Below are 57,671 nucleotides of genomic sequence, written 5' to 3'. Positions count from 1 at the left end.
AAGTGAAGAAGGCTATCGCTGACGAGTTCTATGCAGGCTGCTGCGACGATGAGCAGACAAAGGCTTGCATCAAGGAGATCTATGACGAGTATTCCTACACTTGCGACACTCACACAGCCGTTGCAGTGAAGGTGTACAAGGATTATGCGGCTGCTACAGGCGACAAGACAAAGACTGTTATCGCTTCAACAGCAAGCCCATATAAGTTCTCAGGTTCAGTTCTTGCAGCTATCGGTAAGGATACAAACGCTGACGAGTTCGGTCTTGTTGACGAGCTTGCCGAGGTTTCAAAGATACCTGTCCCTGCTTCACTTGCTGCACTTAAGGATAAGGAAGTAAGATTCACAAAGGTAATCGACAAGGCTGATATGAAGGATTACATCTACTCAGCTCTGGGTATTTGATATGTACCCGTCCGACTATTGTCGGGCGGAGGTCAGCGCACAGCGTATGTCCACTGACCATGGCGAGGGGAATTAGCCTCTTGCCTTGAATGTCTTGCACTCTGTTTCGTCACAGCAGTTAGGGTCGGTGCAGGTACAGCCTACATTGATCTTGCCTGCGGTACATTCGCAGTTGTTGCTGTTGTAAACGCAGTTGTCTACGTTGCAGTGGATACCGTAAATTCTATCCTTCTCCATTTGTACATCGCTCCTTCTGCAGCTTTTTGCTGCAAAAGTAGTATGTGCATGAGTGGTCGGGATAATACATGAAGTTTCTGGAATGGAGGAAAAACCGTGAGCCTATTTGCCATTGCCGACTTGCATTTGTCGCTGGGTACAGATAAACCAATGGATATATTCGGTGGCTGGTCTGACTATGTGACAAAGCTTGAAACAAACTGGCAGAACAAAGTTCGTCCCGAGGACACTGTGGTGATACCGGGTGATATCTCGTGGGGAATGAATTTTGAGCAGTCGAAAAAAGACTTCGAGTTCATAAATAAGCTCAACGGCAGAAAAATAATATCCAAGGGCAATCACGATTATTGGTGGAACACCAAGAACAAAATGGATAAATTTTTCGCAGAAAACGGTTTTGATACCATAAATATTCTGCATAATAATCATTACAGCTATGAGGGCTACGGCATATGCGGAACGAGAGGCTGGATAAGCGATAATGGTGAGCCTGCAGATCAGAAGGTTCTGGCAAGGGAAGCAGGCAGACTTGCGCTCTCTATCGAGTCTGCACAAAAGGCAGGCTTAGAGCCTGTGGTGTTTTTGCATTATCCGCCGCTTTTCGGCAATAGCTGCAATTATGATATGCTTGAAGTGCTTCATAAATACGGCATAAAAAAGTGTTTTTACGGACACCTTCACGGAAGAGCCCATGCTTATGCAATAAACGGCACTCGTGACGGAGTGGAATATCGGCTTATAGCTAGTGATTTCTTGCATTTTGACCCATTGGACATAACGAAAATTGTGCAAAGTGACAATTTATAAAAAAATGCTGGAAATGACAATATATTTGTGCTATAATGTATAAGATACATTTATATAATGGAGGAATAATAAATGAGTTTAAAAGCTACAAACAATGTTGAAACCAATAAGTACGAGCTTGAGATCGAGATCTCTGCTGAGGATTTTGAGGCTGCAATAGAGAAAGCTTATCTTAAAGCAAGAAAGAATATCGCTATGCCTGGCTTCCGTAAGGGCAAGGCTCCTAGAAAGCTTATCGAAAAGGAATATGGCGAGCAGGTATTTTTTGAGGACGCTGTAAATCTTCTGTACGCTCCTGTTGTAAACGGCGCAGTTGAAGAGTCAGGTCTGGAACTTGTTACTCGCCCAGAGGTAGAGGTAACTGAGATCAGCAAGGAAAACGGTGTAAAGCTCAAGGCAACTTGCATCACAAAGCCTGAGGTTGAAGTTAAGGACTATAAGGGTATAGAAGTTGAAAAAGTTGTCAATCCTGTAACTGATGAGGATATCAACAAGCAGCTTGACGCTCTCAGAGAGAAGAATGTAACAGTTGAAACTGTTGACGACAGAGCTGCCGAGAACGGTGACGACGTTGTTATAGACTTCGAGGGCTTCAAGGACGATGTTGCTTTCGAGGGTGGTAAGGCAGAAGATTTCACACTGTCACTTGGAAGCGGTCAGTTCATTCCTGGCTTTGAGGATCAGATCGTTGGTCACAACGCCGGTGAGGATTTCGACATCAACGTAACATTCCCTGAGGAGTATCAGGTAAAGGAACTTGCAGGCGCACCTGCTGTATTCAAGATCAAGCTCAAGAGCATATCAAAGAAGGTTATGCCTGAGCTGGACGATGATATGGTAAAGGATTCAACAGAGTTCGATACAGTTGACGAATACAAGGCTGACGTTAAGAAGAAGCTTGAGGAAGCTAACGAGAAGCACGCTGATTCTGAGGTAGAGGCTAAGATATTCGATAAGGTCATCGAGAATATGACAGCTGAGATCCCACAGGTTATGTTTGACAACAGAGTAAACGAGATGATCGGTGAGCTGGAGCAGAGACTTGCACCACAGGGCATCTCACTTGATCTCTATATGCAGTATACAGGTCAGACTATCGACACTGTAAAGAAGGCATATGCTGAGCAGGCTGAGAAGCAGGTCAAGCTCAGACTTGCACTTGAAAAGATCGCAAAGCTTGAGAATATCGAGGTAACTGAGGACGAGCTTAAGGCTGAGTTCGATAAGCTTGCTGAGGCTTACAAGCTTGACGTTGACCAGATCAAGCAGTTTATCCATGATGACGACCTTAAGAAGGATATTGCAGTTGGCAAGGCTGTTGACCTTATCAAGGACGCAGCAGTTATAAAGTAAGATAATTTATGCTTTCGCCCGCATGACCTTATGCGGGCGAAAAAAGATTAAGGAGGCAATTTTATGGCATTGGTACCTTATGTAGTGGAACAGACAAGCAGAGGCGAGAGAAGCTATGACATTTATTCCCGCCTGCTCAATGACAGAATAATCATGCTCTGCGACCAGATAGATGACGCAGTGGCAAGCGTAGTAGTGGCACAGTTGCTTTATCTTGAGGGACAGGATCCTGAAAAGGATATCGACCTTTATATAAACAGCCCTGGAGGAGTTATCACTGCCGGCATGGCTATCTATGATACTATACAGTATATCAAGTGCGACGTGTCAACTATATGCATGGGTATGGCTGCTTCAATGGGTTCATTCCTGCTTTCAAGCGGCACAAAGGGTAAGAGATTTGCTCTGCCAAACAGTGAGATACTCATTCATCAGCCTCTTATCGCAGGCGGCGGAATTTCTGGTCAGTGTACAGATATCAAGATACATTCTGACCACATGGTAAAGACCAGAGAGAAGCTCAACAGGATACTTGCCCAGAACACAGGCAAGCCTATCGAGCAGATCAACATCGACACTGAGCGTGACAATTATATGACAGCTCAGGAGGCTCTTGAATACGGTCTTATCGACAAGGTAATAACTAACAGATAGGTTCGGTGAAATAAATGGCTAATGATACAATAAGAAAATGCTCGTTCTGCGGCAAGCCTGAGGACAAGGTTAGAACACTTTTTTCAGCAGGCACGAGCCACATTTGTGACGAGTGTGTACTTTATTGCTATAATGTTCTGGCTGAGCAGGAGGGACTTCCTACAACGAAGCAGCGTGGCAAGGGTAAAAATGCAGCTGACAGCGGCATAACCCTTAAGAAGCCTGCGGAGATAAAGGCGGTTCTTGATGAGTATGTTATCGGGCAGGAGGAAGCAAAGATAGCGCTTTCTGTTGCGGTATACAATCATTACAAGAGAATTTTGTCACTTAATGACGATGATGACGTAGAGATACAGAAAAGTAACGTTTTGCTTCTTGGACCAACAGGAACAGGAAAGACTTTGCTTGCACAGACTTTGGCAAGGCTTCTGAACGTGCCTTTTGCTATTGCTGACGCTACTACGCTCACAGAGGCAGGCTATGTAGGCGACGATGTTGAAAACGTGCTTACAAGGCTTATTCAGGCGGCAGATTATAATGTTGAAGCGGCTCAGAACGGTATTATTTATATCGACGAGATAGATAAGATATCAAGAAAATCGGAGAACGTTTCTATCACAAGAGATGTAAGCGGTGAGGGCGTACAGCAGGCACTTCTTAAGATAGTAGAGGGCTGTGTGTCCAATGTGCCTCCACAGGGTGGCAGAAAGCACCCTCATCAGGAGTTCATACAGATAGATACGAAGAATATTTTGTTTATCTGTGGCGGAGCTTTTGAGGGACTTGACAGTGTTATCAAGAAGCGTACAGAATCATCATCACTTGGTTTTGGCGGAAAGGTCAAGAGCAAGGAGGACGATAACAACATCATGAAGAGGGTAGTACCACACGATCTTGTTAAGTTCGGTATCGTACCAGAGCTTGTGGGCAGACTTCCTGTTATCACGGTTCTTGACGAGCTTGACGAGGACGCACTTTGCAGGATCTTGACAGAGCCAAAGAACTCGCTTATCAAGCAGTACACGAAGCTTTTCAAGCTTGACAACATCGATTTTGAGATCACAGAGGACGCAAAGCGAGAGATAGCCAAGAGGACTATTGAAGAAAAGACAGGAGCAAGAGGACTTAGAGCGATAGTTGAGAAGATACTCACAAAGCTCATGTTTGAAGCACCATCTGATGATGAGATAGTTGGCATAAAGATAACGGCTGAATGTGTTCGTGGCGAAGCAGAGCCTGAGATAACTCGTGCGGTAAGTTCGGCCAGAAAGAAATAATAGTACAAATCTTTGTACAGATAAATGAGAGGTGGAGTATTCTGCCTCTTTTTTTGTTGCATTTCTGCGTTATCCGCACATTATTTATTTGTTTAACAAACCATGTAGGGGCTGGCGCCCTCGACAGCCCGCTTTTTGGACGTTACATCTTGTGATTTATTACACAAACTTTGAGAAAACACACAAATTGTGGTAAGGACGAGCATTGTTCACCCGTTTCGGTCGCTTGCATAAATTTGTCACAATCAAAAACATTCGACACTTCGATATCGGGACGTCGGGGGCGCCGTCCCCTACATTTTGTTGTTTACGATACGAGGTCATGAAGCTAACGGACGACACTCCCAACTTTGACCGCTTTTTCCCTTGAATTATGCGGAAATATGTGCTATACTAAAGAAAATACACTATAGGGGGTATCCATATGAATGAACTTATCCAACAGTTTATTACTGATGAAGTCACTGCTCTCACTTACTCCGACCTTTGGAACTTCGTCAACTCCAACTCCATTTGCCGTGGTACTTTCGAGGGCAATAATCACATTATCATGAAAATCTCCTCTAATCAATTCATTATTTATCGCATTTGCCTTGGTATGGAAAACACCAAATATCAGGAAGCTGTTCTTGTTGCAAAAACCTACCTGCTTAAAAAGATAAATAGCATGGCTTATCAGCTTCATTTAGAGGATATTCAGAACATTTTAGACTAATTGCTTTTTAAGGAGATCATAAAATGAGTGTGCCTTTGGCTGAACGAATTAGACCCAAAACCCTTGATGATATTGTGGGACAGACCCACCTGTTAGGCGAAAATAAACCTCTCAGGCGTATTATCGAAAGCGGTAAAATACCGAATATGATTTTTTATGGTCCGTCAGGTGTTGGCAAAACTACGGTCGCAAGAATGATAGCAAATAATGCTAATATGACTATGCATAAGCTTAACGGCACAAGTGCTTCTATTGCTGATATCAAGCAGATAGTTGCTGAAACTGAGACACTCAGCGGCATTAATGGTATCTTGCTTTATCTTGACGAGATACAGTATCTTAACAAAAAACAACAGCAATCGCTTCTTGAATACATTGAAAACGGCAAGATAACTCTTATCGCTTCTACCACTGAAAATCCGTATTTTTATGTGTACAATGCTATAATCAGCCGTTCAACTGTGTTTGAGTTCAAGCCGCTTACTTCGGAGGAGATCTTGCCTGCAATAAAGCGTGCTTTTCAGCTTATGGCTGATGAGTTGGGGCTGAAACTGCGTCTTGAAAATGGTGTGTTGGAGCATATCGCAAGGGGCTGTGGTGGTGATGTGAGAAAGTCAATAAATACAGTGGAGCTTTGCATACTTTCGGCAGATAATGACGGTGAAAAGCTCACCGTGAACCTTGATAATGTGAAGCTTCTTACTCAGCGTAGCAATATGCGCTATGACCGTGCAGGCGATGAGCATTATGATATTCTGTCGGCTTTGCAGAAGTCCATAAGAGGTTCTGACGAGAACGCCGCACTTCATTATGCCGCACGGCTTATTGAAGCTGGGGATATCATTTCTCTGTGCAGACGGCTGCTTGTTATCGCAAGCGAGGATATAGGACTTGCGTATCCTATGGCGGCGGTAGTGACGAAATCCTGCGTTGATTCGGCATTGCAGTTGGGACTGCCTGAAGCAAGGATACCATTGGCGGAAGCTGTGGTTCTTCTTGCCACTGCTCCAAAATCCAATTCTGCTGAATCAGCAATAGACGCAGCTTTAGCAGATGTGAGAAATGGTGATTTTGGAGATTATCCACGGCATTTGCAGAATAAACATTTTGACGGCGAGGGCGCAAAAGTGAAAGGACAGCACTATCTTTATCCCCATGACTATCCAAACCATTGGGTAAAACAGCAGTATCTTCCTGATAAGCTTGTGGGGAGGACTTATTATCAGTATGGTGAGAATAAGACGGAGCAAATGGCGAAAGCGTATTGGGAGAAGATAAAGAAGTGAGAAATGGAAAAAACGTAAAGAGTGCAGTGGCTTTGCGGCAGTAAAACCTATTCTCCACAAAAAAAAATTAATCGCCGCAGGCGATACCTTAATTCCTCACTTCTCACTCCTCATTCCTCACTACAAAAAAATTTTCGTTGACATGAAAAGAAAAATACGTTATAATAAAAGAGAACGGAATGTCCGTAAAATTTTATGATGGGAGTAATTTCGATGAAAATAATGGATACTATCGGCTTTGTTGAAAATGTCGATAAAGAAGTCGGCGAAGCAATGGAAGCTGAGCTGGCAAGACAGAGAAGAAATCTTGAGCTTATCGCAAGCGAAAATATCGTTTCACCTGCCGTTATGGCTGCAATGGGTTCTGTGCTTACTAATAAGTATGCTGAGGGATATTCTGGTAAGAGATATTATGGCGGCTGTCAGTGCGTTGACGTTGTGGAGGATATAGCTGTTGAAAGAGCCTGCAAGCTTTTCGGCGCTAAGTATGCTAACGTTCAGCCACATTCCGGCGCTCAGGCTAACACTGCTGTTTATTTTGCTCTTCTTAAGCCAGGCGACACTGTTATGGGTATGAGCCTTGACGCTGGCGGACACCTTACACACGGCTCACCTGTAAACCTTTCAGGTAAGTATTTTAATTTCGTTCCCTACGGCGTAAATGACGAGGGTTATATCGACTACGAGGCTCTTTACAAGCAGGCTAACAAGTGCAGACCTAGACTTATTGTTGCTGGTGCAAGTGCTTATCCAAGAGCTATCGATTTTGAGAAGCTTTCTGAGATAGCAAAGGCTGTTGGTGCATATCTTATGGTAGATATGGCACATATTGCAGGACTTGTTGCCGCAGGCTGTCATCAGTCACCTGTACCATATGCTGACATTGTTACAACAACAACACATAAAACTCTGAGAGGACCAAGAGGAGGACTTATACTCACAAACAACGAGTATATAGCTAAGAAGATAAATTCTGCTATTTTCCCAGGCACACAGGGTGGTCCTCTTATGCACGTTATCGCTGCAAAGGCAGTTTGCTTTGGCGAGGCTCTCAAGCCTGAGTTCAAGGCATACGGTGAGCAGATCGTAAAGAATGCACAGGCTCTTGCAAAGGGACTTCTTGACAGAGGATTCAACCTTGTATCAGGCGGCACAGACAATCATCTTATGCTTGTTGACCTCAGACCATTCCACATCACAGGCAAAGAGTTTGAGAAGAAACTTGACGAGGTTTACATCACTGTAAACAAAAATGCTATCCCTAACGACCCTGAGAAGCCATTTGTAACCAGCGGTGTAAGAGTTGGTACAGCGGCAGTTACCACAAGGGGACTTGTTGAGGAGGACATGGACGTTATTGCAGAGTGTATGTATCTCACAGCAACAGACTTTGACAATAAGGCTGATGAGATCAGAGAAAAGGTAAACGCTATCTGCAAGAAATATCCACTTTACGAATAATTGTACGGATTTATATACTGTTGATACACATAGGGAGCGGCTTAGGTCGCTCCCTTTTTCTCAATAATATATGAATAAATCTCTCTTTTGGTTGATTTTTAACAGAGATCGTGTTATAATAATCTTTTAGAGTATAATTAAAAGGTGGGATATACTTTGCCAATTAAAATACCAAATGACCTTCCTGCGTTCCAAACGTTGGAAAATGAGAATATATTCGTTATTCCCGATGACAGAGCCGCTCATCAGGACATTCGTGCCTTGAAGATCGCTATCGTTAATCTCATGCCTGACAAAATTGCGACAGAAACGCAGCTTCTGCGTCTTTTGAGCAACACACCTCTTCATGTTGACATCGACCTTATTCAGATGAGCAGTCATATGTCAAAAAACACCTCTTTGGAGCATATGCTCGCTTTCTACAAGAACTTTGACGAGGTGTGTGATAACCGTTATGATGGTCTTATAATCACTGGTGCGCCTGTTGAACAAATGGAGTATGAAGACGTTGATTACTGGGACGAGCTTTGCAGAGTTTTTGAATGGTCAAAGACCAATGTTTTCTCAACTATCCACATATGTTGGGGCGCTCAGGCTGGACTTTATTATCATTATGGCGTTCCAAAATATCCTTTGAAAGAGAAGATGTTTGGCAATTTCAAGCACCATATCGACTATCCCGAAAGCATTATTCTTAAAGGCTTTGGAGATGTTTTCCATTGTCCGCACTCACGCCATACTGAGGTGCGTCGTGAAGACATCGAAAAGGTGGACGACCTTATAGTGGTGGCAGTGTCAAACGAGGCGGGTGTGCATCTTGTTTCAGATAAGACGCAAAGACAGTTTTTTCTGTTCGGCCACTGGGAATATGATCGTGAGACCCTTGCAAAAGAGTATTTCAGAGATAAGGAAAAGGGGTTGCCTATACAGATACCATATAGCTATTTTCCTGACGATGATCCGGAAAACAAGCCTATTTTCAATTGGAGCTGTTCGGCTAATCTGCTTTATTCAAACTGGCTCAACTACTGCATTTATCAGAAAACGCCATATGATCTTAACGAACTTGAGCCACTGGGGACTGCACAATGAAGAACGGAAGACATATAGCTGAGTTTTACGGTGTCGGAGTAATGCTCGCAATAGTGGGTGGCTATCTTGACGCTTATACCTACATCAGTCGTGACCACGTTTTTGCAAATGCACAGACAGGTAACATGGTGTTGTTGGCTATCAATATCAAAGAGGGAAGCTGGCTGAAGGTCTTTCTTTATCTCATGCCTATACTGTCCTTTATGCTTGGCGTGCTGATAGTGGAAGCTGTGAAGCTGAAATTCAATGAACACCCGAGGATACATTGGCATAGGATCATAATCGGTGTGGAGCTTGTGGTGCTGACTATTGTGGGATTTATCCCTGCCGGTACGCTTAACACATTGGCGAATATCCTAGTTTCTTTTACCTGTGCAATGCAGGTCGAGGGTTTTAGGAAAATGGACGGAAAGCCTTTCGCTACCACGATGTGTACTGGCAATCTTAGAAGCGGTACGGATAATCTGTTTCAGTATTTGAAAACTAAGGATAAGCAAAAGCTTAGTAATGCAATGCAGTATTATGGTATAATCCTTTGCTTTATAGGTGGAGCGGCAGTGGGTGCATTTGTCACAGAATTGCTTGAAACTAAAGCGGTGTTTGTTGCTTTGACAGGTCTTGTTATCGCACTCTGCATTTTAAGAAGCGACGACGATAAATTAGCAGAAGGTAAGTGACAATCACCGAGCGAAGCCTTGTCAGGGCTTGAGGCATAGATTGAATATGCGTAAGCCAGACAGTAAAATAAGAAAATCAAAAAATAAAGCAAAGCAGTGCTTGAGAAAAATCTCAGCACTGCTTTTTTCTATTTCATTTTGCAAAATATCTTGCAAGGAACAAGGTGATATGGATATCCAAATAATAATTGCAAAAAATATAACGTCACAAAAGCGAAACTGATGTTATCTGACTGCTTTTGATTGAATGTTGTTAAAACTCACAAACATCTTATTCATAATTTAAAAAACGGCTCAAAATAATGCTGCGTGAATGATTTTGAACGGAATTGCTTGACTTTTGGTGTGCGATATGTTACTTTATTATCAGAAACAATCAATATCGTTCAATTGACGTCAAAAAACATTTTTGAAATTTGAAAAGGTGATAAAATGCTTACAGAGGAAAGGTACTCTATTATATTAGAGAGAGTCAAGCAGAATAAAAGTGTGAAGCTTCTGGAGTTGTGCGAGCTTTTAAAAGCTTCTGAATCAACGATACGCCGTGACTTGACGGTGCTTGATGAAAGGGGTCTTTTGAAAAAAGTTCATGGTGGTGCTATATCAGCCGAGGAACATTCTTTCAATCCGGAGGAACAGGACGTTGAATCAAAGTCAAAGCTTTTCACTGATGAAAAACTTGCAATTGCGAGGTTTGCGGCCTCTCTTGTGGACGACGGCGATTTCATTTTTATTGACGCCGGAACGACTACAGGCTATATGATAGACTTTCTGCCGGATAAGAAAATTACCTTTGTGACTAACGCTTTCGTTCATGCCAAAAAGCTTGCTCAGCGTGGCTTTAAGGTCTATATGCCGGCAGGGGAGATAAAGCTCACAACGGAGGCTATCGTTGGTGCTGAATGTGTCAGCAGTCTGCAAAGCTACAATTTCACCAAAAGCTTTCTTGGAGCAAACGGAATTTCGTTGTCAGGTGGTATAACAACACCGGACAGAAACGAGGCAAGAGTGAAGTCTACCGTGGTGTTAAACAGTCAGACTGTTTATATTCTTGCAGATCACTCTAAATTCGATCAGATATCTGCGGTCACTTTCGCTCAGCTTGGACGTGTGAAGATAATCACCGACAAGCTTCAAGACAAAAAATATCTTACAAAAGCAAATATTAAGGAGGTAATGTAAAATGGTATATACTGTAACATTCAATCCTGCTATCGACTATGTTGTTCATACAGGGGAAATGAAGCTTGGGTCTACCAACCGCTCAGATAGGGAAGAGATGTATTTCGGTGGCAAGGGTATAAATGTTTCTGTAGTTCTTAGAGAGCTGGACATTCAGTCAAAGGCACTTGGCTTCACTGCAGGCTTCACAGGTGAAGCTATCGAGAACGGATTAGCGGAAATGGGAATTGATACAGATTTTGTTCATCTCAAAAACGGTAATTCCCGTATAAATGTGAAAATAAAATCTGCTGAGGAAACAGAACTGAACGGTCAGGGTCCTGATATAGATGATGAGGCTGTGAATAAGCTTTTTGCAAAGCTTGATAAGCTTCAGGACGGAGATACGCTTATACTCGCAGGAAGCATACCTGCCTCGCTGCCTTCTGATATCTATGAGAAGATACTGGAAAGGCTCGCGCACAAGAATATCAGAACAGTAGTGGACGCAACAAAAGACCTGCTTCTCAATGTGCTTAAATATAAACCTTTCCTTATCAAGCCTAACAACCACGAGCTTGGCGAGATGTTCGGAGTGACACTCACTAATGATGAGGAGATAGAAAAATACGCACGTAAGCTTAAAGAAATGGGTGCTGTGAACGTGCTTATCTCAATGGCAGGGGACGGTGCAATGCTTATTGACGAAAACGGTGAAATACATCGCTGTGGAGTATGTAATGGTAAGGTGAAAAATTCCGTTGGTGCAGGCGATTCAATGGTGGCAGGCTTTACCGCTGGTATATTGCAGGGCGATTATGAATATGCTCTTAAACTTGGTACAGCCGCTGGCGGTGCGACTGCTTTTTCTGACGGGCTTGCTCAAAAAGAAAAGATCGCAGAGCTTCTTGAAACGCTCTGAAAAAATATAGGGACGCGGAGCGGTGGCAGTTTCAGGTGCAACTTTTGCTGCTTCTGGCGGAAATGTTCCATTAGGCTTTCTTGGCGCATTGCTTGCAGGTTTCCTTAGGAAAGTTACAGAATAGTCTTTACAAATATAAGAAAATATAATATAATAATGTTAACAATCATAAATAAATTAAGTTTCAGAAAAGGAGAGATCTATTATGGTATCAAAGGTCGTAAAAGTAGTAAATGCAGAAGGACTTCATATGCGTCCGGCAGGTATCGTTGCAAAGGCTGCTAAGGAGCATCCTGAGTGCGAGATCATGATGAAAGCAAACGGCAAGGACATCAAGGCTAAGGCTGTTATGCAGATAATGGCAGCAGGTATCAAGAAGGACACTGAGGTAGAGATAATCGTAACAGGCGAAAACGAGCAGGCTGTGCTTGACGAGTTCGTTAAAATGTTTGAGGACGGTTTCGGCGAATAATTCCTAATATCCCCAAAATAATTCAGACAAGACCGTAGCGTAAACTGCGGTCTTTCGGAGTAATATGACGTTGTAAAAAATCCAAAAGAGAGAAATACATATGGACAAAAAATATCTTTTACTACTTGCACAAAAATTTCCTACTATAGACAGTGCCGCCAGCGAGATAGTAAATCTATCTGCAATACGCAGTATGCCAAAGGGTACGGAATACTTTTTCAGCGATATCCACGGGGAGTATGAAGCCTTTTTGCATATGCTAAAAAGCGCATCTGGCATGATAAAAAACAAGATAGACCTGACCTTAGGAAAAGCAGTTTCCTCGGCAGAGCGTGAAGCCCTTGCCTATCTTATCTATTATCCCGACAAGCAACTAAAGCGTTTGCGGGATAAAAACAGGCTTTCAGACGAGTGGCGCAGACTTACTATCTATCGTCTGATACTTGTTTGCGAGGCGGTGTCGGCAAAGTATACACGTTCGAGAGTGCGAAAGAGCATACCAAAGGATATGGTCTATATACTTGACGAACTGCTTAACGTCACTGATGATGTGGTAAAGGAATATTACTATGACGAGATAATCACCACAATTCTTGACACTGGAATCGCAGACCGCTTTATAAAGTCCCTTTGTGAGCTTATACAATCTCTTGCTATCGACAAGCTGCATATTATCGGAGATATATATGACCGTGGTCCAAGAGCAGATATTATTATGGACGAGCTTATGAAAATGTACGATGTCGATATACAGTGGGGCAACCATGACATTTCATGGATGGGTGCGGCTTCAGGTAATCTCGCTCTTATTGCAAATGTTATCCGTATCTCCATGCGATATAATAACTTTGACGTTCTCGAGGACGGCTATGGATTAAATCTTCGTGCGCTGGCGGTCTTTGCAGGAGAAACATATAAAAACGATGAGTGCGCAATTTTCATGCCACAGACACTTGATGATAATATCTATGACCCTGTTGATGCAAAGCTTGTGGCAAAAATGCACAAGGCTATCACAGTTATACAGCTAAAGCTAGAGGGTCAGCTTATCAGGCGGCACCCTGAATGGAAACTATCTCACCGTGACCTTTTCAGCATGGTGGACTTCGCAAATGGCACTATAACAATAGACGGGCAAATTCATAAGCTTCTTGACGGCAATTTTCCTACAGTTGATCCTGCCGATCCTCTTGCGCTTACCGAAGGCGAAAATGAGCTTATGACGATTCTTGCAAACTCGTTTATGCACAGCGACAGGCTCAACACACATATGCGTTTTTTGTATTCAAAAGGTTCAATGTATAAGACCATAAACGGCAATTTGCTTTTCCACGGCTGTATCCCTCTTGATGAAAATGGAAAGCTTCTGAGCTTAAGTATAGCAGGAGAGCAGTATTCGGGTAAGGCAATGCTAGATAAGCTTGACGAAATAGCCAACAAGGCGTATTTCTTACAGCCTTGTGAGGAGAAAAGCAACTGTGCAGACCATTTGTGGTATCTGTGGAGCGGCGCACGTTCGCCTCTTTACGGCAAGGACAAAATGGCGTTTTTTGAGCGATATTTCCTTGAAGATAAAAAGCTTCACAAGGAAAATTATAATGCCTATTATCACTTCTCAGAGAAGCCTGAGATATGCGGAAAGATACTTGAAATGTTTGGGCTTGACCCACAGCGTGGTCATATCATAAACGGTCATGTACCTGTTAAGATAAAAAATGGCGAAAGCCCTGTCAAGGCAGACGGCAGGCTGTTCGTTATTGACGGTGGTATCTCAAAGGCTTATCAAAAAGCCACCGGTATCGCAGGCTACACTCTTATTTATGATTCCCACAGCCTTAATCTTGCGGAGCATAAGCCGTTTATTGCAGGAGAGAGTGAGCATACTCCTGAGATACATATGGTGGAAAGACTTGACCGTCGGGCAAACATTTCAGATACCGACAAGGGAAGGGAACTGCTTTTGCAGATAAACGATCTCCGTGACCTGTTGGACGCTTATCGCTCTGGAGATATCAAAGAAGGTTATAAGGTATTTTAGACGTTCTGAAAGGAGCTTAACACATGGAAAAGGGAGAACTGAACTGGGCTGTTATCGGCTGTGGCGTTATCGCAAACGAAATGACAAAGCTTAGGAAAGAATGGGGACTTAAATATCCTAAGGAGATATGGTGATATCCACATAATGATATAACAAACCAAAAGGCACTGACTTCAATTGGAAGCCAATGCCTTTTTTATCTCTTGTTTTGCTGTGAAAACAAGTACAAATTATAGTACAAATAAATTACAAGTACAAAAATATGTACGTTTATCACACGAATTCAGAGCATATATTTTTGTAACATTCATTGGTGGAATAGACCCATTTTGTGAGCCTGCCGCTGGTGATGAAATAGTTTATCTTTGAGGGAAAAACGCTGTTTTCAAATACGTCTACGATAATGAGCTTGACTTTCATTTTTTCGGGGATAAGAGCTTTTATGTAAACACTTGCTGCCTGCCCCACACGCACATTTTCTCTTGGTTCAGCAAGTCCTGCAAGGTTCGGAGCAAGCTCTATAAAAATACCGTATGGTTCAATGGAGCGTACTATCCCACCTACAGTTTCTCCTGTGGAGAACAATGCTGCATTTTCTTCCCATGTGCCTAAAAGTTCCTTGTGAGAAAGGCATATCCTGTCCTCGTCACAGCTTTTTACCACAGCATATATGTCCTGACCGTTGAAAAATCTGTCGTTTGGGTGGGTGATGCGTGAGACGGATATGGCGTCTATTGGTATAAGTGAAGGAAGACCACAGCCTATGTCAACAAAGCACCCGAAAGGCTCAAGGTGTGTTACCTTTGCCGGTATAACGTCCCCTGATGTGAGGGTACTTATATATCGTTCAATGCACTCTTCTTGTGCAAGACGCCTTGACAACCTGCATATGACCTCGCCCTTTTCGTGAACAATATCTGTCACCTTGAAGCATACCGTTTTGTTTACCCTAGAAAGTAATGCTATGTCTTTTGTTTTGCCTTCTTGTATTCCGATCGCTCCCTCTGATCTTGGGATTATTCCTTTGCCAAAGGGAAGCTCTACTATTATGTTGTGTTCGCTGTCACAAAGCACAGCATGACCCTCCAGTATCAATCCCTGAGCCATTGCCTCAGCCATTGTTCGTTCGCTTTGAAGATAATATCGGTTTTCAGGGCTATTGAAGATCTTGCCCTCAGGTAAATATTTTTTCATTATTTTGCCTCTTTCCCCACAGATTTTTTTAAAACAGCAGGATCTCTGTGGTTGATCCATTGATTTTGTTCATATTCTGCACATATTTTATTTGTGATAATTGTGCGTGAACTCTTGCTGATACAGTAAATTAATATTCAATGTGCTGAAATATTAGTACAATTTTTATATTCTTTGCTTCAAATTATAAACAAAAATCAAAAAAACTATAAAAAAGCTTGACAAATGCAATTGTGCGTGTTACAATAGTGTAGTAATTTGTAATCAGTTTGTAACTTTCTTAACCGTTATCGTTACAGATTGATACATAATTTTAATCGACCGTAATAAAATTAAATAGCGGCACAGACATGACCGCCGCTAATTAAAAGAAAGGGTGTGAATTGGCAATGCAGCGTGTATGCGTTGTAAAGCCGTATTATTAATGGATCATTCAACAAGTTTTATTTCAGCAAAGAATAAGTCACTGAAAGTTATAGTGATGTTTATTGCAGCGCTTATGACATTTTTGGTAATGACAGAGGGATTTAGTGCCGATGCTGCTGCGGCAAAGCTTTCGACTCCTAAGATGACCGCTCAGATAAACTATGGAAGTGAGTTCACTCATCCGTATAACAAGCAGACAAACACTATCAAGGTGCATTGGAGCAAGGTAAAAGGTGCTTCAAAATATGAGCTATACATCAAGGGTGGCAAATATAAGAGTTGGAAGAAATACAAGACAGTCAAGAACACGAACTGCACTGTTACAGGTCTTCAGAGAACGACTTCATATCAGTTCAGAGTAAAGGCTGTAAATGGCTCTGCCGCTTCTGCTTACTCAAAGACACAGACAATAAAGACAGCAAGAATGGACTTCAATAAGGCAGGCTGGGAAGCAATGTGCCGTATAGTTTATCATGAGGTTGGTAAGATGTCAGGTTCAGAGTGGGATAAGCCTATCGTTTATGTTGCAGATTGTGTTGCAAACCAGTATGTTGCCGCAAAGTACACAAAGAATGCAATGTGGAAGTCCTACTATGCAAGATATAACAATGTTCAGGATATTATTTATAGGAGCGGCGGATTTATGTCATCTGCACAGCTTTCAAGGGACGGAGCAAATTATTCAAACGTTTCCAGAAGAGTAAAGCAGGCTGTTTTTGGTGCAGTATATGGCAAAACTCACCTTAACGGTATTGCTAATGACTATAATGTTTACTTCTGGTGCAACAGAAGCTACAAGACAAACAGCAGCAAGATAGCTTACTCATTTAAAATTCCTTGGGGTTACTTCAATGTTTGGAGAACCTATTGGGGATAATTGTAATACTATTATAGAATTATGTGAAAGAAGAGCAGAACAAAGCGTCTGCTCTTTTTTCGTTGACAAGAATGTAGCGGTGTGGTAAAATAAAGTTGATAAAAGCAGGGAGGAATCAGAATGCTTGTGGGTGCGGTCGGCTATAATTATCGCCATAGAAAAGATTTTATTATGGATTGCCCTCACGGGGTGGGCTGTCCCCTTATATTGCTCATAAAAGAACCATCGGTGTTCGTTATAAATGGTATCGAGCATAGGGCGGAGAAAAATTCTTTTATCCTGCTTTCACCGGATACCCCTGTGAAATACCATGCCGCAGAAGAGTTTTATACCGATGATTGGCTGTATTTCAATTATGAGCAGGGCGATAATGAAAAATTTGAAAGGCTTGATGTTCCAAAAGATACACTGGTATACCTTGGAAATATTGATGAGCTTAGTCAGATAATGCGTTCGGTGGCATATGAGTATCAGCTCATGAAAGAGGGGCATGAGGAAGTAACACGGTGCTATATGGAGATCTTTTTGTTAAAGCTTGCAAGACAGCTAAAGTGTACAGACAAGAAGTCCTGTATTATTACTGACAGGAACAGCCGCTTTATGCAGCTCAGAGCATATATATACGCAATGCCTGAGGACATCGCAGACGTAGGCAGCATGGCATGGGATATGGGTATAAGCAGGTCAAGTTTTCAGCATATGTATAAGAAAATGTTTGGAGTGAGCGTCATGACAGACGTTATAAGCGCACGAATGGAAAGAGCCAGTCAGCTTCTTGCAACAACAAATCTCAGCGTAAGGGAAGTAGCTGAGAGGTGCGGTTATACTAATGAATATGGTTTTATGAAGCGGTTTAAAATGCACTTTGGAAAAACTCCAACGGAGTTTCGGAGTATGCTCTGACAACGGCGGATAAACTTTAGACGGCATAACAAAAGAGGTCAAGGAATGTGTCCCTGACCTCTTTTATGTTATTTTATTCTTCAACAAATACAGCGGCCGAGCCTTTAATAATGAGCTTTCCGTTTTCAAGGCTTGCGCCATGACCTACTGTATAAATTATCTTACCATTGACGTTTTTGATCTCTATCGTTTCGTCCTTTGGATTTATGACCGCAAGTATGCTCTGTCCCTCGCCCTTACGTCTGTATACCAGAGGATATCCGCTTGACAAAAACTCTATCTCGCCCCTGCTTTGCAATGCAGGATTTTTCTGCCTGAAGCTTATAAGCCCTTTGACTTCGCTTCTAAGTGATGTGCTGTCCTTGGATTGGCTTTCAGCGTCAGGTCTGTCCTTACTGCTGTCCAGCGGTACATAGAGCATTTCAGCCTTAGCTGATGAGAAGCCTGCATTAAGCCCCTTGTTCCACTGCATAGGCGAACGTGAGCCAGTTCTGCCATAGCCACCCTCAACTGATGTCAGATTCTCCACATATCTCATGCCTATTTCGTCACCATAGTAGATAAACGGTGCGCCCGGCATTGTGAGCAGGAAAGCAAATGCAACACGCATTTCGTCTGTATCAAGGGTTCTTGCAAGTCTGTCCATATCGTGGTTGCCTGACGGGATACAGATAAGACCCTTGCCGTCTGTCTTGGCATAATTGGTTTTGTATGCTTCAACAAATTCTTTAGCCGAACCCTTGCCACGCTTTGAGAAATAAGGCTCTTCACAGCGGAAAAGGTCATTATAATGTGACGGACCAAAGTGCAACAGAAAGTCCATATGGAAGCCACCAATTATTGACTTGTCAGGTTCTCCCCACTCTGATACCATAGCGGCATATGGAAACTCCTTATCAAGAAATTCTCTTACGTTTTGCCAAAGTGCGATAGTGCCTTTGCCGTTCTCGTCATTCTTTACAAGAGAGCCTGCCATATCCACTCTGAATCCGTCTGCACCGGCACTGAGCCAAAAACGCATTATATCCTTGAGAGCTTCAAGTGTAGCTCTTGGACCCTCGTCATTCATAGACTGCTGCCACTTTTTATTAGGATCAGGCTTATGATAGCCGTAGTTAAGTGCAGGCTGATGTGAGAAGAAATTCACGGCACATGAGCCGTCCCTGTCGGAGATACCACGGATACTAGCCATGCCGTCAGGCTCTACCCATATGCTGTCTGTCCACACATAGCGGTCTGTGAACTCGTTCCTCTTGGCTTTCATTGATTCCTTAAACCACTTGTGAGTAACGGCAGTATGACCAGGTACAAGGTCAAGGAGGACGTGCATACCACGCTTGTGAGCCTCGTTAAATAGTTCAACCAAGTCCTCGTTAGTGCCATAACGTGGAGCGACTGTGTAATAGTCCTCAACGTCATAGCCTGCATCGCCAAAAGGTGATTTGAAGCATGGGTTTATCCAAATAGCGTTACACCCCAGCTCGCAGATATAGTCAAGTTTTTCTGTAATACCCTTGATATCACCGATACCGTCTGAGTTTGTGTCATTGAACGATTGTGGATAGATCTCGTAGAAAACTGCGTTGTCAAGCCACTTCGGTTGCTTTGTCATGATAATTCCTCCTGAATATCGTCAGAATATATTTATTAGTCTTCCATGCCCTTCATGTATTCCACGAACTGCTTTGCAACTCTCGGTGAACGTCCTGCTCTCGAAAGCGCATAAGCCTCAGCCTTTTGAAGCACCTCATCAATAGGAGTTTTAAGCTCGTATTGCTTTGCAAGTTTCTCAACTACATCAAGGTAAATCTTCTTGTCAGGCTTCTGATATGTGACAGTAAGTCCAAAACGGTCTGACAGTGAAAGAAGCTCCTGCATAGTGTCTTTGAAGTGTATCTCGTCACCCTCTCGTGAGGAGAACGTCTCGTGTACAAGATGTCTTCTGTTTGAGGTAGCATAAATGCAGAGATTGTCCGCAGTTGATGAAACGCTTCCCTCGAGGATAGCTTTCAGTGCCGCAAAATCATCATCGTCCTCTGTGAATGAAAGGTCGTCTATGAAGATAATGAACTTCAATGGATTTTTGCTTACCGTTTCTACAATGGCTGGTATCTCATGGAGCTGTTTCTTTTTAAGCTCGATAAGTCTGAGACCCTTGCAGGCATATTCGTTTGCTATGGCCTTGACAGTTGAGGACTTGCCTGTACCGCAGTCACCATAAAGCAGAACGTTGTTGGCAGGCTTGCCTTTCAAAAGCGCAAGAGTGTTATTTATGACCTCCTGACGCTCACGCTCGTAATTGTGCAGGTCGGAAAGCTTTATGTCATCAGGATATTCAACCGGAACTATCTTTCCGTCTTTTATGACAAATACATGATACTGTGAGTAAATGCCATATCCGTACTGTCCAATAGCGTGTATACGGTCGGCATATATCTGCGAGAAGTCAAGCTTTTGTGTAGCATATCTCGGCAGAAAGCCGTCATAGTCTATCTTTGAGATTATCTCGTCACTTGGTATCTGTGAAAGCTCCTCGATAACGGCAAGCTCGTTTGCAAGACATTCCTCCAAAAGCGCACCTGTCTCCTTGCCTTCTCCCTTTTTAAGCATAAAAAGGTTTTCATTTTCAAGAACCAGCTTGAGCATATATTCTGTAAGATTATCCGAATATGCAAAAAGCTCAGCCACAAAATCTGAGTATTTTTCTATAGCCATGTCGCTGTCAGATTCGCATACAGCAAGTGTTTCAAGTAGCTTTTCAAAGACAGGAACTTCATGTAAGCTCTTGAATATTACTAATGTGTGTGCCTGACGGCAGAGTGCCTTAAAATCGTGCATTATGAACACTTCTTTCTTCATATTTTATATTTATTCTTTATTATACAACATATCATTACTTTTCGTCAACATCTACATTGCACGATTTTAACAAAAATCATTACCGCTTTTTGTAGCTTAAAGCAAAATATTTTTGCCCGTTATGATTTACTTTTGTTTTAAAAAATGCTATAATACTATAATAGACCATTATAGAAATAAAAGGAGAAATGGATATGACGGACAAAAACGTATCTATCATGAATATCGGCAGTATGGGTTATCTTCCACAGGTATTCAAAAAGATAGAGAATGAAAAAAAGCTTAACATTGTTTATTTGGGTGGCTCGATAACAATGGGCTGTAATGCTACAAAGACTGAGTTAAGATATGTTGACCGCAGTGCAAAATGGTGGCAGACGAATTTTCCTGACGCTGAGATAAGCTACTTCAATGCTGGTATTGGTGCAACTACCTCGCAGTTTGGGGTGGCAAGAGTGCAGGAACACGTCCTTGACAAACAGCCAGACCTTGTTTTCGTTGAGTTTTCGGTAAACGACAGCAGTTCGCCCCTATTTATGGAAACATACGAGAGCCTTGTAAGACGTCTGCTGAAAGCTGAGAGCGTCAAGGCGGTTGTGCTTATAAACAATCTTTTTTACGATACAGGCACAAATGCACAGGGTATACATAACGCTATCGGTCTGCACTATGACCTGCCTATCGTCAGTGTAAGAAACTACATTTTCCCTGAGATACAGCTTGGAAACGTTTGTCTTGCAGACTACACAGCGGATATGCTCCACCCTACAGACTTAGGTCACAAGATGATAGCTGATCTTATCTGCAATCTGCTTGATACAGAATATTCATACTATAAGAAGCTTGGTGCAGAGAAGAAGCCTTCACTCCCTGAGCCATTTACAGCAAGCAGATATGAGGACGCACAGCGTTTTCAGAACTATAGCTGTTCGCCCGTTATGGAGGGCTTTGAGCCTGATACTCATGCGGCAGAGCAGTGGAGCGATCCATTCAAGGGCGGTTGGATAGCTCACAAGCAGGGAAGTTGTATTAAATTCAACGTGAGTGGAAGTATTATAATGCTGCAATACAGAAAGACTATCAACAAGCCTGCGCCTGTTGCATATGCTGTCATAGACGGTGACAGGCAGAACAAGGTTCTTCTTGACGCAAACTTTGACGAGGATTGGGGAGACCTTTGCTGTCTTGATGAGATATACAGCGGAGCAAAGGGAGAACACACCGTTGAGATAGTTATTGACACAGAGGGTAAAGAAAATAGCGATTTTATGCTTATTTCTGTCATTACAGCAAACAAATAGAAACGTAAACAAGTGAAAAATTTTACTCGAATCTATTGACTTTATGACATAACGATTGTATAATAAATATATATTATTAAATTAGGAGGCATTCTCTAATGAACGATTTTTTCAAAATTGCTGACAAGTACCTCAAGCCGGTAACTACTGGTGCAGGTGTTGTTCTGGGTCTTGCAGTTACATATGCAGCAGGAAGCTATCTTTCAGGTATGAGCAAGCTGTATGGCGGTTTCTACACATTCATGTATGTACTGTTCTGGATAGCATTTGTTCTTCTTGTTATCTGCGGTATCTATGCACTTTTCAAGAAGTATGCAGGTTCTGTTCCACAGCAGAACGCTCCACAGCAGACATATGCACAGCCACAGGCTCAGGCCGCACCACAGGGTGAAAAGTTCTGCCCTACTTGCGGAGGCAAAGTTCCGGCTGGAAATCAGTTCTGCCCTAACTGCGGCAACAAGATAAACTGATCTTAAAGTTTTGCAGATAAAACGCCCTTGATTTTCAGGGGCGTTTTTTTTGTTAGAAAACGCATAAAAGTATGCCAAATGGGGAATAAATATGTGCAGTTTGGAAAAAGTGAAAAAATCTCACGAAAACACTTGACAAACTGATAGGAATTTGATATAATAATTAAGTCGTTGCAGGACGATATGAGTTATTAGCTCAGTTGGCAGAGCATTTGACTTTTAATCAAAGGGTCCGGGGTTCGAATCCCCGATAGCTCACCACTAGGGAAATATCCTTAGTCAAGATCACGCCTTACTTTGTTAGGGCGTGATTTTTTATGTCTGTTATATGTGATGATAAATGGACAAGCAAGTGGTGATGAGCGAGCGACATCAGGACGCCACTACACTGCATTTATCCAACAAAAAAAGCAGCCCCTGTGGACTGCTTTTTTTCAAGCTTTTAGCTTGATTCATATATGACAAAAAACTATCTGGTTACGTTAAATGCGCCCATTTGTGGATAAACAGCGCTTTCGCCAAGTTCTTCCTCAATTCTGAGAAGCTGATTGTACTTTGCAACACGCTCACTTCTGCTTGGTGCGCCTGTCTTTATCTGACAAGTGTTAAGAGCAACTGCAAGGTCAGCGATAGTTGTGTCTGCTGTTTCACCTGAACGGTGTGAAGAAATCGCAGTGTAGCCTGCCTTATGAGCCATTTTGATAGCCTCAAGTGTTTCAGAAACTGAGCCTATCTGATTGAGCTTGATAAGGATAGAGTTACCGCAGCCAAGGCTGATGCCCTTTGCAAGTCTTTCTGTATTTGTTACGAACAGGTCGTCGCCAACGAGCTGCACCTTGCCGCCAAGCTCCTTAGTGAGAAGCTGCCAGCCCTCCCAATCTTCTTCGTCGAGAGCGTCCTCGATAGAGATGATAGGGTATTTTTCAACGAGTTTCTTCCAGTGTTCGATAAGCTCAGCAGATGTGAACTTTGTTCCGGCCTTTGGAAGAACGTACTCGCCCTTCTTTGAGCCTTTCCACTCGCTTGAAGCAGCGTCCATTGCTATCATGAAGTCCTTACCCGGCTCATAGCCTGCGTTCTTAACAGCTTCGAGTATATACTGGATAGCTTCCTCGTCGCTTGCAAGGTCAGGAGCGAAGCCACCCTCGTCGCCTACAGAAGTAGCAAGTCCCTTTGATTTAAGCAGTGCAGCCAGAGCGTGGAAAACCTCAGCGCACCAGCGGAGCGCTTCCTTAAAGCTTGGTGCACCAACGGGCATTATCATAAATTCCTGAACGTCAACAGTGTTTGCAGCATGAGCGCCACCGTTAAGAATGTTCATCATAGGAACAGGAAGTCTGTTTCCTGAAATGCCGCCGAGAAATCTGTAGAGAGGGATATCAAGAGAGATAGAAGCCGCTCTTGCAGCAGCGATAGAAACAGCGAGGATAGCGTTAGCACCAAGCTTTGACTTATCCTTAGTGCCGTCAGCCTTTATCATAGCCTTATCAACGGCATAGATGTCAGAAGCGTCAAGTCCGCAGACAGCGTCATTGATAGCAGTGTTGATGTTCTCAACTGCCTTTGTTACGCCCTTTCCGCCATATCTGCCCTTATCGCCGTCACGAAGCTCAAGGGCCTCAAACTCGCCTGTTGACGCACCGCTTGGTGCAGTGCCTCTGCCCACTGTTCCGTCTGCGAGATATACCTCAGCTTCAACGGTTGGGTTTCCTCTGGAATCCAGAATTTCACGTCCGATTACTTTTACGATCTCAAGATAGTTCATAATATAAGCTCCTTTTTAATATTATGCAGACTACCCGAACGCACCACCATTCGGGCTGATGACATTTCGCTCTTGTCATCATAGAGAAGTCTGCATGATCTATTCTCACGAGGTTAGTAGCTACTAACCACATTTATTTTACCACGCGCGAAGCCGTATGTCAATCTTAGTTAGGCATATCTAATATATTTTATAGGTATGCACAAAAGGTGTACTGCCTGCAGGCATGGCTATTGACTTTTTGAACAACAGATAAGCTTTGCGAAACTTTTCGTTTGTTATTATTGACAAGCTTTGTGAGAATATTCGTTTTGGACGTGATCTTATTTATGCTGAAAACAGCACAAAGCATGGTAGGGTATAGAAAAAAGCGGTGCAGAGATTGTTCTCCAACACCGCCTTGATTTATTTCTCATTTCTCATTTAACTCTGCAAGTGCATTCGCCATTTTTAAATCGCTATCTGTGGTTATCTTGAAATTCAATGCGTCCCCGACGACAAGGTATATATCCTCATTACAAGCTGTAAACACAGAACAAGTGTCCGTCAGCTTTTTATTTTGCTCCTCGCTAAGCGAATAATAATTCCTTCTCAGATCCCCAAGTCTGAAAGTTTGCGGAGTTTGCGCCTGATAAAGCTCGCTTCTGTTAAGCGTTTCCCTGACCTTTTCACCGTCAGATCTTATTATGGTATCAGCCGCAGGCATATAAGTTCCGCAGGCGGAATGTTCCCTCATCGCCTCGATATTGTCCTTTATTATTTTCTCCGTCACAAATGGTCTTACAGCGTCATGGGTGAGTATTATGTCCCCCTCATTCTCACCATGTTCAGCGACTATTGCCTCAGCTATGTTCATTACAGTGCCGTTTCTGTCAGGTCCGCCGTCTATGACTCTTATACGCTCTTTGTCTATCCCGAAGCGTTCAAAAAGCTCGTTAGTGTATTCGTGCCAGTCAGGTTTTATGCCTACATAAACCATATCTATCTCTTCCACTGCAAGAAACGCTCTCACTGTTCTGACGATAACAGGCACTCCGCCTATCTCTATAAACTGCTTTGGTATAACCGCACTTTTTACCCTAGAGCCACAGCCTCCTGCAACTATCCCTGCAAATATCATTTTATCTTCTCCTCATATAAAAAAAAGTTCGGGACAGCCGTCCGCCCCGAACTTTATCGTTGTGTATTGAATTTACTTTATGCCGTATTTTTTCAGCAGAGCTTCGATCTTTGTGTGTGGGTCGATGACCTGTGAGATAGACTTGTCATGATTGAGTGATGCAATGAAGTAAGCAATGTACTTAGAGCAGTCTACCTCGTAGAACCATGGGCTTGAAAGCAGCTCAGGAGTTCTGTATGTGAGGTTCGTACCGAATACGCCGTCGATGATGCCGTCAGCATAAGCCTTGTTGAATGACTCAAGACCGTTTGTGAAAATAGGATAAGTAGCATAGCAGTAGATCTTGTTAGCCTTGCGCTTTTTAAGCTCTACAGCGATATCCAGCATAGACTCGCCTGATGAGATGATGTCGTCAGCAATGAAAACGTCCTTGCCGGCAACGTCATTACCCATATACTCGTGAGCAACGATAGGGTTTCTTCCGTCGATGATAGTTGAATAATCTCTTCTCTTATAGAACATACCGAGGTTTACGCCCAGAACAGAAGCGTAGTACATATTTCTGTTGATAGCGCCCTCGTCAGGAGAGATTATCATGAAGTGATCTTTGTCAGGTCTGAAATCTGAAAGGTTTTTAAACATTGCCTTGAGAACCTGATAGGAAGGGATTATGTTGTCAAGACCCATGAGCGGAACAGCGTTCTGTACTCTTGGATCGTGAGCGTCAAAAGTAAGGATATTTGAAACGCCCATAGACTGAAGCTCCTGAAGAGCAACTGCACAGTCAAGAGATTCTCTGTAGTTTCTTCTGTGCTGTCTGCCGCCGTAAAGGGAAGGCATGATGATGTTTATTCTGTGAGCCTTACCGCCTGCAGCCTGAATTATTCTTTTAAGATCCTGATAATGATCGTCAGGTGACATACAGTTTTCCCTGCCGAAATAGTTGTATGTGCAGCTATAGTTTCCTACGTCGCAGAGAATGAAAAGATCGTCGCCTCTGATAGATGACTTGATAAGGCCCTTGCCGTCGCCGGAAGAAAATCTAGGACAAACAGCCTCAACAAGGAAAGTATCCTTAACAAATTCGTTTTCATTAGCCCATTTTGTAAGATAACCATCTACCTTCTTGCCAAGCTCGGAAGCGCCTGCCATAGCAATAAGACCAAGCGGTGCAACTCTTGAGTCATTGTCGAACAATACATTGTCAGCATTACCCATTATTATCATATCCTCCAATACTAATTGTTGTCTGACCTTAGGTCAGTACGAAACATACCAATATACATATATTATACTTTATAAATCCCGATTTTACAATAGCTTTTTTGCAAATAATAAATTTTTCTCACTTTTCACAAAAAACACACTGTTACTGCGGCACATTTAGACACAAAAATCAAGTAAACGTTTGCTAACTGCACGACAGGTAAACTTTTTTTGCATATATAAAAAAGTCCTTGCGTTTTTGGATAAAATGATATATAATAAAATAGAATAGGTATGTGTGCAGTATATTGCACACAACTGACAGAATTATTGAAGGAGTTAATGATATGACAAAAGCACAAAGATATTTCATGGAAATAAAAGATAAGAGAGTAGCGTTCATAGGCACGGGCGTAAGTCATCTGGAGCTTATAAAGCTTTTTCTCTCAAAGGGCATAAGATGCGTTGTCTGCGACAAAAAGACAGAGGACGAATTTGATGAGCTTATCTATGAGGAGCTTTCCGCAAAGGGCTGTGAGTTCTCATTGGGCGAGCATTATCTTGATATCATCTTCAACTGCGATATAGTTTTCAGAACACCTGGTATGTACTATAATGATGAAACTATCACAAAGGCAAGAAAAGCAGGCGTTGCCATTACATCAGAAATGGAAACTTTCTTTGACCTCTGCCCATGCAAGATATACGGTGTAACAGGTTCAGACGGAAAGACTACTACTACTACCCTTATCAGCGAAATGCTCAAAGCCGAGGGCAAGCGTGTCCATATCGGTGGAAATATCGGCAAGGCTCTTCTGCCTATAGTTGAAACAATGTCAGACAGCGATGTTGCAGTGGTTGAGCTTTCAAGCTTCCAGCTTATCTCAATGAGACAGTCGCCAAACGTTGCCGCAATCACAAACATCACTCCAAACCACCTGAACGTTCACGGAACAATGGAGGAGTATATCGGTGCAAAGGCCAACCTTATCGCTCATCAGAACGGATACTCAAGAACTGTTCTCAACGAAGATAACGAGGAAACCATAAAGCTTGCAGACCTCGTAAGAGGAAAGCTTGTCACATTCTCTCTAAAGCACCCTGTTCAGACAGGCGCATATCTTAATGACGACGGTATGCTTTGCTACACGGAAAAGGGCAGAACTACAGAGATAGTGCACAAGGACGATATAAGGATACCTGGTATCCACAACGTTGCGAACTATCTCACAGCTATCGCCGCAGTATGGGGCGAGGTATCTATCCAGAGCATAGTTCAGGTAGCAAAGAACTTCGGTGGCGTTGAGCATAGAATTGAATTTGTAAGAGAGATAGACGGTGTTAAGTGGTATAACGATTCTATCGCAACAAGCCCTACAAGAGTTATCGCAGGACTTAATTCATTTAATCAGAAGCTTATTGTTATCGCAGGCGGCTATGACAAGAAGATACCTTTTGAGCCTCTTGCAGAGCCTGTGAACAAGAACGTAAAGATACTCATTCTTCTTGGTGCGACAGCAGACAAGATAGAAAAGGCTGTTACAGAAAGCCCGCTCTATCCTGAAAGCGGTCTTAAGATAGTGAGAGTAAAGACACTTGAAGAAGCTGTCATTACTGCTCAGAAAATGGCTGAAAAGGGCGATGTTGTCACACTTTCACCAGCCTGTGCAAGCTTTGACCTCTATCCTAACTTTGAGGCAAGAGGCAGACATTTCAAGCGACTTGTGAACGAACTCTAATTTTATAAAAAGCAGGGATATGTATTATGGATACATTTGAGATACTGTCACAGCTTTGCTCTGCGGCAGGTGTATCGGGAGCGGAAGGCTCAGCGGCTGAGGCTGCGGCAAAGCTCCTTGAAAAGTATGGCGAAGTCACCTTGGATAACGCTCTTGGCAGTGTTATCTGCAAGGTTGGAAGCTGGGAGGACGGCAAGCCTGTTATGCTTCTTGACGCCCATATAGACGAGATAGGCATGATAGTCACATACATCACAGAGGACGGCTTTTTAAAAATATCAGGCTGCGGTGGCCTTGATACAAGGCTTCTTTTGGCTCAGCAGGTAACAGTTTACGGCAAAGAAAAGCTCACGGGCATCGTGACTTCAACTCCGCCTCACCTTGAAAAAGACAGCTCTGTCGCACCTGACCTTGACAGCGTTTTCATAGATATAGGTTTCACGAGCCGTGAAAATGCAGCAAAGTATGTTTCCCTTGGTGACAGAGTGCTTATAGAAAACAAAGCTGAAAGGCTCGCAGGAAGCCGTGTGACATCTAAAGCAATTGACGACAGGTCAGGCTGTACGGCTATCCTAAAGACTTTGGAGCTACTCGGTGGTCAGCAGACAGCTTATAATATCGCAGTGTGCTTTTCAACTCAGGAAGAAGTTGGCGAGCGTGGTGCAAAAACAACAGCATATGATATCAGTGCAGACTATGCAATAGTGGTGGACGTTTCCTTTGCTAGGACTCATTATGAGAGCGAGGAAGAGTGCGGCATAATGGGCAAGGGAGCGATGATAGGCATTGCTCCGTCCCTTTCACGAGAGATGTCAGATGGCTTTATTAGCCTAGCTGAGGAAAAGGGCATACCATATCAGCTTGAGGTCATGAGCGGAAAAACAGGCACGAATGCTGACGCTATCGGCGTGAGCGGAAGCGGAACAAAAGCCGTTACCATATCAATTCCAGAAAAGCATATGCACACGCCTGTTGAGATAGTGGATATAAATGATATTGATAATACGGCTCTGCTTATTGCAGAATATCTGAAAAGAGTGTAGATATTTATGTTGGATAAACTGAAAGACCTCTGCCTCCTTGACGGCATTTCAGGCGACGAGGGAGCGGTAAGAGAATATATAATAGACAAAATAGGCGATAAAGCTGAAATAAGGGTGGATAACCTTGGCAATGTCATAGCTTTCTGTAAGGGCAAAAAGACGCCTAAAAACAAGATAATGGTGTCTGCTCATATGGACGAGGTTGGCATGATAGTCACCTATGTGAACGCTGACGGCACACTGAAAGTGTCATCAGTTGGCGGTGTTGACCCGAGAGTTGTTTTCGGCAGACGTGTCAAAATCGGCAGGAATAACGTCCTTGGCGTTGTGGGCGGAAAGGCTATCCATAACCTCACAGCCGAGGAGAGAAAAAAGTCTGTGCCTTTTGATAAGCTCACCATAGATATAGGTGTTGACAGCCGTGAGGAAGCCTTAAAGCTTGTGCGCCTTGGGGACGGTGTGAGATTTGTTTCCGATTTTGTAGAGTTCGGCGAGGGCTTCGTGAAGTGCAAGGCTATAGACGACAGAGCAGGCTGTGCAATAATGCTCAGAATGATAGAAGAGGGCGTGGAGTATGACACATATTTCACCTTCGTGGTGCAGGAAGAGATAGGTTTGCGTGGCTCGACCTGTGCGGCGTTCACTGTTGCGCCTGATTATGCAGTGGTGCTTGAATCCACAACTGCGGCGGATATTCCATCGGCTTCTGGAGAGAAAAGAGTATGTGAGCTTGGAAAAGGTCCTGTGGTATCTTATATGGACAGACACACAATGTATGACCGTGAGCTTTTTGAGCTTGCATTTTCTGCGGCAGAAGAAAAATGTCTGCCGTGCCAGACCAAAACAATGGTGGCAGGAGGAAATGATGCAGGTGCGATACACGTTTCCCGTGGTGGCGTAAAGACAGCCGCAGTGTCGCTCCCTTGCAGATATCTTCATTCTCCAAGCTGCGTGATAAATAAGGCGGACTTTGAGAACGCTTATGTTCTTACAAAATTGATCTTGGATAGGACTTATAACAAATGATCTATGAAACCAAAGAGATCAGCTCAGAACTGCTGAGCGGTCTTAAACCTAACAATTATACAAGGCGTATAAAGTCGCACTTTGCGGCATACGGCACAGGGTATGATTTTCTGCATTTCTATGCCGTTGAGGAAAGCGGAGAAAAGCTTGGTATCATATCAGTATTCAACGCCTCTATGATGATATCGACTTTCAAGGATAAGAGATTTGACGATAAGGTATTGGGCGAGCTTGCAGGGTTCATTCTTATGAATAAGCCTGCCGCAGTGGAGTTCGAGGCGGAGTATTCAGATAAGCTTGCAGAACTCACTAAGGCAGAGTATAAGGGCGACAAGCGGACGGAGTTCAGCTTTGTTGCGAAAAACGATATCCCGCCCCTTGACGTGAACGAGCTTCCAAAACTCGATGATGTTTTCAGGATACTTGCACCATGCTTTCCTGCCATAAAAAATTCCTATGAGCTGTGGCTTACGGATACTTCCCACAGAGTAAGAAGAGGACTTTCACAGTCATTCCTGCTGGGTGATTACACCACCGCCACCATACAGTATATCATAGATGGAGTGGCACTTGTGGGACACGTTGGCACTATACCCGAGGAGCGTGGAAAATTCCATGCAAGACAGCTTTTGTATTGGATAGGTGAAAAGCTCACACAGGACGGTTTTCAGGTCAGATTATTTGCAAGACCCCATAGAGTGAGCTATTATGAGGAGATAGGCTTTAAAGCCTGCGGAATAGATCTTGTATTGGAGAGAATTGAAAATGAATGAATGTATATTTGATATAGACCCAAAGCTTTTATCTCTTGCCGCCGAGGCAGAGAATGAGTGCAGGGAGATGTTTGAGAAAATAGACAGCAACGCCGAGTATAACGGACAGAAAGTGCTGAAAGCTTTTATCGACAATCGTGTAAGCGAGGGCTGTCTTAAAGGCACAACAGGTTACGGATACGGCGACATGGGCAGAGATACTATAGACAAGGTGTTCGCTCAGGCGCTTGGCGGCGAGGACGCTTTGGTAAGACACACTTTTGTGAACGGCACTCATGCACTGTCAACAGCGCTTTTCGGAGTGCTTAGAAGCGGAGACACAATGCTTGCCTGCACTGGAAAGCCATATGATACTCTTGAGGAGATAATCGGTATCAGAGGCGAAAAGGGCAACGGCTCACTTATTGATTTCGGTGTAAAGTATGAGCAGGTAGACTTGGTGGACGAGATGTACCCTGATTATGACGAGATAGCAAAGAAAGCCGTTGGCGCAAAGATAGCCTATATCCAGCGTTCAAGAGGTTATTCTCTCAGACCGTCACTGACAGTGGAGATAATCGGAAAGATAGCAGAAACAGCAAAGAAAGCTAATCCTGATATAATCGTCATGGTGGATAACTGTTACGGTGAGTTTGTTGAAAGAAAAGAGCCACTGAGCGTTGGTGCAGATATCATAATAGGCTCGCTTATAAAAAATCCAGGCGGTGGAATTGCTTCTACAGGCGGATATATCTGCGGCAGAGCAGACCTTGTGGAAAAGTGTGCCGACAGGCTCACCTGCGTTGGCATGGGCAAGGAAGTTGGTTGTTCACTTAATCAGAACAGAGAAATGCTCCTTGGCTTTTTCTTAGCACCGCAGGTGGTTGCTTCTGCTCTTAAAACTTCCGTTTTCGCCTGCCGTTTCTTTGAAAAGCTTGGCTATAAGACTCTCCCTGAAAGTGGCGAAACAAGAACTGATATAATCGCATCTATTCTTCTTGAAAACGAGGAAAACCTCGTGGCTTTCTGTCAGGGAATACAGAAAGGCTCGCCGGTTGACAGCTATGTTACTCCAGAGGCATGGGATATGCCGGGTTATGACAGCAAGGTTATAATGGCGGCAGGAGCATTCACAATGGGTGCGTCCATAGAGCTTTCAGCAGACGCTCCTATAAGAACGCCGTTTGCCGCATGGCTGCAGGGCGGTATCACATACCCAACAGGCAAAGCAGGCGTTATGCTTGCCGCACAGGAGATGTATAACAAAGGTTTACTTAGAATATAAAATTTGACTGGAAAGGAATGATATTCAATGGCAGAGATATTCAGCGTTACTGTCGAGGAGATAATCAAACAGCTTAATATGGAGATAATCTATGCTCCTGAGAACATCAGCAGCCTTGTTGTTACTGAGAATGATTGTAACAGACCTGGACTTCAGCTTATGGGATTTTATGAGTATTTCAATGCAGAGCGTGTTCAGATATGCGGAAATATGGAGTTTGCTTATCTTGCTTCACTTGACGAGAAAACAAGATATGAGAGGATAGACGCACTTTTTGCTACAAAGATACCGCTTTTTATCGTGGCAAGAGGTCATGAACTTTATCCTGAAATGGTTGAGATAGCCAAGAAATACGGCGTGCCTATCGCAAGAACGCAGGACAGCACAACAGCATTTATCGCCGCACTTATCGGCTATTTGAACGTTGAACTTGCTCCAAGAATAACACGCCACGGCGTTCTTATCGAAGTATACGGCGAGGGAATCCTTATCGTGGGAGAGAGTGGTGTTGGTAAGAGCGAGACCGCTATCGAGCTTGTAAAGAGAGGTCATAGACTTGTGGCTGACGATGCCGTTGAGATAAGAAAGACATCAAACAGAACGCTTGTCGGCTCTTCACCTGATAATATCCGTCACTTCCTCGAACTGAGAGGTATCGGTATCATCAATACAAGACGTCTGTTCGGTATGGGTGCTGTAAAGGTAAGCGAGAAGATAGACCTTATCGTAGAACTTGAGCCTTGGGACAGCACAAAGATATACGACAGAATGGGCGTAGACAACGAGTATACTACTATCCTCGGTATAAAAATACCTAGCCTTACCATTCCTATAAAGCCGGGCAGAAACCTTGCTGTTATCCTTGAAGTTGCTGCAATGAACAACCGTCAGAAGAAAATGGGTTATAACGCTGCTGCTGAACTTTTGCAGAATCTTGGTCTGCAAATGGACAAGAAAGACAAGGTCAAGAACTGGGATAATTTCTAAAAACACGCATATACTTTTTTTTAATAGGAGATAGATCATAATGCACTTACAGGGAGATATGCACACGCACACTATAGCTTCAACTCATGCTTACTCCACCATAACAGAGAACTGCCAGTGGGCTGAAAAATACGGAATGAAAGGCATAGCGATGACAGACCATGCCATGAAAATGCCCGACTCGCCACATATCTGGCATTTTGTCAATCTTGGCATACTGCCGAGAAAGATAAACGGGATAACCATCCTCAGAGGTATCGAAGCCAACGTCATAAGCGATGAAGGAGAGCTTGATACTGACGAAAAGCTGCTTTCAGGACTTGAATGGGTGGTGGCGTCTATGCACAGTGCCTGCTATACTCCCTCGACACCTGAGAACCACACTAAAAGCTGGCTGAAAGTCGCGCAGAACCCTCAGGTGGATGTCATAGGTCACTGCACCACCGCACCTTTTATGTTCGATTATGAAAAGGGCGTAAAGGCGTTCAAAGAGTATGGCAAGCTTGTGGAGATAAACGAAAGCTCATTTGCGTGCAAAAGGTCGCCCAGAAGAAATGTAGTGGAGCTTTTGAAGCTTTGCAAAAAGTATGAAGTGCCTGTGGTCTTTGATTCAGACTGCCATTTCTGTCAGCTTATCGGTCAAACACCGAAAGTGGCAAAGATAGCGGAGGAACTTGATTTTCCTGAGAAGCTTATCATGAACAGTGATTGGGAAAAGATAAGGGAATATGTTCTTGCGAAAAGACCAAACCTCGATATTTAAAACAATGAAAGGAGAAGCCCTCACAAGGGCGTTTTACAGATATATATGAATACACAAAAGCTGCTTGATCTTGCCTCAGAGCTTGAATGTAATGTTGTCTACAACGAGCCGCTTTCAAAGCATACCACATTCCGCACAGGCGGAGCGTGCACTGCAATGGTGGATATAAGCTCAGAGGAAAGCCTTGCAAAACTTGTTAGAGCCGCACACGAATGGAACGTAAGATATATTGTTGTTGGAAATGGCTCAAATCTTTTATTTGACGATAAGGGCTATGAGGGAGTGGTGTTCCTCATGGGTCAGTCAGTGGACGAGATAAAAATGATGAACGAAAACACCATATACGCCGAGGCTGGGTGCAGCCTTATAAAGCTGTGCAGATTCGCTCTTGAGCATAACCTCACAGGACTTGAGTTTGCCTATGGCATACCGGGAACTGTGGGCGGTGCTATATATATGAACGCAGGTGCTTATGACGGTGAGATTAAAAACGTTATAACCTCTGCGAACTCCGTGAGGGCAGACGGTACTGTACATACTACAGAGGCAAATAAAATGGCTCTCAGCTATCGCAGTAGTTGCTATCAGAAAAACGGCGAAGTCATAACCTCAGGAGTGTTCAGACTTGAGGCAGGAGCGTATGACGATATTCAGGACAAAATGGTGGAGCTTATGGGCAGACGCCGTTCAAAACAGCCACTTGAATATCCAAGTGCAGGCTCGACCTTTAAAAGACCTGAGGGACAGTTTGCAGGAAAGCTCATTGAGGACTGTGGTCTGAGGGGATACACAGTGGGAGGAGCACAGGTGTCTGAAAAGCACTGCGGTTTTGTGGTGAACAAGGGTGGTGCAACAACTGAGGATATTATGTCGGTGATAAGACACGTTCAGCACATTGTCAAAGAGCAGACAGGCTATCTTCTTGAATGTGAGGTAAAGATAATACCTTACAAGGAATAATTTAAATAGGGATCAATAAGTGATGATTTTTTTCAGCTTTGTAAGAAAGGAATGAACGTTATGCAGTTTGTGATAATTACTGGTATGTCAGGATCGGGAAAATCAAGTGCCGTGAATGTGCTTGAAGATATAGGATATTACTGCGTTGATAATATGCCGCCTGAGCTTATCCCAAAGTTTGCAAACATATGCAGTCAGTCTGACGGAAAAATAGACAAGGTAGCGTTTGTTGTTGATATAAGAGGCGGCGATCTTTTTCTGAAGCTTCAAGACACAGTAAAGCAGCTTCAGGGCGAGGACGTGAGTCTTAAAATACTTTTCCTTGACAGTTCAGATGACGTTATCGTGAGAAGATACAAGGAAACAAGAAGAAAGCACCCTCTTGACGAGGTGTCATATGGAAACATAAGAAAAGCTATTGAAACTGAGCGTGAGATATTAAGACCTATAAAAGCACAGGCTGATTTTTATATAGACACGTCAAGAAGCTCAACAGCTCAATTTAAGGAAAGGCTTTATTCCATATTCCTTGGAAACAACGAGTTTATGCATATTGATGTTCAGTCGTTCGGGTTCAAGTTCGGTGCAATGAGCGAGGGCGACCTTGTATTTGACGTAAGGTGTCTGCCTAATCCGTTTTATGTACCTGAGCTTAAGAACAAAACAGGTCTTGACAAGGACGTTTATGATTATGTTTTGAGCTTTGACGAAGCCAAAGTGCTTCTAGGCAAGCTAACAGATCTTATCGACTATCTCATACCTCTTTACGAAAAAGAGGGCAAGTCACAGCTTGTTATAGCGTTCGGCTGTACGGGCGGAAAGCATAGGAGCGTTACCTTTGCAGAAGCAGTTGCGGAGCATCTGAGAAAGCAAGGTCACAGGATAAGAATAACACACAGAGATATAAATAATCAGTAAGGCGGTTTGAAAGTTGGAGGACGTATCCTTTTCATACAGAGCAAAAGAAGAAATAATCAGCAAGATAAATTCAAAGCCAAAGGCTGACGTGTGCATGATGGGTATGCTCACGTACTGTAACTGCCTGTCAGATGATGAGATATCTTTTCTCACTGAAAACAAAGCGGTAGCAGACTTTTTTGTGTTGAACACTGGCAGGATAACCGGTAATGAAAACGCAGTGTTAGTCACAGAGCAGAAAAAGCGAAACGGCGTTGTGCTTTATGCTTTGGATATTCCTGCGCGTGAGGACAGGCTCATGCTTCTTGACTATTTCAGAATGGATAAGAGCAGGCGTTTGGAAGAAGCTGACCTGCCTAAAGAGAAGTTTTATCCACAGCTTGTGGCTGGTATATTTCTTGCCTGCGGTTCGGTGAACAATCCTGAGAAAAAATATCATATGGAGTTCGTTATGCCAACGATAGAGCTTTGCAATGATTTTGGTATGCTGCTTATAGATAATTACGATATCACTCCAAAGCACGTTGAACGTAAGAACGCACAGATAGTTTACATAAAAGAGTCTGAGAATATCATAGATATGCTTACTCTTATGGGTGCGCCTATGTGTTCGCTTGAACTTATGAACGTAAAAATGATGAAAGATATGCGCAACAAGATAAACCGAGCGGTGAACTGCGATAACGCCAATATAGAGAAGTCGCTGAAAGCAGCGGAAAAGCAGATAAGCGATATCGAACTTATAGACGAGACAGTGGGGCTTTATTCTCTTCCTGATAATTTGCAGGAGATAGCTGAGCTTAGATATAATAACCCTGACTTCAATCTTAAAGATCTTGGTGCAGCCATAGATCCTCCTATCTCACGTTCGGGGGCAAACCACAGATTGCAGAAGATAGCAGAGATAGCTGACAGGATAAGAGTTGAAAAAGGTCTTGCACTGAAAGAGGAATAAAAATGCCTGAGTTTGTACATCTACATCTTCATAGTGAATATTCGCTCCTTGACGGCGCCTGCCGTATCAAGGAGCTTGTTTTGCGTGTAAAGGAGCTTGGACAGAAAGCAGTTGCGGTCACAGACCATGGAAATATGTTTGCGGCAGTGGAGTTTTACAACGAATGTCTTGCTCAGGGCATAAAGCCTATAATAGGCTGTGAGGTGTATGTTGCACCAAGAACACGATTTGACAAGCTAGCGAAGATAGACAGTTCGCCTTACCACCTTGTGCTTCTGTGTGAAAACAACGAGGGTTATCAAAATCTTATAAAGCTTGTGTCGGCGGCATATACAGAGGGCTTTTACAGCAAACCGAGAGTAGATGTTGAATTGCTTGAAAAATACCACAAGGGGCTTATCTGCTTGTCGGCTTGTCTTGCGGGTGAGATACCTAGAAAGCTGACAAATGGCGATTATGAGGCTGCAAAGCAGACTGCTCTTAAATATCGTGATATATTTGGCAGGGATAATTACTTTATAGAGCTTCAAAATCATAAGTTTGCAGACCAGCAGAGAATATTGCCTATGCTTATAAAGCTTTCACGAGAAACAGGAATACCGATGGTCTGCACTAATGACGCACACTATCTCAGACGTTCAGACGCTAATGCGCAACGTGTGCTAATGTGTATCTCAACAGGCACGACACTAGACGACCCAAGCAGGCTTGAATTTCCGACAAACGAGTTTTATGTAAAGTCAGCAGAAGAAATGGCGGAGCTTTTTCCTTCTCAGCCTGAGTCGCTGGAGAATACAGTAAAGATAGCTGACAGATGTAATGTAAGCTTTGAGTTTGGCAAAACAAAGCTTCCGTATTTTCATATAGACGGTGTTTCAGATAATGAAAAGTTTCTTCGTGATATGTGCATGAAAGGGCTTTATAAACGTTATGAAAATCCTACAAAAGAGGCTTTGAAACGTGTTGACTATGAGCTTGACGTCATAACGAGAATGGGATATACTGACTATTATCTTATAGTATGGGATTTCGTGCATTATGCAAAGACCCACGGTATACCTGTTGGTTGCGGACGTGGTTCAGGTGCAGGAAGTCTGTGTGCTTATTGTATTGGTATAACAGGCATTGACCCGCTGAAATATGATCTGCTCTTTGAGCGTTTTCTCAATCCAGAAAGAGTTTCCATGCCTGACTTTGATATAGATTTCTGCATGGAAGGCAGACAGCGTGTTATTGATTACGTTGTGGAGAAATACGGCTCTGACCATGTGGCGCAGATTGCGACCTTTGGCACACTTGCGGCAAAGCAGGCAGTGAGAGATGTGGCAAGGGCAATGGGTCTGCCTTATCAGACCGGAGATATGCTTGCAAAGAAAATACCAAGAGGTCAGCCACTTAAATATTCCATAGAGAATATACCTGAGCTTAGTTCCCTTTATAAGACTGATATGAAGGTACGACAACTTCTTGATATTGCCATGAGCGTCGAGGGTATGCCACGAAACGTGTCCACCCACGCAGCAGGCGTTGTTATCACAAAAGAGCCGGTTGACTTTTACGTTCCTCTCTATTCTCGTGACGGACAAGTTTCCACACAGTATACAATGACAGTGCTTGAACGATTGGGACTTCTTAAAATTGATTTTCTCGGACTCCGTAACCTTACCATTATAGACCACTGCCGAAAGCAGGTGATAGAAACTCACCCTGATTTTGACTTGGAGAAGATACCTCTTGATGACAAAAAGGTATATGAAATGCTGTCACAGGGCAAAACGGAGGGCGTTTTCCAGTTTGAAAGTGCGGGAATGACCGCAACTGTCATGAAGCTTCGCCCTGAAAGATTAGAGGACCTTATCGCTGTTATCTCTCTTTACCGCCCAGGACCTATGGACTCGATCCCAACATATATCCGAAACCGCCATGAACCTGACAGGATAGTGTATAAGCACCCATTGCTCAAAGGCATACTTGAAGTGACATACGGCTGTATAGTTTATCAGGAGCAGGTAATGCAGATATTCCGCACACTCGCAGGATATTCATACGGCAGAGCGGATATCGTAAGGAGAGCAATGGCTAAAAAGAAAGCGGCTGTTTTGGAAAACGAGCGAAAAGCGTTTATCTACGGTGAGAAAGGGCAGTGCTGTGGTGCAGTGGCAAACGGTGTGCCCGCTAATGTTGCCAATGAGATATTTGACGAAATGACCTCTTTTGCAAGCTATGCCTTTAACAAATCCCATGCGGCGGCTTATGCAACTATCGCATATCAGACAGCGTATTTAAAATGTCATTTCTATAAAGAATACATGGCGGCACTTATGACTATCACGCTTCTTGACAGCACCGATAAGCTTTACGGTTATATTGCAGACGTGAGCAAAAACGGTGTGAAGATATTGCCACTTGATATAAATAAGAGCGAAAGCGGTTTTGTGGCAGAGCCTGAGGGAATACGCTTTGCACTTCTTGCGGTTAAGTCGCTTGGTGAGGGGGCTATCGACAGGATAGTTTCTGAGCGTAAATCAGGTGGAGCGTTCCGTTCGCTTCAAGACTTTTGTACACGAGTTTCGGGCAGAGATATCCACCTGAGAACAGTGGAAGCACTTATAAAGAGTGGAGCTTTTGATGGTTTTGGATACACCAGACGTGAACATCTCAATGCTTGTGAGGACATAATGAAAAGCGTAACTCGGTCAGACGGAAATGTGATTGAGGGTCAACTTGACTTGTTTGGCATGGGTGCTGCTTTGCCAATGGAAAAGAAGATAGAACGTTGCGGCGAGTTTGACGAACAGCAGCTTCTTGAATTTGAGCATGAAGCTCTTGGTATGTATATATCAGCCCACCCTATAGACCGCTTTGAGTGTGTGATTTCAGCCGCAAGGTGCGTAACCTCTGCACAGCTCATAAAAGCCTGTACAGACGAGGGCGGAATGGCTGATAAACGTTTCGCTGATGGGGCGGAAGTAGACTATGCAGGAATGGTCAGGGGCAGAAAAATGCTAAAGACCAAAAAAGGCGATATGATGTGTTTTGTGGAGCTTGAAGACAAGTTCGGAACATTAGAGATAGTGGTTTTTCCGTCAGTTTTTCAAACTATGGGAGGCCTTATAAAAGACAGAGCGCTTCTGCACGTCAAAGGCAAGATATCATGCAAAGAGGAAGAAGAACCTAAGATACTTGCGGATATGCTCGAGCCTGTCGATAGATTTTGCTCATTACAGCTTCAAAGGGATATTTGCGTAAGGCTTGTTTCAAGAGATGCAGAGGGCATAAAGGCTGTTAGAACTATAGCCGAGAAATACAGAGCACAGACTGGTTCAAAATTTGCGGTATTTTTCAGCGATATACGCAAAATGACAGGCATAAAGTCTGTTCATGCTGTGAAAATGTGTCCTGAACTGCTTGTCAAACTTGAAAACAGACTGGGTGCTGAAAACGTGGTATTTATGGACAGAAAAGGAGAATAAAAATGGAGCCAAGAACATATAAGGTAACAAAAATTGACGGCGATTATGCACATCTTCTCAATGTGGACACAGGCGAAGATCTTCTTATGGCAAGAGCGCTTTTGCCTGACGAAACAGACGAGGGAACAATGCTTCATTGGGAAAATTTCATTTATACGGTAATAGAATAAGTGTATTTATGAAATTCTTGTGAAAAGTATGGAAATCTGCACAGGAATGTGATATACTATATTATTATCGTGTTATCACGAAAAATTTTAGCGTGAAAACGCTTGAAGGAGTAATCAAATGGCTGTATCTTATAGTAGGGAAGAACTCGGCAGAGGGATATCTCTTACAAGAATATATGACAAGAAATTCAAGTCAAACTGCGTGAAGATAGCGTTTATATCACCGCTGAACGAAAAAACAGCCTGCGTCAATGCAATGCTTCAAACAGTGCTTGTGACATCGAATGCGGAGATACCTTCACGAACAAAGCTTACTTCCACACTCACCGGGCTGTATGGTTCGAGCATAGGTACTAACTGTGGCACTATAGGCGACTATCAGTCTGTCGGTCTGTCTGCGAGCTTTATCGGCGACGATTATACTATAGACGGCGAAGTAATATCCGTTCAGGTGGTAAGACAGCTTTTGAACTGTCTGCTCAGACCTCACCTTGTTGACGGAAAGTTCTGTGAGAAGTATTTTACTTTGAGAAAGCAGGAGCTTATCGACGCTATTGTTGCCACTGTCAATGACAAGCGTGGCTATGCACTTTTGCAGGCGAAAAAGGTCATATTTGAGGGCGAGCCTGCGGCTGTGTCTGCAATTGGAACTGTGGAGCTTGCTGAGAACATAACTCAGGAGGATCTGTTAAGACAACACAAAAAGCTTCTTGAAAGTGCAAAGATAGAGATAACCATATCAGGCGGCGGAAACACGGCTGCTGCGGAAAATCTTATAAGAAATGAAATGGCTGCTCTTATAAGAGTTTCACCTGTGGAGAAGATAGACTACAGACACAATTCACCTGCAAAGGCAGAGCCTGTTTATAGAGAGCTTAAAATGCAGGTAATCCAAAGCAAAATGGTCATGGCATTCAAGTCTGATTATGAGGATATCTACACCGCAAAGCTTTTCTGTATGCTTCTCGGAGCAACGCCTTTTTCAAAGCTTTTTGCAAACGTAAGAGAAAAGATGAGCCTTTGTTATTATTGTTCCTCTGCATATGCCGACAGAAAGGGCACGCTTTTTATTGATAGTGGCGTTGAAAGCTGTAACATAGAAAAGGCAAAAAAAGCTATCGAAGAACAGCTCGAAGCCATATGTAATGGCGACTTCACAGAAGAGGAGCTTGAAAACACAAAGAAATCTCTATGCGGTGGCTTTAAGTCAAATTATGACAGCATATATGATATCATGGGTTGGTATGCTGCACAGAACACACGAAACACAGCTTTCACCCCTGAGGAGATAAACGAGCGGATAGCAAAGCTTACCCGTGAGGATATAATAAGCTGTGCAAAGACTTTTAAGCCTGATACTGTTTTCGTGATCAGGGGCGAGGAAGAGGAGGACTGTGATGAATAAGGAGATTGTAAAGAGCGAGCGACTGGGCGAGAGCTACAGCGTTTTTCATCACCCGTCAGGACTTGACGTGCTTGTGTGGAAAATGGAGGGCTTCACAACTACAGAAGCCATATTTGCCACAAAGTACGGCTCAATTTACAACTGTTTCAAGACCAAGGACAGCAAAGATTTCATCACTGTGCCTGAGGGCATAGCCCATTTTCTTGAGCATAAGCTTTTTGAAAATGAAGACACAGATGTTTTTGACTTATATGCAAAAACTGGTGCCAACGCAAATGCTTTCACGTCTTTTGATGAAACGGCATATACGTTCAGCTGCTCGGAAAACTGGGAGGATTCTCTTGAAATACTTCTTGACTTTGTTCAGAAGCCATATTTTACAGAGCAATCTGTGGCTAAGGAGCAGGGAATAATCGGTCAGGAAATAAAAATGTGTGCAGATTCTCCTGAAAGACAGTGCTTTTATAATCTGCTGAAAGCTCTGTATGTAAACCACCCTATAAAGATAGATATTGCAGGAACTGTTGATACTATTGCTGAGATAACTCCTGATCTTCTTTATAAGTGTTACTACACTTTCTATAATCTTCACAACATGGTTCTTGCCATTGCAGGAAATGTTGACGAGGATAAGGTCATGGAAATATGCGATAAAATGTTGAAGCCATGCGAGAATATGGAGCTTGAAACAAAGCTTCCTGATGAGCCTGAGAATGTAGCGCAGAAAAAGATATTTCAGAGCTTCCCTGTGGGTCTGCCACTTTTCAATATCGGCTTCAAGTGCAAGCCTTATGAGGGCAGAGAACTTTTCAAAAAGGCTGGAACAGCGTCAGTTGCGCTTCATCTGCTTATAGGCTCGTCTTCGCCACTTTATAAACAGCTTTTTGATGACGGACTGATAAATTCGCAGTTCGGCGTGGAAGTTTTCACAAGCGGTGGCGTGTTCTCGCCAATAATATCAGGTGAATCCCATGACCCCGAAGAGCTTTATCGCCGTTATCTAGCGGAGATAGAACGTGTAAAGACAGAGGGCTTTGACAAGTCGCAGTTTGATATGATAAAGCGTTCTATGTACGGCGAAATAGTAAGAGGAATGAATAATCCTGAAAGAGCAGCAGATTATCTTGCAGAAAGCTATTTTGAAAACTCTGACGCTTTCTATGAAGCACAGGTTCTTGCAGAAATGACTGTGGAGGATTGCGAAAACGCCGTAAGAGAAATGTTCGACCCTGAAAAGTCGTCTATCTCCGTGGTAGATAATAAGTAGGTATTTTGAGCTACAGGCTCAGTGAAAGGAATGATAAATTTATGACAGCATTGCAGTTTCTTGCCGACTCTACGGCAAATGACGCAATAAGGGAAAAACTCAGAGAGTTTCCGAACAGAGTTTATTTTCCCAATTTCGGAAAGGGTGACAATATCTTCAAAGAGGGTATTGATATCGACAGAGTGCTTTTTACAGTGCCAGGCACGAATTTCAAGATATATTGGTATGGTTTTTTAATAACCATCGGTATTCTTCTTGCGATGATATACGGCTTCAGAAGAATGAAGACCGTAGGCATCGACCCTGATAGAGCGACAGATTCCGTTATCGGCGGACTTATCGGAGCTATCTTTGGCGCAAGATTTTATTATATCATCTTTAATACAGAGGGCATGAAATTCTCAGAGTTTTTCGATATTCGTGACGGAGGTCTTGCTATCTACGGCGGACTTATCGGTGCGATAATCGTGGGTGGAATTATAGCAAAAGTAAGAAAGCTGAAGCTTACTGCGCTTCTTGATGTGGTCGCACCATGTTTTCTTATCGGTCAGTGTATCGGACGTTGGGGCAACTTCTTCAATCAGGAGGCTTTCGGTGCAAATACAAAGCTTCCTTGGGGCATGATAAGCAACACCACAATGGAATATATCTCAAACCATTATGACGAACTTGGCGGCAAAGTGTCGGCTCTTGACCCTATCCACCCATGCTTCCTTTATGAATCTATTTGGTGTCTTATTGGATTTATAATCCTGCATTTCTATCTTAAACACCGCAAGTTTGACGGCGAAGTATTCCTTATGTACACAGGCTGGTACGGTCTGGGAAGATTTTTCATCGAGGGTCTGAGAACAGATTCGCTCTATCTTGGAAACATAAGAGTATCACAGCTTGTTGCAGGCACTTGTGTTCTTGCTTCACTTGTACTTATAATCGTGTTCAGAGGTATCACAAAGAGAAACAGCGATTATAAACTGTTCGTTGACACTGAGCTTTCAAAGGCACAGCTTGAACAGTATAACAGCTACAATGATATCCAGAAAGAGAAGAAAGAACTTAAGCACAAGATAAAGGAAGCCAAGGATAAGGGTGAGAGCTTTATTGAGCTTCAAAAAGAATATGACGAAAAATTCGGCAAGCAGGCTCAAAAAGACAAGATTAAAGAAGCCGAGGAAAAGGACAAGGAGTCACACACCAAAGCTGAGACAGAGTATAAGTCTATCCTTGGTGACGATAACGACGAGGACCGCGAAGTAAAAGATACAGATGAAAAGGATACGGAGGAAGAATAAATGGGACAGATAATTGACGGCAAGGCAGTATCAGCCAAGGTCAAGGAAGAAATAAGACTTGAAACAGAGAAGCTTAAAGAGCAGGGCATAGAGATAGGTCTTGCAGTGGTCATCGTCGGTGATGACCCTGCTTCTCAGGTTTATGTAAGAAACAAGGAAAAGGCTTGCGAAACTGTGGGCTTTAATTCATTCAAGTATGCTCTCCCTGCGGAAACAACAGAAGAAGAGCTTCTCGACCTTGTCAAAAAGCTCAATGATGATGACAGAGTGGACGGAATACTCGTTCAGCTCCCATTGCCAAAGCACCTTGACGATAAAGTGATAATAAATAACATCAGACCTGACAAGGACGTTGACGCTTTCCACCCTGTAAATGTGGGCAAAATAATGATAGGCGATTACAGTTTTCTGCCATGCACACCTGCTGGTGTTATGGAGCTTATCAAGTCAACAGGCACTGACATTGCAGGCAAGGAGTGTGTAGTGGTTGGCAGAAGCAATATCGTTGGTAAGCCACAGGCTATGTTGCTTTTGCATAATAACGGCACTGTTACTATCTGCCATTCAAAGACAAAAGATCTTAAAGAAGTTTGTCAGAGAGCAGATATCCTAGTTGCTGCTGTTGGCAGACCAAAGATGATAACCGCTGATTATATCAAGGAGGGTGCAGTAGTTATCGACGTTGGTATGGATCGTGATGAAAACGGCAAGCTTTGCGGTGACGTTGATTTTGAGGACTGCAAGGATAAGGCTTCATTTATCACACCTGTTCCAGGCGGAGTTGGCCCTATGACCATTGCAATGCTTATGAGAAACACACTCACAGCAGGCAAGGCTCATCACGGCATAGGATAGTTGTAAAATTTCTGTTAAGACTATTTACAATTTGTCTGAAATAATGTATAATATATGAGTTGCTTACTGCAACATATCCATGCAACAGAATATGGGTCACGCCCGCAAGTGGGAAAGTTACCTGCCATATTCTTTTACATCGGAAATATTTTAACGAAAGAGGTACAAAAAAATGCTTAGAAAAGACGAAAAGACAGCTGTTATCGAAGCTAACAGAACTCACGAAACAGACACAGGTTCACCTGAGGTACAGATCGCTATCCTTACAAAGAGAATCAGCGACCTTACAGAACATCTTAAGACACACAAGAAGGACAATCACTCAAGAAGTGGTCTGTTCAAGATGATCGGTAAGAGAAGAAATCTTCTCAACTACCTCAAGAAGAAGGATATCGAAAGATATAGAGCTACTATCGAAAAGCTGGGTATCCGTAAGTAATCATGTAACTGACATCAAGGCAGAGGCATTTATTGCCACTGCCTTTTGGTGTTTATTTGAACTGTTGGTGAAAGGTAACTTAGCATTAAACAGAATGTATGAAGCTCGTATGTCCTGTTTATTGCTAATGCTTTCACCATACAGAAAAAACTAAATTTCTAAAATGGAGGAAAGACAATGTTTGAGAATTTCAAAACTTTTGAAACGACATATGCAGGCAGACCTGTAGTAGTCGAAACAGGTAAGACCTGCGGACTTGCTAACGGCTCTTGCTGGGTAAGATACGGTGAAACGGTTGTAATGGCTAACGTTACAGCTTCCGCAAAGCCAAGAGAGGGTGTTGACTTTTTCCCACTTTCAGTTGACTTTGAGGAGAAAATGTATGCAGTAGGCAGAATACCAGGTTCTTTCACAAAGAGAGAAGGCAAGGCTTCTGACAAGGCTATCCTTGCTTCAAGATGTGTAGACAGACCTATCAGACCTCTTTTCCCAAAGGATATGAGAAATGACGTTTCAGTTGTTATGACAGTTCTTTCTGTTGACCCTGACAACTCACCTGAGATCACAGGTATGATAGCTACATCTATTGCACTTTCCATCTCTGATATTCCATGGAACGGCCCAGTTGCATCTATCAACGTAGGTTACGTTGACGGCGAGCTGGTGCTCAACCCAACTCTTGAGCAGAGAGCTAAGAACAGACTTAACCTTACAGTTGCAGGTTCAGCTGAAAAGATAGTAATGATCGAAGCAGGTGCTGACCAGATACCTGACGATCTTATGCTCAAGGCTATCATGACAGGTCATGAAGAGATAAAGAAAATGGTAGCTTTCATCAACGATATCAAGGCTCAGATCGGTAAGCCTAAGTTTGAGTTTGAGTCAATGGAAGTTGACCATGATCTGTTCGACGCTGTTGAAGCAATGGTAGGCGAGCAGGTAAAGGTTGCTCTTGATACAGATGATAAGAATGTAAGAGACGCAAGACTCCAGCCAATAATCGACGCTGTTCATGAGAAGTTCGATGAGCAGTGCGAGGATAACACAGCTGTTCTTGACGAAGTTATGTATAAGCTCCAGAAGAAGATAGTTAGAAACTGGCTCTATGAGGGCAAGCGTGTTGACGGCAGAGGTATCGACGAGATAAGACCACTTGCTGCTGAAGTTGGCGTTCTCCCAAGAGTACACGGTTCAGGTATCTTCACAAGAGGTCAGACACAGGTAATGACTATCGCAACACTTGGCCCTGTTTCAGACGCTCAGAAACTTGACGGTATCGACGAGGAAACTTCCAAGAGATATATGCACCAGTACAATTTCCCTTCATATTCTGTTGGTGAAACAAGACCTTCAAGAGGCCCGGGAAGAAGAGAGATAGGTCACGGCGCACTTGCTGAGAGAGCACTCGTTCCGGTTATCCCTTCTGTTGAAGAGTTCCCATATGCTATCAGATGCGTATCTGAGGTGCTTTCTTCAAACGGTTCTACATCGCAGGGTTCTATCTGTGGTTCTACACTTGCACTTATGGACGCAGGCGTTCCTATCAAAGAGCCTGTTGCAGGTATTTCATGCGGTCTTATCACTAAGGAGGACGGCAGCTGGATGACTATGGTAGACATTCAGGGCCTTGAGGACTTCTACGGCGATATGGACTTTAAGGTAGGCGGTACAAAGAACGGTATCACAGCTATTCAGGTGGATATCAAGGTAGACGGTCTGACACCTGAGATAATCGCAAGTGCTTTTGAAAAGACAAGAAAAGCAAGAATGTATATTCTTGATGAGATAATGCTCAAGGCTATCCCTGCTCCTCGTGCTGAGGTAAGCAAGTGGGCACCTAAGATGCTGGCAACAAAGGTACCGGTTGACAAGATCAGAGAAGTTATCGGTTCAGGCGGAAAGGTAATTCAGAAGATCTCTGCTGAGTGTGACGTTAAGATAGACATATCTGAGGACGGTAGCGTATTCGTTTCAGGTATAGACAAGGAAAAGGCTGAACAGGCAATCAATATCATTAATACTATCGCTAATGACCCTGAGATAGGTGCTATCTACAGAGGTAAGGTAGTAAAGATCATGAACTTTGGTGCTTTCGTTGAGATAGCTCCTGGTAAGGACGGTTTGGTACACATTTCTAAGCTTGACAAATCAAGAGTAGAAAAGGTCGAGGACGTTGTTTCTGTTGGCGACGAGATCGTTGTTAAGGTAATGGAAATAGACGATCAGGGCAGGATCAATCTTTCAAGAAAAGACGCTCTTGCTGATATCGAAGCTAAGAAGAACGCTAAGTAATAAGTTTTTAAGAGCGGGCGGCTATGTGCTGTCCGCTTTTTTGTTGACAAATTTGTTGACAAAAAAGAAGAAGTATGTTAATATAAAAGTAATAAATTTTTATAGGGGGTATCTTTATGAGATGTACAGTATGCGGGTGCGATATTCTGCCTAACAGCATTTGCTGTCAGAATTGTGGCACAAGAGTTATTGAAATGACAGGGGTAAATTCGGCACAGTCGAGGTATGGCAATAGTTTCAATAATAGCTTTAACAATGGCTTTGACAATAGCCTTAACAGCAATGTGAGGGCAGTGGGAAAGAATATGTCTATAGGCAAAAAGGTGCTTATCCTTTTGCTGGCATTGTTTGTGGGCGCAGCTATCGGTTTTGGATATTGGTACTATCACAATGTTTCAACCCATACCATTAGAGAGGAGAACTTTAGCGTTGAACTGCCAAGGTCACTTGAAAAGGAAACCACAATAGATTATGCGGCACAGAGCAGTGATGGAACTGTAAAAGCCAACGGAAAGTACGCCGATGTTAATAGCGATTTTCAGTATATGATCCTTGATTACTCTTCACTTGCCGGCGAAACAACGGATATTCTTACTGAGAAACTGTTTGTCACCTACATGAAGGGCAATTTGAAAAGTCAGTTTGGAAGCAGCTATAAAGAAGTGTATGCTGATGGTAACAAGCTTAAAATGACCTATCGTGCAAAAACGGGCGACGAAGTTTATAACTATGCTTTATGCAAAAAGTCAGGTTATAAATATTATTGGTTTGTTTTTGGCTGTAAGGCTGATGAAAAGGATTTCTATGACCCAAAATTTGAAAAGTGGGCAAGTACTATCCATATCAATTAATACAAAATTTATAAAATCGATTTGTTAAATTATTGACATAATAAACAGCATATGTTAGAATAAAAGCATAAATTATATGAGGGAGAAAAGAATATGAAATGTCCTATTTGTTCGGCAAAGATCAGTGATACTGACGCTTTTTGTCCTAATTGTGGGTCGGCTGTGAAGTCTGAAACAAGCGGTTATATGGATTCTATCGACACATCAAACCTTGGTGAGAATGTTGGCTTTGGCAAGCGCAACACAACAGGAGCACAACCTGTGAATGCAGTACCTCAGCAGAATTATGCTCAGGGTCAGCAGTCTTATGGTCAGCCACAGAACGGCTACGCTCAGCAGAGTTATCCGCCTCCGCAGAATGGCAATGCTCAAACTCCATACGGCAGTGCATATGAGCCTTACAAGATAGCGCCTGTTACATCTGCTAAAAAGGGTATACCAAAGCCTTTGATGTCAGTTCTTGTGTTTATCCTAGCGTTCTTGGTGGCTTTCGGCGTGAGATATTTTTACAAAAACACAGCTACTAAAACATTGCAGGGTACGGGATATACAATGACCGCTCCTGCGGATATTAAGAAATCTAGCAGTACAAATCTGTATGCCCTTGATAGCTTCTCCAACAACGAGGTGGGCATAAACGCTGTTAAGCTTTCATATTCTGATATTGCACTTTACGGCTATGGCAAGGGCGAGTCTGCATCGGATATCTTTGATTTTATCCTTGAAAACGGCTCAACAACCTTGAAAATAACAGGCAAGGATTCAAAATATATTTATTATACCCAGAGCATAGGAGATAAACATTATTATGGCATGAGTTCTATAACAGAGGGCAACGGTGGCTACTACATTTTTGATTTTCTCTGCGAGCAGAAAAATAAGTCAAAGTATGAAGATAAGTTCAAGGATTGGGCTGCTTCAGTTGAGATAAAGTAAATAATTCAAGCTGTCCTTCGGGGCAGCTTTTTTGTTTTGCATAAAAATCTTGCTTTTTTCGTCAAAAAGGTGTAAAATGAATCATATGACACAAAATCTGCTTTCCGCATAAAATGTACTAATAATATGTGGAGGTGATCTTGTGTTGAATCTTATACTTCTTCTGGCTCTTGTGCTGGCGGTCGTTATTTGGTTTTGGGTGAAATGGTATAAGGTGCGAAATGTTGGCAAGCGTGGAGGATATTTGCTTATCCCATGTAAAAAGAATACACGTGAGCTTGAACATATGGTAAAAAGCTGTTATTGGGAGGAGTTTTTTCAGCCTGAATATTATGGGAGAGAAATAATCCTCGTTCAGCTTGACAAAAGCGAGATAAATTATGTTTCAAAGCGTTTGGAACAGGATTATAGCATCGTTCACTGTGTTGATATAACTGAACTTGCAGATTTTATCAAGCGCAGAGAGCTGAAATGCCATGAAAAATAGATCATTCGGAGAATAATATGGAAGATTTAAAGACCCTCAAGGGTGAGGTTGACAGCATAATATTTAAAAGTGAGGACACAGGCTTCTGTGTGCTTATGCTTAACTGTGACAATGACCTTATCACAGTTGTTGGCGAAATGGGTGACGTTGAGGAGGGCGAAGATCTCGTTGTGACAGGGGAGTTCACTTCACATCAGAAATTCGGCGAGCAGTTCAAGGTGCATATCTTTGAGCGTTCTTTGCCTACTACCTCTGCAGCGATTCAGCGTTATCTTGCAAGCGGTGCTATATCAGGCGTAGGGCCTGTACTTGCAAAAAAGCTTGTGAACAAGTTCGGGGACGATACCCTTGACATAATAGAAAATTCTCCCGACAGGCTCACGGAGATAGACGGGATAACAGTTAAAAAAGCGGAAAAAATATCTCAGGAGTTCAAAACCACTTTTGCCGCAAGGTCTCTTATGTCATATCTTAACAAATTCGAGATAGAAACTTCTTATGGCATAAAGGCGTGGAAGCGTTGGGGCAACACTGCCGAGCAGATTATAAAATCAAACCCTTATGTGCTTTGTATTCAGGGCGTCGACCTGTCATTTTCCCGTGCGGACGCAGTTGCGGCAAAGTCTGATATCCCTGCTGACAGCGAGTGCAGGATAAAGGCAGGCATTACATATATTCTAAGACAAAACGCTGACCAAGGTCATACCTGCCTGCCTTTAGATAGCCTTGTGAAAACAGCGGTAAGTTATCTTGATGTTGATGAAAAGCTTATAAAAAAAGTAATCGAGGATGAAACTGAGGAGGAAAACCTCTACTATTACGATAAGCATGGCAGACGTTTTGTTATGCTTGCAGATTTTTACAAAGCTGAGGACTACATAGCAAGGCGACTTGCCATAATGCGGCAGATCTCTTATGACAATAAGATAGATTTTTCCGAAGTAATTGATCTTGAAGAGGAAAATAATGGCATACAATATGAAAAAATACAGCGTGAAGCCATAAATCTTGCACTGTCAAAGGGTTTTCTTGTGCTGACGGGAGGGCCAGGTACAGGAAAGACCACAACGCTCAACGCTATAATTTCTCTTTATCAGCAGCAAGGGCTTAACGTTATGATATGTGCACCAACAGGCAGAGCCGCAAAAAGGCTTTCTGACCTTACGGGATTTGACGCAAAAACTATCCACAGGCTTCTTGAAGTGAAGCATACAAGCGGTGACACACTTGCGTTTATACATGATGAAAACAATCTTCTCGATTGTGACGCTTTGATAATCGACGAGATGTCCATGGTGGATTCTTGCCTTTTTGAAGCCGTTTTGAGAGCCATAAGCGTTACCTGCAAGCTCGTTCTGGTGGGGGACAGCGATCAGCTTCCGTCAGTAGGTGCAGGAAATGTGTTAAAGGATATTATTGACAGCGGAGTAATGTCTGTTGTAACACTAAAAGAGATCTTCAGACAGGCACAGGAGTCTGAGATTGTTATGAACGCCCATAAGATAGTAAACGGCGAGCATATCGACCTGGCCAGCAAGGACAAGGATTTCTTTTTTATGCAACGGCTTGAATATGGAGAACTTCAGGATCTTGTGGTGGAGCTTTGCAAAACAAGACTGCCAAAAGCCTACGATTACTCGCCCATAGACGACATTCAGGTGCTTTCGCCTACACGAAAAGGTCCTGCGGGTACTGTGGAACTAAACAAGCGTCTACAGCAGGAGCTTAATCCTCCTGCCGCAGGAAAATCAGAGGTCAAGACCCCTGTTTATACTTTCAGAAAAGGTGACAAGGTCATGCAGACCAAGAATGATTATGAAATTCTTTGGAAAAAGTATATAACCGAGGACAAGACCGAAAGTGGCGCAGGCATTTTTAACGGCGATATAGGCATAATAATTGCAGTGAACAAGATACTTAAAACTGTGACTATAGATTTTGAAGGCAGAATAGCTGTCTATGACAAGCAAATGCTGGATAATCTGGAGCTTGCCTATGCCATAACAGTGCATAAAAGCCAAGGTTCTGAGTTTGATGTTGTCATTCTCACTGTATTCGGTGGATTTGACAAGCTTTATTACAGAAATCTTCTTTATACGGCTGTGACAAGAGCCAAAAGAATGCTTATAATAGTTGGCTCGAAAAAGCGTGTTGATTTTATGATAGATAATAATAAACGCACTTTGAGGTATACTGCGCTTAAAAATATGCTAATGGAGCTTGTAGAGGGTGATGACAGTGGTCAGCAGACGCTTGATATATAAATTTCTGCTTGATTTTGTTTATCCTAATCGTTGCCCTATATGTGGAAGTTTTATAAAATGGGACGAGCTTTTGTGCAAAAATTGTGAATGTAAGCTGCCTTTTCATAAAAAAATATTGTGCGAAAAGTGCGGCAAGGATAAGTGCCTAGATCATGATTCACTACATTTTGATAGCATTTATACTCTTATGAGATATGAAGATATCTGCGTGAAAGCAATACATCAGCTTAAAGACGACAGACAGCTTAATTTTGCGGAATATTCTGCGAAGCTTCTGGGTAATGTGCTAAGAAAAAATGGTATCGCACAGCAGGCGGATATCATCACATCAGTGCCAATGCACAGATCAAAACGCCGTAAAAGAGGATATGATCAGGCACAAAAGCTTGCACACTTTACGGCTATGGAGCTTGGGATAAGAGAAGATCATCGTCTACTTGGACGGACAAGGGATACTGCAGAACAGCATACTTTGACTGCCGCTCAACGAAAAACTCATGCGGAGGATATTTATTATTCTCTAGCGAAACACGCTGACATAAAAGGCAAAAATATACTGCTATTTGATGATGTTTACACAACAGGTTCAACGCTTAACGTGTGCAGCGGACTGCTAAAGAAAATGGGTGCTAAAAAGGTGTTTTGTGCTGCAATAGCCACAACGCTTCTTGATGAAAAGCATAAAGAATAAAACAGGCCGCCTTCGGTATAATAATATCGGGAGGCGGTCTTTATGATAACTGAGGAACAGTTTGCGGCGATAAAAAGACTTATCGTGTCTGAAAACTGCATGATAGACAGGTTTGAGCATTATGTGAGTGAGATAAAAGAGCCGCAGCTAAAGGAAGATATGCAAAAGCTTACAGCGGCTTTGAAAAATCAGCGTTCAGGGTTGCTCACAAGTCTGGAGGATAACAATGGTAACTGACGGAAATATAATAAAAGAAGCAAGATTTTTTGTCAAGGCGTATTCAAAGGAGTTTTGTCAGACCTACAGTGATCTATGCGGAAGTCCTTTTGCGGAGTGTATAAAAAGTGCGCTTGACGGTCAGCTTAGAATAGCAGAGAAGCTCGAAAGTCTTGAAAAAACATACTGTGACAAAACCAAGCTACCAATTGCAGACAGTATTGATGTGAACAGATTTTTATATAAGAACAGGGAAGATATGAGGTAAAAAAGTCCGCAGATGCTGGCCTGCGGACTTTTGTTATTTTGATATATGTACGTCAAGTTGGTCGAATGGTATAGAAATGCCGTTTGCGTCAAAGCGTTCCTTTGCCTCTTTGAGAAATTTGTATCGTATCTCCCAGTAAGCATCGGTCGGTATCCATACACGCATGATAAGGATTATAGCACTTGTGCCATGCTCGCAGACAGCCACAAGCGGCTTGTCAGGCTCGTTTATTACCCTTGGCTCATCATTGAGCATTTCTCTGAGAATAGCCATTGCCTTGTTGTGGTCGTCATTGTAGCTGATAGAGAATTTCAGTTCAAGGCGACGTTTGTCGTCAGCAGTTATATTCGTAATAGTCGATTGTGAAACAACTCCGTTTGGTATAAATATCATCTTATTCTCAAGGGTCTTTAAGGTGGTGTAAAGTATAGAGATAGCGTCAACAGTTCCCTCTGAGTCGCCTATTTTTACATAATCACCGCATTTAAAAGGCTTTGAAAAAAGTATGATAAAGCCGCCTGCGACGTTTGAAAGACTGTTTTGAAGAGCAAGACCGATAGCAAGACCTGCTGCACCGATAGTTGCGACTATTGATGACATAGGTACTTGAAGTGCAGAAAGTGCCATTACTATTATTATAATAAGTAATACAGTGTGTACCACAGATGTGAGAAATTTATGTATAGTCACGTCTGTTCGACGCATGCTCAAACCTTTGTGCATGACCTTCAAAACAAGCTTGTCAAGAAGTATTCCTAAAAGAAAAATAACAGCCGCAGCTATAAGATGTGGGGTAAATTTCTCAAGCCAATTCAAAAATCTGTCAGACAAAAAAATCATCTCCGTAACATTATTATGTAAAGATATTATAACATCTTAACATGATATTTGCAAGTGTTCCCAATATATAAGTTTTTTGCGTATTTATGCACTTTTATCAGAAATCATAACAAAAATAGGTGTTGACTTGGAGATAATTTTGTGAAAAAAATGTGGGAAAAAGTCTTGCTATTTGTGTGGCTTTGGTGTATAATAATATTAAGTTTTATTATACTTACAGTAAGGAGAATTTTTATGATCAATTTTCTTAACACTGCAGCTCAGATGGTTGCGGCAAAGAGTACGATCAGTCCTGATCAAAAAGATCTGGGTGCTGGAACTGTTGCCTCTGTCGTTATCACAGGTTTAGTTGTGGTATTTATCGGACTTGTTCTGCTTATTCTGCTTGTGTCGATATACGGCAAGTTATTTGACGTTATCAACGGCAGAGCTGCAAGAAAGGCTGAAGAGGCAAAAAAAGCTGCTGAAGCTGCAAAGGCTGTTGCTAAGCCAGAGCCAATAAAGGCTGCTGCTCCTGTTGTAGAAGACGGCATTGAAGAAGAAACAGTTGCTGTTATCATGGCTGCAATTTCGGCTATGAGCAGTGCAGAGGGCAAGAAGCTCGTTCTTAAGAGCGTTAAAACTGCCAAGCCTCAAAGACCTGCATGGTCTACCGCAGGCATAATAGACAATACAAGACCATTTTAGTGCAGTTGACGTGAAAGGAACGTGATAATAGATGTCAATAATTAATTCATTTCTTGATACCATGGCGTCTTTGGCGTCACAGTCGGGTTTTGCGGGTTTCCTCGTAGACGGTGGCTGGAAAAATATCATAATGATACTTATTTCATTCGTATTTATGTATCTGGCTATTGCAAAGGGCTTTGAGCCGCTTCTGCTTCTGCCTATCTCATTCGGTATGCTGCTTACAAACCTGCCATACGCTGAGATGTATCATCCAGACTTCTGGAACTATAAAACGGTTGCAGGCAATGATCACTATATAGATTACGGTCAGATACTTCAAAAGGGTGGTCTGTTGGATATTCTTTACATGGGCGTTAAGCTTCAGATCTATCCACCACTCATATTCCTTGGAATCGGTGCTATGACAGACTTTGGTCCGCTGATCGCAAGCCCTAAGAGCTTTCTTATGGGTGCTGCTGCACAGGGCGGTATCTTCTTTACATTCATCGGTGCAGCTCTCTTCGGCATGAGTGCTGCTGAGTGCGGTTCTATTGCTATCATCGGCGGTGCTGATGGTCCTACATCTATCTATGTATCTTCAAGACTTCTAACCTCAAACAGTAATATCGGCGTTGGTACTATTGCACTTGCAGCCTATACATATATGGCTCTTGTTCCTATTATCCAGCCGCCTATCATGAAGGCTCTTACAACAAAGAAAGAGCGTTCAGTAGTAATGGGTCAGCTCAGACCTGTTTCTAAGGTAGAAAAGCTTATTTTCCCTATCCTCGTAACTATCGTTATCTCACTCATGGTTCCTTCAGCAGCTCCACTGGTTGGTATGCTCATGTTTGGTAACCTTCTTAAAGAGAGTGGCGTCTGCGACAGACTTGTTAAGACTGCTCAGAACGAGCTTATGAACATCATCACTATCTTCCTTGGTGTAACAGTTGGTGCAACAACACAGGCAGATAAGATCATGAATATTCAGTTTGCAGAAGTTATGGCACTTGGCGTTGTAGCATTCTCAATTGGTACAGCCTGCGGCGTACTTCTTGGTAAGCTTATGTATGTTCTTTCAGGTCACAAGATCAATCCTCTTATCGGTTCAGCAGGTGTATCTGCCGTTCCAATGGCAGCCCGTATCTCTCAGAAGGTCGGTCAGCAGGAAGTTCCTACAAACTATCTGTTGATGCACGCTATGGGTCCTAATGTTGCCGGCGTTATCGGTTCAGCCGTTGCTGCTGGTGTTCTTCTTACAATTGTAAGATAAGATCAGAAATTTTTCGGGACGATGAAAAGCATCGTCCCGATTTTTGTGTATAGTTTAGGAGTGTTGATATGTCGGAAAGTAAATTTTTTGCAGTGATATCTCGTATGAAATATATAAATCGTTGGGCACTTATGAGAAATACGATCAATGAGAATATTAGCGAGCATTCCCTTGAAGTTGCTTTTATCGCACATGTGCTTGCACTTATCAGAAATAAGCGATTTGGCGGTAATGTTTCTCCTGAGAGATGTGCGCTGCTTGCTATGTATCATGATGTCACCGAGATAATCACAGGTGACTTGCCTACGCCTATAAAATATTACAGCCACGAGATAAAGGGCGCATATGATGAGATCGAGCAGAAAGCCAAAAATACTCTGGTGTCTTATCTTCCTGATGATCTGAAAGAGGACTTTGAGCCGCTTTTCTGCAAAACTTCACAGGAAGAAGAAGCATGGACTCTTGTTAAAGCGGCTGATAAGCTTTCTGCACTTATAAAGTGCCTTGAAGAAAGACAAATGGGAAATACTGATTTTGCATCAGCTGAAAAATCTACACTTGAATCTATTGTCGCAATGAATATTCCAGAAGCAAATGTTTTTCTTGATGAATTTATTCCAGCTTATACATTAACTCTTGACGAACAAGCTTGACAATGCCCCAGTGGTGTTGTATAATAGAAACTGAAATTATAGGACAATATTAAGTGGGAAGATATTGAATTAACGGAGGTTTTCAATTGGATATTATCGTTTCTGCGTCGCTGCTTGCCTGCGACTTTTCAAACCTTGCGTTCGAGATAAAGCGTGCTGAGGACGCTGGTGTTGACTGGATTCATTATGATGTCATGGACGGAATGTTTGTGAGAAATATAAGTT

Annotated in this window: 55 protein-coding genes, 1 tRNA gene and 1 pseudogene (2 of these 57 cut by a window edge); 49 read left to right on the top strand and 8 right to left on the bottom strand. The window is 42.8% G+C overall.

Going from position 1 to position 57,671, the window contains the following annotated elements:
- Positions 1-404, top strand: the final stretch of a protein-coding gene (thrC, locus tag AB5627_RS01950) for a threonine synthase (protein ID WP_022286699.1). It extends 1,087 nt beyond the left edge of the window; only the last 404 of its 1,491 coding nucleotides appear in the window; its start codon lies off the left edge, out of view; the stop codon is at positions 402-404.
- A gap of 72 nt (positions 405-476) precedes the next feature.
- Here the strand turns inward: thrC and AB5627_RS01945 are convergent, their stop codons facing one another.
- Positions 477-641, bottom strand: a complete 165-nt coding sequence (locus tag AB5627_RS01945; protein WP_022286700.1) for a DUF1540 domain-containing protein — start codon at positions 639-641, stop codon at positions 477-479.
- Positions 642-737: 96 nt separating this feature from the next.
- Here AB5627_RS01945 and AB5627_RS01940 point away from each other — a divergent pair, with 96 nt between their 5' ends.
- From AB5627_RS01940 to AB5627_RS01880, 13 genes are all read left to right on the top strand, one after another.
- On the top strand, positions 738-1,448 hold the full coding sequence (locus AB5627_RS01940) for a metallophosphoesterase (RefSeq protein WP_117927413.1): 711 nt from the start codon (positions 738-740) through the stop codon (positions 1,446-1,448).
- Between the two features lie 72 nt (positions 1,449-1,520).
- Positions 1,521-2,801 (top strand): trigger factor, encoded by a 1,281-nt coding sequence (gene tig / locus AB5627_RS01935; RefSeq protein WP_118156749.1) that lies wholly within the window; start codon positions 1,521-1,523, stop codon positions 2,799-2,801.
- A 63-nt stretch (positions 2,802-2,864) separates the two neighbouring features.
- Entirely contained in the window at positions 2,865-3,455 is a 591-nt protein-coding gene (gene clpP, locus AB5627_RS01930) for an ATP-dependent Clp endopeptidase proteolytic subunit ClpP (protein ID WP_022286703.1), read from the top strand.
- A gap of 14 nt (positions 3,456-3,469) precedes the next feature.
- The gene (gene clpX / locus AB5627_RS01925) at positions 3,470-4,732 is read left to right on the top strand and encodes an ATP-dependent Clp protease ATP-binding subunit ClpX (protein WP_195246555.1); all 1,263 of its coding nucleotides are present in this window, start codon (positions 3,470-3,472) and stop codon (positions 4,730-4,732) included.
- 424 nt (positions 4,733-5,156) lie between these two features.
- Positions 5,157-5,447: a hypothetical protein gene (locus AB5627_RS01920; RefSeq protein ID WP_022286705.1), complete on the top strand. Its 291-nt coding sequence runs from the start codon at positions 5,157-5,159 to the stop codon at positions 5,445-5,447.
- 23 nt (positions 5,448-5,470) lie between these two features.
- Positions 5,471-6,733 (top strand): replication-associated recombination protein A, encoded by a 1,263-nt coding sequence (locus tag AB5627_RS01915; RefSeq protein ID WP_022286706.1) that lies wholly within the window; start codon positions 5,471-5,473, stop codon positions 6,731-6,733.
- A gap of 213 nt (positions 6,734-6,946) precedes the next feature.
- A complete protein-coding gene (glyA, locus tag AB5627_RS01910) occupies positions 6,947-8,194 on the top strand; it encodes a serine hydroxymethyltransferase (protein ID WP_022286707.1) in 1,248 nt (415 codons plus the stop codon).
- Between the two features lie 156 nt (positions 8,195-8,350).
- Positions 8,351-9,286 (top strand): homoserine O-succinyltransferase, encoded by a 936-nt coding sequence (gene metA, locus AB5627_RS01905; RefSeq protein ID WP_046439810.1) that lies wholly within the window; start codon positions 8,351-8,353, stop codon positions 9,284-9,286.
- Positions 9,283-9,963: a YoaK family protein gene (locus tag AB5627_RS01900; protein ID WP_022286709.1), complete on the top strand. Its 681-nt coding sequence runs from the start codon at positions 9,283-9,285 to the stop codon at positions 9,961-9,963. Before metA ends, AB5627_RS01900 begins: the two co-directional genes overlap by 4 nt.
- 432 nt (positions 9,964-10,395) lie before the next feature.
- Complete coding sequence (locus tag AB5627_RS01895) at positions 10,396-11,145, top strand: DeoR/GlpR family DNA-binding transcription regulator (protein WP_265290462.1); 750 nt, start codon at positions 10,396-10,398, stop codon at positions 11,143-11,145.
- A 1-nt stretch (position 11,146) separates the two neighbouring features.
- Positions 11,147-12,046, top strand: coding sequence for a 1-phosphofructokinase (gene pfkB / locus AB5627_RS01890; RefSeq protein WP_265290463.1), 900 nt, complete (start codon positions 11,147-11,149; stop codon positions 12,044-12,046).
- 205 nt (positions 12,047-12,251) lie between these two features.
- A complete protein-coding gene (locus tag AB5627_RS01885) occupies positions 12,252-12,518 on the top strand; it encodes an HPr family phosphocarrier protein (RefSeq protein WP_038671672.1) in 267 nt (88 codons plus the stop codon).
- A 100-nt stretch (positions 12,519-12,618) separates the two neighbouring features.
- The gene (locus tag AB5627_RS01880; protein ID WP_265290464.1) at positions 12,619-14,556 is read left to right on the top strand and encodes a fructose-1,6-bisphosphatase; all 1,938 of its coding nucleotides are present in this window, start codon (positions 12,619-12,621) and stop codon (positions 14,554-14,556) included.
- Between the two features lie 273 nt (positions 14,557-14,829).
- On the opposite strand, the gene AB5627_RS01875 is transcribed toward AB5627_RS01880, so the two are convergent.
- On the bottom strand, positions 14,830-15,750 hold the full coding sequence (locus tag AB5627_RS01875) for a S1 RNA-binding domain-containing protein (RefSeq protein ID WP_022286716.1): 921 nt from the start codon (positions 15,748-15,750) through the stop codon (positions 14,830-14,832).
- 424 nt (positions 15,751-16,174) lie between these two features.
- Between AB5627_RS01875 and AB5627_RS01870 the strand changes: the two genes are divergently transcribed.
- Entirely contained in the window at positions 16,175-17,053 is an 879-nt protein-coding gene (locus AB5627_RS01870; protein ID WP_022286717.1) for a fibronectin type III domain-containing protein, read from the top strand.
- A gap of 120 nt (positions 17,054-17,173) precedes the next feature.
- Entirely contained in the window at positions 17,174-17,956 is a 783-nt protein-coding gene (locus AB5627_RS01865; protein WP_022286718.1) for an AraC family transcriptional regulator, read from the top strand.
- Between the two features lie 73 nt (positions 17,957-18,029).
- On the opposite strand, the gene AB5627_RS01860 is transcribed toward AB5627_RS01865, so the two are convergent.
- Both AB5627_RS01860 and AB5627_RS01855 read right to left on the bottom strand, forming a co-directional pair.
- A complete protein-coding gene (locus AB5627_RS01860) occupies positions 18,030-19,568 on the bottom strand; it encodes an alpha-amylase family glycosyl hydrolase (RefSeq protein WP_368369638.1) in 1,539 nt (512 codons plus the stop codon).
- A 35-nt stretch (positions 19,569-19,603) separates the two neighbouring features.
- The gene (locus AB5627_RS01855; protein WP_038671682.1) at positions 19,604-20,794 is read right to left on the bottom strand and encodes an ATP-binding protein; all 1,191 of its coding nucleotides are present in this window, start codon (positions 20,792-20,794) and stop codon (positions 19,604-19,606) included.
- A gap of 215 nt (positions 20,795-21,009) precedes the next feature.
- On the opposite strand from AB5627_RS01855, the gene AB5627_RS01850 reads away from it, so the two are divergent.
- The 3 genes from AB5627_RS01850 to AB5627_RS01840 all read left to right on the top strand — a co-directional run bounded on the left by AB5627_RS01850 (position 21,010) and on the right by AB5627_RS01840 (position 22,847).
- Positions 21,010-22,116 carry an SGNH/GDSL hydrolase family protein gene (locus AB5627_RS01850; protein ID WP_022286721.1) on the top strand — a complete coding sequence of 369 codons (1,107 nt, stop codon included), beginning with the start codon at positions 21,010-21,012 and terminating at the stop codon, positions 22,114-22,116.
- Between the two features lie 98 nt (positions 22,117-22,214).
- Positions 22,215-22,586 (top strand): zinc-ribbon domain-containing protein, encoded by a 372-nt coding sequence (locus tag AB5627_RS01845; protein WP_022286722.1) that lies wholly within the window; start codon positions 22,215-22,217, stop codon positions 22,584-22,586.
- Between the two features lie 185 nt (positions 22,587-22,771).
- Positions 22,772-22,847 (top strand) — tRNA-Lys (locus AB5627_RS01840).
- 208 nt (positions 22,848-23,055) lie between these two features.
- On the opposite strand, the gene eno is transcribed toward AB5627_RS01840, so the two are convergent.
- The 3 genes from eno to AB5627_RS01825 form a co-directional block, all read right to left on the bottom strand.
- Complete coding sequence (eno, locus tag AB5627_RS01835; RefSeq protein ID WP_117927404.1) at positions 23,056-24,351, bottom strand: phosphopyruvate hydratase; 1,296 nt, start codon at positions 24,349-24,351, stop codon at positions 23,056-23,058.
- A 412-nt stretch (positions 24,352-24,763) separates the two neighbouring features.
- Positions 24,764-25,471: a 2-C-methyl-D-erythritol 4-phosphate cytidylyltransferase gene (locus AB5627_RS01830; protein ID WP_022286724.1), complete on the bottom strand. Its 708-nt coding sequence runs from the start codon at positions 25,469-25,471 to the stop codon at positions 24,764-24,766.
- Positions 25,472-25,543: 72 nt separating this feature from the next.
- On the bottom strand, positions 25,544-26,689 hold the full coding sequence (locus AB5627_RS01825; RefSeq protein ID WP_022286725.1) for a ribose-phosphate pyrophosphokinase: 1,146 nt from the start codon (positions 26,687-26,689) through the stop codon (positions 25,544-25,546).
- Between the two features lie 335 nt (positions 26,690-27,024).
- Between AB5627_RS01825 and murD the strand changes: the two genes are divergently transcribed.
- The 26 genes and pseudogenes from murD to AB5627_RS01695 all read left to right on the top strand — a co-directional run bounded on the left by murD (position 27,025) and on the right by AB5627_RS01695 (position 54,011).
- Positions 27,025-28,416, top strand: coding sequence for a UDP-N-acetylmuramoyl-L-alanine--D-glutamate ligase (gene murD, locus AB5627_RS01820; protein WP_301543789.1), 1,392 nt, complete (start codon positions 27,025-27,027; stop codon positions 28,414-28,416).
- Between the two features lie 26 nt (positions 28,417-28,442).
- Entirely contained in the window at positions 28,443-29,459 is a 1,017-nt protein-coding gene (locus AB5627_RS01815; RefSeq protein WP_368369637.1) for a M42 family peptidase, read from the top strand.
- Between the two features lie 6 nt (positions 29,460-29,465).
- On the top strand, positions 29,466-30,485 hold the full coding sequence (locus tag AB5627_RS01810) for a M42 family metallopeptidase (RefSeq protein WP_368369636.1): 1,020 nt from the start codon (positions 29,466-29,468) through the stop codon (positions 30,483-30,485).
- Entirely contained in the window at positions 30,482-31,258 is a 777-nt protein-coding gene (locus AB5627_RS01805; RefSeq protein ID WP_117856374.1) for a hypothetical protein, read from the top strand. The genes AB5627_RS01810 and AB5627_RS01805 overlap by 4 nt, the downstream gene beginning before the upstream one ends.
- Positions 31,251-32,522 carry a methionine gamma-lyase family protein gene (locus tag AB5627_RS01800; protein WP_022286730.1) on the top strand — a complete coding sequence of 424 codons (1,272 nt, stop codon included), beginning with the start codon at positions 31,251-31,253 and terminating at the stop codon, positions 32,520-32,522. The genes AB5627_RS01805 and AB5627_RS01800 overlap by 8 nt, the downstream gene beginning before the upstream one ends.
- A gap of 27 nt (positions 32,523-32,549) precedes the next feature.
- Positions 32,550-33,509, top strand: a complete 960-nt coding sequence (gene hprK / locus AB5627_RS01795) for an HPr(Ser) kinase/phosphatase (RefSeq protein ID WP_022286731.1) — start codon at positions 32,550-32,552, stop codon at positions 33,507-33,509.
- A gap of 40 nt (positions 33,510-33,549) precedes the next feature.
- Positions 33,550-34,272, top strand: a complete 723-nt coding sequence (locus tag AB5627_RS01790; protein ID WP_022286732.1) for a phosphatase — start codon at positions 33,550-33,552, stop codon at positions 34,270-34,272.
- Positions 34,273-34,317: 45 nt separating this feature from the next.
- Positions 34,318-35,232 (top strand): UDP-N-acetylmuramate dehydrogenase, encoded by a 915-nt coding sequence (gene murB / locus AB5627_RS01785; RefSeq protein WP_022286733.1) that lies wholly within the window; start codon positions 34,318-34,320, stop codon positions 35,230-35,232.
- Positions 35,233-35,292: 60 nt separating this feature from the next.
- Positions 35,293-36,150 carry an RNase adapter RapZ gene (gene rapZ, locus AB5627_RS01780; protein WP_022286734.1) on the top strand — a complete coding sequence of 286 codons (858 nt, stop codon included), beginning with the start codon at positions 35,293-35,295 and terminating at the stop codon, positions 36,148-36,150.
- A gap of 13 nt (positions 36,151-36,163) precedes the next feature.
- The gene (gene whiA / locus AB5627_RS01775; protein WP_022286735.1) at positions 36,164-37,105 is read left to right on the top strand and encodes a DNA-binding protein WhiA; all 942 of its coding nucleotides are present in this window, start codon (positions 36,164-36,166) and stop codon (positions 37,103-37,105) included.
- A 2-nt stretch (positions 37,106-37,107) separates the two neighbouring features.
- Positions 37,108-40,578, top strand: a complete 3,471-nt coding sequence (locus tag AB5627_RS01770; RefSeq protein ID WP_022286736.1) for a DNA polymerase III subunit alpha — start codon at positions 37,108-37,110, stop codon at positions 40,576-40,578.
- 2 nt (positions 40,579-40,580) lie between these two features.
- Complete coding sequence (locus AB5627_RS01765; RefSeq protein ID WP_022286737.1) at positions 40,581-40,748, top strand: hypothetical protein; 168 nt, start codon at positions 40,581-40,583, stop codon at positions 40,746-40,748.
- Between the two features lie 118 nt (positions 40,749-40,866).
- On the top strand, positions 40,867-42,153 hold the full coding sequence (locus tag AB5627_RS01760) for a pitrilysin family protein (protein WP_022286738.1): 1,287 nt from the start codon (positions 40,867-40,869) through the stop codon (positions 42,151-42,153).
- Positions 42,146-43,420, top strand: coding sequence for a pitrilysin family protein (locus tag AB5627_RS01755; protein ID WP_022286739.1), 1,275 nt, complete (start codon positions 42,146-42,148; stop codon positions 43,418-43,420). The genes AB5627_RS01760 and AB5627_RS01755 overlap by 8 nt, the downstream gene beginning before the upstream one ends.
- 41 nt (positions 43,421-43,461) lie before the next feature.
- Complete coding sequence (gene lgt / locus AB5627_RS01750) at positions 43,462-44,712, top strand: prolipoprotein diacylglyceryl transferase (protein ID WP_022286740.1); 1,251 nt, start codon at positions 43,462-43,464, stop codon at positions 44,710-44,712.
- Entirely contained in the window at positions 44,713-45,567 is an 855-nt protein-coding gene (folD, locus tag AB5627_RS01745) for a bifunctional methylenetetrahydrofolate dehydrogenase/methenyltetrahydrofolate cyclohydrolase FolD (RefSeq protein WP_022286741.1), read from the top strand.
- 172 nt (positions 45,568-45,739) lie between these two features.
- Positions 45,740-46,006, top strand: a complete 267-nt coding sequence (gene rpsO, locus AB5627_RS01740) for a 30S ribosomal protein S15 (protein WP_022286742.1) — start codon at positions 45,740-45,742, stop codon at positions 46,004-46,006.
- Between the two features lie 177 nt (positions 46,007-46,183).
- Entirely contained in the window at positions 46,184-48,298 is a 2,115-nt protein-coding gene (locus AB5627_RS01735; protein ID WP_022286743.1) for a polyribonucleotide nucleotidyltransferase, read from the top strand.
- 116 nt (positions 48,299-48,414) lie between these two features.
- Positions 48,415-49,149 carry a hypothetical protein gene (locus AB5627_RS01730; RefSeq protein ID WP_022286744.1) on the top strand — a complete coding sequence of 245 codons (735 nt, stop codon included), beginning with the start codon at positions 48,415-48,417 and terminating at the stop codon, positions 49,147-49,149.
- A gap of 93 nt (positions 49,150-49,242) precedes the next feature.
- Positions 49,243-50,085 carry a zinc ribbon domain-containing protein gene (locus tag AB5627_RS01725; protein ID WP_022286745.1) on the top strand — a complete coding sequence of 281 codons (843 nt, stop codon included), beginning with the start codon at positions 49,243-49,245 and terminating at the stop codon, positions 50,083-50,085.
- A 142-nt stretch (positions 50,086-50,227) separates the two neighbouring features.
- Positions 50,228-50,572 (top strand): hypothetical protein, encoded by a 345-nt coding sequence (locus tag AB5627_RS01720; RefSeq protein WP_038671715.1) that lies wholly within the window; start codon positions 50,228-50,230, stop codon positions 50,570-50,572.
- Between the two features lie 17 nt (positions 50,573-50,589).
- Entirely contained in the window at positions 50,590-52,836 is a 2,247-nt protein-coding gene (locus tag AB5627_RS01715; protein ID WP_022286747.1) for an ATP-dependent RecD-like DNA helicase, read from the top strand.
- Positions 52,805-52,963: pseudogene (locus AB5627_RS01710) on the top strand (double zinc ribbon domain-containing protein); the annotation flags it as partial. The gene AB5627_RS01715 and the pseudogene AB5627_RS01710, both read left to right, overlap by 32 nt.
- A 60-nt stretch (positions 52,964-53,023) precedes the next feature.
- Positions 53,024-53,527: a phosphoribosyltransferase family protein gene (locus AB5627_RS01705; protein WP_288177687.1), complete on the top strand. Its 504-nt coding sequence runs from the start codon at positions 53,024-53,026 to the stop codon at positions 53,525-53,527.
- 42 nt (positions 53,528-53,569) lie between these two features.
- Positions 53,570-53,764 carry a hypothetical protein gene (locus AB5627_RS01700; protein ID WP_022286749.1) on the top strand — a complete coding sequence of 65 codons (195 nt, stop codon included), beginning with the start codon at positions 53,570-53,572 and terminating at the stop codon, positions 53,762-53,764.
- A complete protein-coding gene (locus AB5627_RS01695; RefSeq protein WP_022286750.1) occupies positions 53,754-54,011 on the top strand; it encodes a hypothetical protein in 258 nt (85 codons plus the stop codon). The genes AB5627_RS01700 and AB5627_RS01695 overlap by 11 nt, the downstream gene beginning before the upstream one ends.
- A gap of 33 nt (positions 54,012-54,044) precedes the next feature.
- On the opposite strand, the gene AB5627_RS01690 is transcribed toward AB5627_RS01695, so the two are convergent.
- Positions 54,045-54,851, bottom strand: coding sequence for a mechanosensitive ion channel family protein (locus AB5627_RS01690; RefSeq protein ID WP_368369635.1), 807 nt, complete (start codon positions 54,849-54,851; stop codon positions 54,045-54,047).
- Positions 54,852-55,085: 234 nt separating this feature from the next.
- Between AB5627_RS01690 and AB5627_RS01685 the strand changes: the two genes are divergently transcribed.
- The 4 genes from AB5627_RS01685 to rpe all read left to right on the top strand — a co-directional run.
- Positions 55,086-55,538, top strand: coding sequence for an OadG family transporter subunit (locus AB5627_RS01685; RefSeq protein ID WP_022286752.1), 453 nt, complete (start codon positions 55,086-55,088; stop codon positions 55,536-55,538).
- 31 nt (positions 55,539-55,569) lie between these two features.
- Complete coding sequence (locus AB5627_RS01680) at positions 55,570-56,793, top strand: sodium ion-translocating decarboxylase subunit beta (RefSeq protein WP_022286753.1); 1,224 nt, start codon at positions 55,570-55,572, stop codon at positions 56,791-56,793.
- A gap of 68 nt (positions 56,794-56,861) precedes the next feature.
- Positions 56,862-57,446 (top strand): 5'-deoxynucleotidase, encoded by a 585-nt coding sequence (gene yfbR / locus AB5627_RS01675; protein ID WP_022286754.1) that lies wholly within the window; start codon positions 56,862-56,864, stop codon positions 57,444-57,446.
- An 86-nt stretch (positions 57,447-57,532) separates the two neighbouring features.
- Positions 57,533-57,671: the 5' portion of a ribulose-phosphate 3-epimerase gene (gene rpe / locus AB5627_RS01670; protein ID WP_022286755.1), read on the top strand. Its footprint extends 515 nt past the window's final position; 139 of the gene's 654 nt are visible here — the first part of the coding sequence; its start codon is at positions 57,533-57,535; its stop codon lies off the right edge, out of view.

The organism is Ruminococcus sp. RTP21198st1_G1_RTP21198_201120, assembly GCF_040924265.1.
Lineage (GTDB): Bacteria > Bacillota > Clostridia > Oscillospirales > Ruminococcaceae > Hominimerdicola > Hominimerdicola aceti.
This window is presented reverse-complemented; position numbering and strand designations above follow the sequence as displayed.

Excerpts from the sequence above, each read along its gene's own strand:
- AB5627_RS01945 (WP_022286700.1), bottom strand. The coding sequence starts at position 641 with ATGGAGAAGGATAGAATTTACGGTATCCACTGCAACGTAGACAACTGC.
- tig (WP_118156749.1), top strand. The coding sequence starts at position 1,521 with ATGAGTTTAAAAGCTACAAACAATGTTGAAACCAATAAGTACGAGCTT.
- clpP (WP_022286703.1), top strand. The coding sequence starts at position 2,865 with ATGGCATTGGTACCTTATGTAGTGGAACAGACAAGCAGAGGCGAGAGA.
- clpX (WP_195246555.1), top strand. The coding sequence starts at position 3,470 with ATGGCTAATGATACAATAAGAAAATGCTCGTTCTGCGGCAAGCCTGAG.
- AB5627_RS01920 (WP_022286705.1), top strand. The coding sequence starts at position 5,157 with ATGAATGAACTTATCCAACAGTTTATTACTGATGAAGTCACTGCTCTC.
- AB5627_RS01915 (WP_022286706.1), top strand. The coding sequence starts at position 5,471 with ATGAGTGTGCCTTTGGCTGAACGAATTAGACCCAAAACCCTTGATGAT.
- glyA (WP_022286707.1), top strand. The coding sequence starts at position 6,947 with ATGAAAATAATGGATACTATCGGCTTTGTTGAAAATGTCGATAAAGAA.
- AB5627_RS01900 (WP_022286709.1), top strand. The coding sequence starts at position 9,283 with ATGAAGAACGGAAGACATATAGCTGAGTTTTACGGTGTCGGAGTAATG.
- AB5627_RS01895 (WP_265290462.1), top strand. The coding sequence starts at position 10,396 with ATGCTTACAGAGGAAAGGTACTCTATTATATTAGAGAGAGTCAAGCAG.
- pfkB (WP_265290463.1), top strand. The coding sequence starts at position 11,147 with ATGGTATATACTGTAACATTCAATCCTGCTATCGACTATGTTGTTCAT.
- AB5627_RS01885 (WP_038671672.1), top strand. The coding sequence starts at position 12,252 with ATGGTATCAAAGGTCGTAAAAGTAGTAAATGCAGAAGGACTTCATATG.
- AB5627_RS01880 (WP_265290464.1), top strand. The coding sequence starts at position 12,619 with ATGGACAAAAAATATCTTTTACTACTTGCACAAAAATTTCCTACTATA.
- AB5627_RS01875 (WP_022286716.1), bottom strand. The coding sequence starts at position 15,750 with ATGAAAAAATATTTACCTGAGGGCAAGATCTTCAATAGCCCTGAAAAC.
- AB5627_RS01870 (WP_022286717.1), top strand. The coding sequence starts at position 16,175 with ATGGATCATTCAACAAGTTTTATTTCAGCAAAGAATAAGTCACTGAAA.
- AB5627_RS01865 (WP_022286718.1), top strand. The coding sequence starts at position 17,174 with ATGCTTGTGGGTGCGGTCGGCTATAATTATCGCCATAGAAAAGATTTT.
- AB5627_RS01860 (WP_368369638.1), bottom strand. The coding sequence starts at position 19,568 with ATGACAAAGCAACCGAAGTGGCTTGACAACGCAGTTTTCTACGAGATC.
- AB5627_RS01855 (WP_038671682.1), bottom strand. The coding sequence starts at position 20,794 with ATGCACGATTTTAAGGCACTCTGCCGTCAGGCACACACATTAGTAATA.
- AB5627_RS01850 (WP_022286721.1), top strand. The coding sequence starts at position 21,010 with ATGACGGACAAAAACGTATCTATCATGAATATCGGCAGTATGGGTTAT.
- AB5627_RS01845 (WP_022286722.1), top strand. The coding sequence starts at position 22,215 with ATGAACGATTTTTTCAAAATTGCTGACAAGTACCTCAAGCCGGTAACT.
- eno (WP_117927404.1), bottom strand. The coding sequence starts at position 24,351 with ATGAACTATCTTGAGATCGTAAAAGTAATCGGACGTGAAATTCTGGAT.
- AB5627_RS01830 (WP_022286724.1), bottom strand. The coding sequence starts at position 25,471 with ATGATATTTGCAGGGATAGTTGCAGGAGGCTGTGGCTCTAGGGTAAAA.
- AB5627_RS01825 (WP_022286725.1), bottom strand. The coding sequence starts at position 26,689 with ATGGGTAATGCTGACAATGTATTGTTCGACAATGACTCAAGAGTTGCA.
- murD (WP_301543789.1), top strand. The coding sequence starts at position 27,025 with ATGACAAAAGCACAAAGATATTTCATGGAAATAAAAGATAAGAGAGTA.
- AB5627_RS01815 (WP_368369637.1), top strand. The coding sequence starts at position 28,443 with ATGGATACATTTGAGATACTGTCACAGCTTTGCTCTGCGGCAGGTGTA.
- AB5627_RS01810 (WP_368369636.1), top strand. The coding sequence starts at position 29,466 with ATGTTGGATAAACTGAAAGACCTCTGCCTCCTTGACGGCATTTCAGGC.
- AB5627_RS01805 (WP_117856374.1), top strand. The coding sequence starts at position 30,482 with ATGATCTATGAAACCAAAGAGATCAGCTCAGAACTGCTGAGCGGTCTT.
- AB5627_RS01800 (WP_022286730.1), top strand. The coding sequence starts at position 31,251 with ATGAATGAATGTATATTTGATATAGACCCAAAGCTTTTATCTCTTGCC.
- hprK (WP_022286731.1), top strand. The coding sequence starts at position 32,550 with ATGGCAGAGATATTCAGCGTTACTGTCGAGGAGATAATCAAACAGCTT.
- AB5627_RS01790 (WP_022286732.1), top strand. The coding sequence starts at position 33,550 with ATGCACTTACAGGGAGATATGCACACGCACACTATAGCTTCAACTCAT.
- murB (WP_022286733.1), top strand. The coding sequence starts at position 34,318 with ATGAATACACAAAAGCTGCTTGATCTTGCCTCAGAGCTTGAATGTAAT.
- rapZ (WP_022286734.1), top strand. The coding sequence starts at position 35,293 with ATGCAGTTTGTGATAATTACTGGTATGTCAGGATCGGGAAAATCAAGT.
- AB5627_RS01770 (WP_022286736.1), top strand. The coding sequence starts at position 37,108 with ATGCCTGAGTTTGTACATCTACATCTTCATAGTGAATATTCGCTCCTT.
- AB5627_RS01765 (WP_022286737.1), top strand. The coding sequence starts at position 40,581 with ATGGAGCCAAGAACATATAAGGTAACAAAAATTGACGGCGATTATGCA.
- AB5627_RS01760 (WP_022286738.1), top strand. The coding sequence starts at position 40,867 with ATGGCTGTATCTTATAGTAGGGAAGAACTCGGCAGAGGGATATCTCTT.
- AB5627_RS01755 (WP_022286739.1), top strand. The coding sequence starts at position 42,146 with ATGAATAAGGAGATTGTAAAGAGCGAGCGACTGGGCGAGAGCTACAGC.
- lgt (WP_022286740.1), top strand. The coding sequence starts at position 43,462 with ATGACAGCATTGCAGTTTCTTGCCGACTCTACGGCAAATGACGCAATA.
- folD (WP_022286741.1), top strand. The coding sequence starts at position 44,713 with ATGGGACAGATAATTGACGGCAAGGCAGTATCAGCCAAGGTCAAGGAA.
- rpsO (WP_022286742.1), top strand. The coding sequence starts at position 45,740 with ATGCTTAGAAAAGACGAAAAGACAGCTGTTATCGAAGCTAACAGAACT.
- AB5627_RS01735 (WP_022286743.1), top strand. The coding sequence starts at position 46,184 with ATGTTTGAGAATTTCAAAACTTTTGAAACGACATATGCAGGCAGACCT.
- AB5627_RS01730 (WP_022286744.1), top strand. The coding sequence starts at position 48,415 with ATGAGATGTACAGTATGCGGGTGCGATATTCTGCCTAACAGCATTTGC.
- AB5627_RS01725 (WP_022286745.1), top strand. The coding sequence starts at position 49,243 with ATGAAATGTCCTATTTGTTCGGCAAAGATCAGTGATACTGACGCTTTT.
- AB5627_RS01715 (WP_022286747.1), top strand. The coding sequence starts at position 50,590 with ATGGAAGATTTAAAGACCCTCAAGGGTGAGGTTGACAGCATAATATTT.
- AB5627_RS01705 (WP_288177687.1), top strand. The coding sequence starts at position 53,024 with ATGAGATATGAAGATATCTGCGTGAAAGCAATACATCAGCTTAAAGAC.
- AB5627_RS01700 (WP_022286749.1), top strand. The coding sequence starts at position 53,570 with ATGATAACTGAGGAACAGTTTGCGGCGATAAAAAGACTTATCGTGTCT.
- AB5627_RS01695 (WP_022286750.1), top strand. The coding sequence starts at position 53,754 with ATGGTAACTGACGGAAATATAATAAAAGAAGCAAGATTTTTTGTCAAG.
- AB5627_RS01690 (WP_368369635.1), bottom strand. The coding sequence starts at position 54,851 with ATGATTTTTTTGTCTGACAGATTTTTGAATTGGCTTGAGAAATTTACC.
- AB5627_RS01685 (WP_022286752.1), top strand. The coding sequence starts at position 55,086 with ATGATCAATTTTCTTAACACTGCAGCTCAGATGGTTGCGGCAAAGAGT.
- AB5627_RS01680 (WP_022286753.1), top strand. The coding sequence starts at position 55,570 with ATGTCAATAATTAATTCATTTCTTGATACCATGGCGTCTTTGGCGTCA.
- yfbR (WP_022286754.1), top strand. The coding sequence starts at position 56,862 with ATGTCGGAAAGTAAATTTTTTGCAGTGATATCTCGTATGAAATATATA.